Origin of the sequence: Flavobacterium sp. GSB-24 (assembly GCF_027924665.1) — a bacterium.
Taxonomy (GTDB): Bacteria; Bacteroidota; Bacteroidia; order Flavobacteriales; family Flavobacteriaceae; genus Flavobacterium.
This window is the reverse complement of the sequence record NZ_AP027044.1, coordinates 1-57671: the sequence shown is the minus strand read 5'-3', so window position 1 is coordinate 57671 and position 57671 is coordinate 1. Positions and strand designations below refer to the sequence as shown.

Annotated in this window: 57 protein-coding genes (1 of these 57 running past the window's edge); 18 read left to right on the top strand and 39 right to left on the bottom strand. The window is 29.1% G+C overall.

Going from position 1 to position 57671, the window contains the following annotated elements; all coding sequences use genetic code 11:
• Window positions 1-510: the 3' portion of a type IX secretion system membrane protein PorP/SprF gene (locus tag QMG60_RS22630; protein ID WP_281867973.1), read on the top strand. The gene continues 375 nt to the left of window position 1, outside the view; the window shows 510 of its 885 coding nt (coding positions 376-885); the start codon falls outside the window, past its left edge; the stop codon is at window positions 508-510.
• A gap of 195 nt (window positions 511-705) precedes the next feature.
• On the top strand, window positions 706-1677 hold the full coding sequence (locus QMG60_RS22625) for a hypothetical protein (protein WP_281867972.1): 972 nt from the start codon (window positions 706-708) through the stop codon (window positions 1675-1677).
• A gap of 148 nt (window positions 1678-1825) precedes the next feature.
• Here the strand turns inward: QMG60_RS22625 and QMG60_RS22620 are convergent, their stop codons facing one another.
• The 7 genes from QMG60_RS22620 to QMG60_RS22590 form a co-directional block, all read right to left on the bottom strand.
• The gene (locus tag QMG60_RS22620) at window positions 1826-2233 is read right to left on the bottom strand and encodes a hypothetical protein (RefSeq protein ID WP_281867971.1); all 408 of its coding nucleotides are present in this window, start codon (window positions 2231-2233) and stop codon (window positions 1826-1828) included.
• A 50-nt stretch (window positions 2234-2283) separates the two neighbouring features.
• The gene (locus QMG60_RS22615; protein ID WP_281867970.1) at window positions 2284-2568 is read right to left on the bottom strand and encodes a hypothetical protein; all 285 of its coding nucleotides are present in this window, start codon (window positions 2566-2568) and stop codon (window positions 2284-2286) included.
• Between the two features lie 43 nt (window positions 2569-2611).
• Window positions 2612-2917 (bottom strand): hypothetical protein, encoded by a 306-nt coding sequence (locus QMG60_RS22610; protein ID WP_281867969.1) that lies wholly within the window; start codon window positions 2915-2917, stop codon window positions 2612-2614.
• Window positions 2918-2946: 29 nt separating this feature from the next.
• The gene (locus QMG60_RS22605; protein ID WP_281867968.1) at window positions 2947-3231 is read right to left on the bottom strand and encodes a HigA family addiction module antitoxin; all 285 of its coding nucleotides are present in this window, start codon (window positions 3229-3231) and stop codon (window positions 2947-2949) included.
• Window positions 3232-3438: 207 nt separating this feature from the next.
• Window positions 3439-3723, bottom strand: coding sequence for a type II toxin-antitoxin system RelE/ParE family toxin (locus QMG60_RS22600; RefSeq protein ID WP_281867967.1), 285 nt, complete (start codon window positions 3721-3723; stop codon window positions 3439-3441).
• Between the two features lie 135 nt (window positions 3724-3858).
• Window positions 3859-4218, bottom strand: coding sequence for a hypothetical protein (locus tag QMG60_RS22595; protein WP_281867966.1), 360 nt, complete (start codon window positions 4216-4218; stop codon window positions 3859-3861).
• Between the two features lie 89 nt (window positions 4219-4307).
• Window positions 4308-4496, bottom strand: coding sequence for a hypothetical protein (locus QMG60_RS22590; RefSeq protein WP_281867965.1), 189 nt, complete (start codon window positions 4494-4496; stop codon window positions 4308-4310).
• 101 nt (window positions 4497-4597) lie between these two features.
• Between QMG60_RS22590 and QMG60_RS22585 the strand changes: the two genes are divergently transcribed.
• Window positions 4598-4729, top strand: a complete 132-nt coding sequence (locus QMG60_RS22585; RefSeq protein WP_281867964.1) for a hypothetical protein — start codon at window positions 4598-4600, stop codon at window positions 4727-4729.
• A 40-nt stretch (window positions 4730-4769) separates the two neighbouring features.
• Here the strand turns inward: QMG60_RS22585 and QMG60_RS22580 are convergent, their stop codons facing one another.
• The 17 genes from QMG60_RS22580 to QMG60_RS22500 all read right to left on the bottom strand — a co-directional run bounded on the left by QMG60_RS22580 (window position 4770) and on the right by QMG60_RS22500 (window position 24761).
• Window positions 4770-5129 carry a hypothetical protein gene (locus QMG60_RS22580; protein WP_281867963.1) on the bottom strand — a complete coding sequence of 120 codons (360 nt, stop codon included), beginning with the start codon at window positions 5127-5129 and terminating at the stop codon, window positions 4770-4772.
• Window positions 5130-5151: 22 nt separating this feature from the next.
• Window positions 5152-5370, bottom strand: coding sequence for a hypothetical protein (locus QMG60_RS22575; RefSeq protein ID WP_281867962.1), 219 nt, complete (start codon window positions 5368-5370; stop codon window positions 5152-5154).
• Window positions 5343-5663, bottom strand: coding sequence for a hypothetical protein (locus QMG60_RS22570; protein WP_281867961.1), 321 nt, complete (start codon window positions 5661-5663; stop codon window positions 5343-5345). Before QMG60_RS22570 ends, QMG60_RS22575 begins: the two co-directional genes overlap by 28 nt.
• A 35-nt stretch (window positions 5664-5698) precedes the next feature.
• A complete protein-coding gene (locus QMG60_RS22565; protein ID WP_281867960.1) occupies window positions 5699-6145 on the bottom strand; it encodes a hypothetical protein in 447 nt (148 codons plus the stop codon).
• Between the two features lie 354 nt (window positions 6146-6499).
• On the bottom strand, window positions 6500-11443 hold the full coding sequence (locus tag QMG60_RS22560) for a hypothetical protein (RefSeq protein ID WP_281867959.1): 4944 nt from the start codon (window positions 11441-11443) through the stop codon (window positions 6500-6502).
• A gap of 48 nt (window positions 11444-11491) precedes the next feature.
• Complete coding sequence (locus QMG60_RS22555; RefSeq protein WP_281867958.1) at window positions 11492-11854, bottom strand: hypothetical protein; 363 nt, start codon at window positions 11852-11854, stop codon at window positions 11492-11494.
• Entirely contained in the window at window positions 11838-13190 is a 1353-nt protein-coding gene (locus tag QMG60_RS22550) for a hypothetical protein (protein WP_281867957.1), read from the bottom strand. The genes QMG60_RS22555 and QMG60_RS22550 overlap by 17 nt, the downstream gene beginning before the upstream one ends.
• An 18-nt stretch (window positions 13191-13208) precedes the next feature.
• The gene (locus tag QMG60_RS22545; protein WP_281867956.1) at window positions 13209-13598 is read right to left on the bottom strand and encodes a hypothetical protein; all 390 of its coding nucleotides are present in this window, start codon (window positions 13596-13598) and stop codon (window positions 13209-13211) included.
• A gap of 12 nt (window positions 13599-13610) precedes the next feature.
• The gene (locus QMG60_RS22540; RefSeq protein ID WP_281867955.1) at window positions 13611-15023 is read right to left on the bottom strand and encodes a hypothetical protein; all 1413 of its coding nucleotides are present in this window, start codon (window positions 15021-15023) and stop codon (window positions 13611-13613) included.
• A gap of 81 nt (window positions 15024-15104) precedes the next feature.
• Window positions 15105-17339, bottom strand: coding sequence for a TraM recognition domain-containing protein (locus QMG60_RS22535; protein ID WP_281867954.1), 2235 nt, complete (start codon window positions 17337-17339; stop codon window positions 15105-15107).
• A gap of 164 nt (window positions 17340-17503) precedes the next feature.
• A complete protein-coding gene (locus QMG60_RS22530) occupies window positions 17504-18700 on the bottom strand; it encodes a hypothetical protein (RefSeq protein ID WP_281867953.1) in 1197 nt (398 codons plus the stop codon).
• Window positions 18701-18855: 155 nt separating this feature from the next.
• A complete protein-coding gene (locus QMG60_RS22525; protein WP_281867952.1) occupies window positions 18856-19758 on the bottom strand; it encodes a DUF3945 domain-containing protein in 903 nt (300 codons plus the stop codon).
• An 8-nt stretch (window positions 19759-19766) separates the two neighbouring features.
• Entirely contained in the window at window positions 19767-19928 is a 162-nt protein-coding gene (locus QMG60_RS22520; RefSeq protein ID WP_281867951.1) for a hypothetical protein, read from the bottom strand.
• 4 nt (window positions 19929-19932) lie between these two features.
• Window positions 19933-20490 (bottom strand): hypothetical protein, encoded by a 558-nt coding sequence (locus tag QMG60_RS22515; protein ID WP_281867950.1) that lies wholly within the window; start codon window positions 20488-20490, stop codon window positions 19933-19935.
• Window positions 20491-20636: 146 nt separating this feature from the next.
• Window positions 20637-22967 (bottom strand): type IA DNA topoisomerase, encoded by a 2331-nt coding sequence (locus QMG60_RS22510; RefSeq protein WP_281867949.1) that lies wholly within the window; start codon window positions 22965-22967, stop codon window positions 20637-20639.
• A gap of 92 nt (window positions 22968-23059) precedes the next feature.
• Complete coding sequence (locus tag QMG60_RS22505; protein ID WP_281867948.1) at window positions 23060-24388, bottom strand: relaxase/mobilization nuclease domain-containing protein; 1329 nt, start codon at window positions 24386-24388, stop codon at window positions 23060-23062.
• 13 nt (window positions 24389-24401) lie between these two features.
• Window positions 24402-24761 carry a hypothetical protein gene (locus QMG60_RS22500; RefSeq protein WP_281867947.1) on the bottom strand — a complete coding sequence of 120 codons (360 nt, stop codon included), beginning with the start codon at window positions 24759-24761 and terminating at the stop codon, window positions 24402-24404.
• A gap of 762 nt (window positions 24762-25523) precedes the next feature.
• Here QMG60_RS22500 and QMG60_RS22495 point away from each other — a divergent pair.
• The 13 genes from QMG60_RS22495 to QMG60_RS22435 all read left to right on the top strand — a co-directional run bounded on the left by QMG60_RS22495 (window position 25524) and on the right by QMG60_RS22435 (window position 44651).
• The gene (locus tag QMG60_RS22495; protein WP_281868012.1) at window positions 25524-26285 is read left to right on the top strand and encodes a ParA family protein; all 762 of its coding nucleotides are present in this window, start codon (window positions 25524-25526) and stop codon (window positions 26283-26285) included.
• Window positions 26272-26736: a hypothetical protein gene (locus tag QMG60_RS22490; RefSeq protein ID WP_281868011.1), complete on the top strand. Its 465-nt coding sequence runs from the start codon at window positions 26272-26274 to the stop codon at window positions 26734-26736. Before QMG60_RS22495 ends, QMG60_RS22490 begins: the two co-directional genes overlap by 14 nt.
• Before the next feature lie 3 nt (window positions 26737-26739).
• Window positions 26740-27087, top strand: coding sequence for a hypothetical protein (locus QMG60_RS22485; RefSeq protein WP_281868010.1), 348 nt, complete (start codon window positions 26740-26742; stop codon window positions 27085-27087).
• A gap of 54 nt (window positions 27088-27141) precedes the next feature.
• Entirely contained in the window at window positions 27142-27441 is a 300-nt protein-coding gene (locus tag QMG60_RS22480) for a DUF4134 family protein (RefSeq protein WP_281868009.1), read from the top strand.
• A gap of 287 nt (window positions 27442-27728) precedes the next feature.
• Complete coding sequence (locus QMG60_RS22475; protein ID WP_281868008.1) at window positions 27729-30218, top strand: TraG family conjugative transposon ATPase; 2490 nt, start codon at window positions 27729-27731, stop codon at window positions 30216-30218.
• Between the two features lie 22 nt (window positions 30219-30240).
• The gene (locus QMG60_RS22470; RefSeq protein ID WP_281868007.1) at window positions 30241-30840 is read left to right on the top strand and encodes a hypothetical protein; all 600 of its coding nucleotides are present in this window, start codon (window positions 30241-30243) and stop codon (window positions 30838-30840) included.
• A gap of 5 nt (window positions 30841-30845) precedes the next feature.
• The gene (locus QMG60_RS22465) at window positions 30846-31481 is read left to right on the top strand and encodes a hypothetical protein (RefSeq protein WP_281868006.1); all 636 of its coding nucleotides are present in this window, start codon (window positions 30846-30848) and stop codon (window positions 31479-31481) included.
• A 2-nt stretch (window positions 31482-31483) separates the two neighbouring features.
• The gene (locus QMG60_RS22460; RefSeq protein WP_281868005.1) at window positions 31484-32449 is read left to right on the top strand and encodes a hypothetical protein; all 966 of its coding nucleotides are present in this window, start codon (window positions 31484-31486) and stop codon (window positions 32447-32449) included.
• Window positions 32450-32467: 18 nt separating this feature from the next.
• On the top strand, window positions 32468-33088 hold the full coding sequence (traK, locus tag QMG60_RS22455; protein ID WP_281868004.1) for a conjugative transposon protein TraK: 621 nt from the start codon (window positions 32468-32470) through the stop codon (window positions 33086-33088).
• Entirely contained in the window at window positions 33072-34091 is a 1020-nt protein-coding gene (traM, locus tag QMG60_RS22450; protein ID WP_281868003.1) for a conjugative transposon protein TraM, read from the top strand. Before traK ends, traM begins: the two co-directional genes overlap by 17 nt.
• Complete coding sequence (locus QMG60_RS22445; RefSeq protein WP_281868002.1) at window positions 34092-35036, top strand: DUF4138 domain-containing protein; 945 nt, start codon at window positions 34092-34094, stop codon at window positions 35034-35036.
• A 10-nt stretch (window positions 35037-35046) separates the two neighbouring features.
• Window positions 35047-35589: a conjugal transfer protein TraO gene (locus tag QMG60_RS22440; RefSeq protein WP_281868001.1), complete on the top strand. Its 543-nt coding sequence runs from the start codon at window positions 35047-35049 to the stop codon at window positions 35587-35589.
• A gap of 11 nt (window positions 35590-35600) precedes the next feature.
• On the top strand, window positions 35601-44651 hold the full coding sequence (locus QMG60_RS22435; protein WP_281868000.1) for a TraQ conjugal transfer family protein: 9051 nt from the start codon (window positions 35601-35603) through the stop codon (window positions 44649-44651).
• Between the two features lie 155 nt (window positions 44652-44806).
• On the opposite strand, the gene QMG60_RS22430 is transcribed toward QMG60_RS22435, so the two are convergent.
• Entirely contained in the window at window positions 44807-45292 is a 486-nt protein-coding gene (locus tag QMG60_RS22430; protein ID WP_281867999.1) for a hypothetical protein, read from the bottom strand.
• Window positions 45293-45467: 175 nt separating this feature from the next.
• Between QMG60_RS22430 and QMG60_RS22425 the strand changes: the two genes are divergently transcribed.
• Window positions 45468-45791 (top strand): hypothetical protein, encoded by a 324-nt coding sequence (locus QMG60_RS22425; protein ID WP_281867998.1) that lies wholly within the window; start codon window positions 45468-45470, stop codon window positions 45789-45791.
• A gap of 37 nt (window positions 45792-45828) precedes the next feature.
• Here QMG60_RS22425 and QMG60_RS22420 read toward each other — a convergent pair whose 3' ends face one another.
• The 13 genes from QMG60_RS22420 to QMG60_RS22360 all read right to left on the bottom strand — a co-directional run bounded on the left by QMG60_RS22420 (window position 45829) and on the right by QMG60_RS22360 (window position 55662).
• The gene (locus QMG60_RS22420) at window positions 45829-46422 is read right to left on the bottom strand and encodes a hypothetical protein (RefSeq protein WP_281867997.1); all 594 of its coding nucleotides are present in this window, start codon (window positions 46420-46422) and stop codon (window positions 45829-45831) included.
• A gap of 226 nt (window positions 46423-46648) precedes the next feature.
• Complete coding sequence (locus QMG60_RS22415; protein WP_281867996.1) at window positions 46649-47068, bottom strand: hypothetical protein; 420 nt, start codon at window positions 47066-47068, stop codon at window positions 46649-46651.
• 258 nt (window positions 47069-47326) lie between these two features.
• On the bottom strand, window positions 47327-47950 hold the full coding sequence (locus QMG60_RS22410) for a M23 family metallopeptidase (protein WP_281867995.1): 624 nt from the start codon (window positions 47948-47950) through the stop codon (window positions 47327-47329).
• Window positions 47951-48677: 727 nt separating this feature from the next.
• The gene (locus QMG60_RS22405) at window positions 48678-49751 is read right to left on the bottom strand and encodes a RepB family plasmid replication initiator protein (RefSeq protein WP_281867994.1); all 1074 of its coding nucleotides are present in this window, start codon (window positions 49749-49751) and stop codon (window positions 48678-48680) included.
• The gene (locus QMG60_RS22400; protein ID WP_281867993.1) at window positions 49744-49968 is read right to left on the bottom strand and encodes a hypothetical protein; all 225 of its coding nucleotides are present in this window, start codon (window positions 49966-49968) and stop codon (window positions 49744-49746) included. The genes QMG60_RS22405 and QMG60_RS22400 overlap by 8 nt, the downstream gene beginning before the upstream one ends.
• Before the next feature lie 261 nt (window positions 49969-50229).
• Entirely contained in the window at window positions 50230-50529 is a 300-nt protein-coding gene (locus QMG60_RS22395; RefSeq protein WP_281867992.1) for a hypothetical protein, read from the bottom strand.
• A 61-nt stretch (window positions 50530-50590) separates the two neighbouring features.
• Complete coding sequence (locus tag QMG60_RS22390; protein WP_281867991.1) at window positions 50591-50932, bottom strand: hypothetical protein; 342 nt, start codon at window positions 50930-50932, stop codon at window positions 50591-50593.
• A 121-nt stretch (window positions 50933-51053) separates the two neighbouring features.
• The gene (locus tag QMG60_RS22385) at window positions 51054-52196 is read right to left on the bottom strand and encodes an LPD29 domain-containing protein (RefSeq protein WP_281867990.1); all 1143 of its coding nucleotides are present in this window, start codon (window positions 52194-52196) and stop codon (window positions 51054-51056) included.
• Between the two features lie 16 nt (window positions 52197-52212).
• Window positions 52213-52611 (bottom strand): hypothetical protein, encoded by a 399-nt coding sequence (locus QMG60_RS22380; protein WP_281867989.1) that lies wholly within the window; start codon window positions 52609-52611, stop codon window positions 52213-52215.
• A 220-nt stretch (window positions 52612-52831) separates the two neighbouring features.
• Window positions 52832-53311 carry a thermonuclease family protein gene (locus QMG60_RS22375; protein ID WP_281867988.1) on the bottom strand — a complete coding sequence of 160 codons (480 nt, stop codon included), beginning with the start codon at window positions 53309-53311 and terminating at the stop codon, window positions 52832-52834.
• Window positions 53312-53492: 181 nt separating this feature from the next.
• Entirely contained in the window at window positions 53493-54137 is a 645-nt protein-coding gene (locus QMG60_RS22370) for a recombinase family protein (RefSeq protein ID WP_281867987.1), read from the bottom strand.
• A 237-nt stretch (window positions 54138-54374) separates the two neighbouring features.
• Window positions 54375-54701 carry a hypothetical protein gene (locus QMG60_RS22365; protein WP_281867986.1) on the bottom strand — a complete coding sequence of 109 codons (327 nt, stop codon included), beginning with the start codon at window positions 54699-54701 and terminating at the stop codon, window positions 54375-54377.
• A gap of 187 nt (window positions 54702-54888) precedes the next feature.
• Window positions 54889-55662: a hypothetical protein gene (locus QMG60_RS22360; RefSeq protein ID WP_281867985.1), complete on the bottom strand. Its 774-nt coding sequence runs from the start codon at window positions 55660-55662 to the stop codon at window positions 54889-54891.
• A 75-nt stretch (window positions 55663-55737) separates the two neighbouring features.
• Between QMG60_RS22360 and QMG60_RS22355 the strand changes: the two genes are divergently transcribed.
• Window positions 55738-56580 carry a nucleotidyl transferase AbiEii/AbiGii toxin family protein gene (locus QMG60_RS22355; protein WP_281867984.1) on the top strand — a complete coding sequence of 281 codons (843 nt, stop codon included), beginning with the start codon at window positions 55738-55740 and terminating at the stop codon, window positions 56578-56580.
• Here the strand turns inward: QMG60_RS22355 and QMG60_RS22350 are convergent.
• Window positions 56567-57439 (bottom strand): hypothetical protein, encoded by an 873-nt coding sequence (locus QMG60_RS22350; protein ID WP_281867983.1) that lies wholly within the window; start codon window positions 57437-57439, stop codon window positions 56567-56569. The two genes, QMG60_RS22355 and QMG60_RS22350, sit on opposite strands and share 14 nt — an antisense overlap.
• Window positions 57440-57671 lie beyond the last annotated feature (232 nt).

Sequence of the window (57671 nt, the reverse complement as noted above, 5' to 3'; positions counted from 1 at the left end):
AATGTAAATACTTCTGGTCTTGAAACTTATAATTTGCAATCCGACCCTGCGCTTTTTACAATAAATCAGTTCAATCCAAATATAGGAATTGGAGCCTTATTAAAAAACGATATATTTTTTATTTCACTTTCTGTTCCAAGATTATTAAATACTGAAAGGGCAAAAAATGTTAATGGTTATGCTTCATTAGCCACAGATAAACCAACTTATTATTTAAGTGGGGGTTATAATTATAATTTTGAAACATTAACACCTTTAGTTTTAAAACCATCGGTTATGTTACGATATGTAAATGGAGCTCCAGTGTCTGTAGATTTGAATACTATGTTAGAAATAGACAATATTTTTGAGATTGGTGGAACTTATAGAATAAATAACGCTTGCGCCGGTATTGCTACAATTAAAATAAGTAAACTTTTAAAAGTTGGATATGCTTATGAAATTAATTTTAAAAATGAACTTGCAAAAGCAAGAAATACAAATGAATTTTTTCTCCAATTTAAAATTTAAACTTACTGAATGCCTTTGTAAAAAATAATAAAATTGTAAATATTTTTGATTAATTATAAATAATGTCAATTTTTTTAATAATTTTATACATTATAAGGGTGTTTATTATTTTTATGTAAATTCTTATGTTTACTGTAAAACGGTAAGTATTAATTAATACTTTTGGGAAATAATCTTAATAAATTTTCCAAATCTATGAAAAAATTACTATTAATTGCGCTAGCGCTAAACTTCGTGGCTTGTTCAAATGATGACAGCACAGAAAACACAACTTCTGCAATTGCACCTGCAAAAAAAGAAACTTTTAATCCCAATCCTACTCCTCAGGATTATTTAAATGCAAAACACCCAGATTTTATGGCTTCTATAGAGTCATTAAAAAAAGAATCTCCCTTATCTGGCAGTACTGCAAAAACTCAAGCTTTTGTTAGTACTTATGTTCCAGATACAGCTTTTAGAAATGCAATTGTAAATATGGGAGCTGCGCAGGATGCCAATCCAGGAGATCAATGGGTTGAAGTAGACACTACTAGAGGAGGTTTATACATTGCAGGATTAGGTATTACTGATTTAACCGGAATAAATGGATTTACAGGTTTAAAACAGCTAATCGTTTCAGGAAATAATTTATCAACTATAAATGTTTCAGGATTAGCAAATTTAGAGTGGATTGAATGTCAGCAGAACCAATTAACAACTTTAAATTTAAGTGCAAATACTAAATTACAGCAGGTATGGTGTCATCTTAATCAATTAACTAGCTTGGTTCTTCCAAGTTCACCGACTTTATTTGGTGTGTGGTGTTATAGCAATCAGCTAGCAACTTTGAACCTAAATAACAATACTGGTATTACACAGTTGTTTATTCAAGGAAATCAACTTACTTCATTCAATTTTGCACCTTTTGTAAATATTGAGCAAATGAATGTTTCAAATAATAAGTGGGTTACTCTAAACTTTAATTCTAACCCTAAAATAAAATCAATCTGGTCATTTTCTATTACTACTCTTACCGATTTAAGTATCAAGAATGGAGCAAATACATTAGTTACTATTCAAGATTTTACAGGTAACACAAAAAGACCTCCAATTCATGTTGATGCATCATTTCTTCCAAATGCAAACACAGCATGGCCAAATAGAGGAGCTTCAACTTATGTACTATAATAATAGATTCTTATATTAAAAGAAAACCCTGTTCAGTGAACAGGGTTTTTTTATGACTATAGACTTTCTCTTCAATCTAAAGTCAAATTTGAATTAGTACACCTTTTAACGTACTAGTTCGAACTTCATTCAATACAAATATACTAATTTAATCTATTCTCAACACTGCTCTATCCTCTTCTTTCCCCCATTGTACCTGCCAAGTCCTACCATCTACTTTGTCAAGAAGAATAAAATTATATATGTTAGTTGTCGCATATAGAAAGAATCTACCGTTCTTCTCTTCATCTTTATTTACCAAAGAAATGTTTGATAGCGTAGTTACAAACCTAGATTTGCTTTCTGTACTCCATTGAACTTGCCACATTTGTCCAGTACGTGTATCCAATTTGATAAACGTATACAAATTTTGTGTTGGAAAAAGTTGATACGCTGAAGCCGTAAATTCTTGCTTGCTTTCAGCATTATTATTTGGAGTATCCTTTTTCAATTGCGTTTGAGCAACTAAATTCGTTGTGGCTAGCACTAGAATTAATAAAATTTTAATCTTTTTCATATTTGGTATATTTAAGAGTTAAATTCTTTCGCTCCATAATGATTCTGATATTAATTTTCTTCTAAATAAATAGGTTCTAAAAAAAGATCAACAAATGGGGCATTTAAAAAATCTCCATTCATATCTTGAACACGTATAATTTTATCAATTACTCTAAATAATCTTGTTTGGTAATCATTAGAAAGTTCTGTTTGCCAATCTTCTTGTGGACTAAAAAACGAAATCTTTTCATTACAATTGATTTGAATATTTGTTTTAAAAGAAATAGAACTATTGTCCCAAGACAAGTCTAATTCCTTTTTTTGGGATTTTATATTTAAAAAATAATGTGTCATATTTCTAGTCTTATCTTATAACAAAAAGTATATCCTATAAACTCTAATTACGAATATTTCTAATATAGAAAAATGCATTTATTTTGTCTTGTTTATATTTATGACCTAATAATATCATTGCAGCTATAAACTGACCATTTGAAACATATTTTCCTATATATTTTTCGCATTTATGTTTAAGACCATATGAAGAATGATTTAAATTAATCGTTGTTCTCGGAATTATCTCATAACTTATATAATCTTTAATTTCATTTAACTTAGAAATGTCTATAATATCTTCTTTTGCAATTTCTTGATCACTAAAACCATTCATTCCTAAGTTTTTTGGCAATATAATTTCTCTCATTTCCTTAAATAATTATTGTTATCAATTTCTCATGCGCATTCAAAATGACTAATTTTTGGTGGATTCTCTTCAAAATCTTGTTTTGCATTTTTCAAGTCATAATTTAATTGAAGATTCAAAAAATGTTTAGCACTACCTCCAAATACTTTTTCTAGCTTTAATGCCATCATTGGTGTTATAGAGGAATGTTCATTAATAATGTTTGACATATTGGAACGAGTGGTGTCAAGCAATTCAGCAATTTTACTTACTGATAATTTTCTACCTTCTACAAGTTCCATTTTTAAAATAGAACCTGGATGAATGTTTCTCATTTTCTTTTCCATAATACGTGTGTCTGTGATTGTAAATAAATAAATGTATGTGTGTATGTATATATGCGTATTCTATTATTCTATACTAGATATATTGAACTTTAAATATAATTAAAATTGTTATACCAAAAGCGATAGCAACTCTGATTCAAAAGAATCAGAATTGCCATTAAATTTTTCCATTAAATTTATTAATATTCATATTTACTAATGAGTATCTAAATAATCTAAATCGTAAGCATTTTTGTTTTCAAATCTAAATGTAATTCTGTAATTCCCTGAAATATCAAGACTCCAAACCCCTTTTAATTTCCCCTTAAGTTCATGTGGTCTAAGAAAGGTATAGAATGATAAATCATCAGGAACTTCTTCTAAAGCATCAATAATGGTTAAAACCTTTTCTACCCTTGAAAGGTGTGCATTATTAATTTTACTGCTGTTACCGTCGTTCCAAAGCTGTTTTAATGCTTTGTTTTTAAATGTTTTAATCATAAACATGGCTTTTATAATACAATTCATTTGTAAAGTGTAAAGATACACAATACACCTTGAAAAAACAAAAGAATATATACATTTATTTTCGACGATTATATCCATAAAAAAACCTCTAAAAAGAGGTTCAATTTGTTAGTTGTTTTTGTCTAGCAGTCTTTTAGTTTCATCCAGACTAATACCTTGAATTGTTTCATCAAAATTATCTTGAAGCAAATCTTGGAGATTATCGCATTCATCAAAGACATAAGGGAAGTCAAATGCATCGTAAATACTATCTGATTCCGATGGTTCAAGTAAAATTACTTCTTCCTTAGTACGTGGTAAAACTTCAATTTCGCTAAATGTATCTGGATATCCATTTAATATTTCTGCTAGCGTGTTAGCGTTATTTTCCGAAAGTGTTGTTAAACCTTCTTCTGAATTGATGTATAGAAAATACTTTTTCCCAGGAATTTCTTCAGCTGTAACTTTTACTAATACTGAGTGTGACATATAAATAAAATTAAGTTAAATTATCTTTCAAATGTATTAAATATAAAGTCTTGTCTCATTTTTTAATCAGAATAATTCATCTGTTAGGTTTAAAGTGGATATCGTTCAAGTACTTCTCTTTCCTTTTGAATTTTACTAATTTCTGCCCGAATAAAGCAAAGATCAATAAAGACATATATAAATAAAACTAAAAGAGCAATCAATATAATCTGTAATAATCTTGGCATTTTTCTAAATTCATAAATCTCTTTATTAATGTATATTCTAATTTTTTTCATTGTTTAAATGGCGTTTGGTGTTCTTAATTTCATTTAATCTTTTTTCCAAAAAAATAATTGAACGGTCTAGATCATCTTTGAAAATATTGAAATCCCGAAACATGAAAAAATTACGAATGAAAACAAATAATACAGGAATTAAAAATAACGAAATAGAAATAGGTAAGCTGAAATTCTCAATACTGTACCCAAGTAATAACAGCCAAATGAAATTGGCTGCATTCCTGGAATAAAGTTTTAAAGTATATTTTTTCATAGCATCAGTTTTAAGGTTTAAAGCAGAAATTTCTTTTTCTCAAGGTTTTTTACATCTTTAACGATTATGTAAGCTCCCATTCCATTGCAATAGACTACTTTTTTTATTTTATAATATTTTTTATTTTCAAAAACTCCTACCATAATAAAATCTCCTTTGATTGGTATTGTAGTTGTCTCATAATGGTCCAAAACAACTTTGTGATTATCAATATGCCGAACAGTTACAGAGGTCTTCATAATCTCTTCAACAACATAAGTCTGCAGTAGATCATGAAAATATGATCTAAGAGTTATAAACCTCACAAAATGAAACCATTTATTAGAAATTCTTCTTCTCAATTTTCTCCAGTATTCTTGAAATTTTTCAATGTTCATCTTTATATTTTTATGGTTCTTATTAAATATTTTCTCTTGCTAATTGGATTTCTTTTTTACTCCATTCCTGACTAATAGATTCTAAAAGTTCATATTCTTGAATTTGGATATCCATGTTTATTAAATCGAGCTTTCTGATTAAATCTGCTTTGTCTCTTTCCAGTTTTTCAATGTTCAGCGCCTTTGATTCAATCTCTCTTCCTATACCTCCATTTAATTTTCTGCACCAGTGAGTTTGCATAGACAGTAATTTAAATTTTGATCAAAAAAATCATAGAGTTTATTAAATTCAATTTCATCTTCTACGTAGTCGAAATAAAGCACTACAAGAGAATCGGCTGTTTCTAGAGGACAGTTTTCATCATAATCAGGAAAATCCATAAAGGAATTTTTTGCTTCTGTATTTCCCAATTTAATTATTGATTCAGGTGTAAAATCATGTCCGCAATTAAGTATGTATTGAGAAACTTCTTTGGCGTGTAAATCGACAAATTCTTTATACTTTGAATGTTCTTCGGGTGTAAATTTGTACATGATATTTTAATTAAAAATTAATGTTTGTTGTCCTTTTAATGTTTTTCAACCTTATAGAAAGAGAAATATTCTCTTCCTAACTTTTCTCTAATAACACTTCTTTCATTTTCTGAAACATGATTTTCTTCTGCAGTATAATTGTCTTCCAGTATCATTTCAATATTCCCGTTCCAACGTTTATCATCTATGAAATAACCGTACTTTGTAAAGCTTCTGTTACCAATATCAAAATCTGTCATTTCTTTTAAAGTCTGCATCCTTACATGTACAATGTGAATCTTTTGCTGAATGAATTTATCATTTGAATTAGATGAACTGTTTTCATAATAGACCGCCAGTTCTTTTTTACGGACAATCTTTTTTGTCAATCTTGCAAAACCATAAAAAACCCTGAATTGTCTTTTATTATCTTTTAGATAATCCATTTTTATTTTTAGTTCCTCAGGAGAAAGAGAGTATTTTTCTATTTTACTTTTAGCCATTTTAAAAAGTACATTTCCTTGTTTTTATTACTTAAAGATACCGCTTAAACCCCTGTATTTAAAGGATATTACGAGGAAAAACAGAATAATTAAAAGCTGTTTTTATTCCCTTTGGTTCATAATAGATCATCTACATAAAAGCGTTAAGGATAGAAGCAATTGTTTGAAATCTTTTTACAGCTTTTTCTGCTGAAAAAAATTGAGTGCGGATAGCCTGGCCAACGGAACGCCCAAAAAAATAAATAGACCATTAAAAAAAAACCTCCCCAAAAAAAGGAGAGGAATCAAAATTTTCCAAAGTCAAATTTTCTAAAACCAAAGGGTAAAAAACATTACTTGCTAACTATAATCAAATTACAATTTCGGCTTATTCACTTTACCTTTACTCTGATCTTCATCGTCTCTTTCATTATTATTTTTCTTATTCTCACGTTCAATCAAATGACCAAGCTTAACAATTTCTTTTTTCAAATTTTTAATTTCATCTGTACTATCAATTTTATTGTTCAGCACGTCATTAATTTCCTTTTGATTAACCAAAAGTCCTTCTAATTTTTTATTCTCACTATTCAGCAAAATTTCTAACCGGCTTAAACAATTCTTAGCATAATTTGCTACTTCAGAATCATCTTTAACAAACGTATTTGACTTCCAACCAATTTTAAACTTATTTGCAGTCTGCAGAAAAACATTGTAATTCTCTTTATCTATCGTAACATCTTTATGTTTAGGAGAAATTATCAGACCAAAACCATTAGAAAAATTAACGAAAGGCTCAGCATAATCTTTAGTTTTAAATTTACACTCAAGCTGATATCTAAGCGCAGTTGCAATTTCTTTATCATCACTAAAAACTTTATCATTAATTAAATTCGTCTGCAGATCTTTTTTTAATTCGATATCACTATTCAATTTCACAATAAGGCGTTCGCATTTTTGAATATCATCTTTAATAAAACTCAGCTGATTGGTTTTCTGTCTAAAGTTTAAATCATAAGAATTTTGTTTATCAATAAGACTGTTCAACTTTTTTTCAACCTGTAACTTCTGCGTTAAATATTGATTGGACGAGCAAGCGGCCATGTATTCTGAAAAATTCATACTTCCATTAACATCTATTAAACCTTCATCAATTACACGAGTGGAAACGCTTGAATTTTTAATCTGTAAAATGAAATTGTGTTTTATCTGCAGTAAATTAAATGTATAAGAATCCAAAGACTGCTTTGTCGCATAATAATTGACATTAAGTGTATTATCATACAAAGGCAAAAGTTTATTACCAGGGCGTTCACCTCTTCCATTTCTTTGGACCATATCTGTTGGACGCCAAGGAAAATCTAAATGGTGCAGCGCACACAATTTTTCCTGAACATTTCTACCAATTCCAAGTTTTGAAGTAGAGCCAATGAGAACTCGAATTATACCTTCATTAACATTTTTTAAAAGTGTTTGTATTTTTTTATCCCAATCATGAATGAAAGCAATTTCTTTTTCAGGAATACCTTTTGATATAAGAATTTCTTTAATATATGCGTACAAATTATAATTAACAGAACCCGGAACACCCTGATCACAAAAAATTAATTGCGTTCCTTTATCAGAATTATATTCATTATAGTAGTCAAGTACTGCATTTGACATTGTGTGTATTTTGTCATTTGGATGGTCCGGAAAATTTGGGTCAATTAATTTCAAAGACAAAGCCGATTTTCGTCCAAGATTTGTACAAATTAAGCCAACAGCTTTTTGAATATTTTTATCCGAAATTGAACCGGCAGATCTTCCAATTAAATAATCCGGATTTTTAGTTTCTCCAAATTTTTTAATTCTGTTAAAATATTCAAGCTGTTCCTTGTATGGTTCAATTGCAATTAGGTTTGTTTTAGCTTGTGGGCGTTCAATTTTAAAAGTATTGAAGTCGGCATAATTAGTAATGTCATTATACATTTTGGCAAGTTCCGGAACTTTAACAAAGTACCGGAATCTTTCTTTTTGTTTGATCATTCCGGTAACACTCTCTTCATATTCATTCGTTTTTCGGGCGAATACTCTGGCCCACTGGTCAAAATTATTCATTCCCTTTTCTTTAAGCATTTCAGGTCTTAAATATTTGAAAAGAAGATACAGCTCAGTAATACTATTACTGATCGTTGTTCCGGAAGCAAAAGTTATTCCTTTATCACCATTATGAATACCCTGAATATGGCGGACATAAGATAATAAGTTTGTAGTCTTTTGAACTTCATCCTGATTGCCTAATCCTGCAACTCTAGAGTGTTTAGTTGTGAAACTTAAGTTTTTAAATTCCTGGCTTTCATCAACAGTCATACTATTAAATCCAAGATCATCAAAAATTAATGTTCCTGATTCTTTCCTGCTATTAATTACATCATTAGCATATTTAAATTTAGCTTCAGCATCAGCAAGTTTTTTGTTTAAGGCATTTGTTTCACCACGTGATAAAAGTCTGCTTACATCGCTGTCATTTACAGTATTCTTTATTTCGTTTATCGTCTCCTGAAGAATTTCTTTCTGAGTATAAGGAGCAATAGGAAATTTCATTAAACAGGAATGAGCAGTGATAACTGCGTCCCAATTATTATTTGCAATTTTATAAAATGTTTCCTGTTTTTTTTCAGGTTTAAGATCATCAGGTTCAACTAATAAAAACTTTCCTTTTGGATATGTTGCTTTATAGGTTTCATAAATAGCAACGTAATTAGCATTTAAACCAGTTATCAATTCTTTAGATGTTAAACCAAATTGAATTTTTTTCATAGTGGTCATGGCCATAGTAAGCGATTTTCCAAATCCTACTTCATGATCTATTATTCCTCCTAATTGATTTATATTCTGCCATACTGCATTTTTTTGATGGTCGTAAGGTGTAACCATTGTTACATCATCAAAATTTAAAAGGGAAACATTATAATTTTCCTTCACAATTGCATTATTAAGCAGATGGTATTTATTTTCTAAAATCTCACACAAATCTGTTTTCTGCAATAACCAGTTGCTAAATGCGCTGTTCAATTTTTCAACAGCCAGTATAACAGCGTTCACCGTGTCTTTGTCAGCTACTTTCATTTTCTGATCACCGCGAATGATTTCCTTTTTATATTCCGGAATATTATGAATCATTGCGTATTCAAAAACTTTTAGATACCCTACTCTATTTGTGTTTGTTTCAACAGAATAGTTAGCATTTGCAAAACTGCTGTAGGGTCCTGAAATTTTAAATTTATCTATTGCAGAAATATGATTTATCGAAAAGTCCGGTGTACCAAAATGTTCTTTGGCAAATAATTCATAAATTGAATTATCTACCCAAGGTTCGCCCATTCCAGGATTTATTTCGGCTATGTTTAATTTAAACGGAATCGCTTTAATTAAAGTTTCCTTAGCTTTATCTATGATGTTTTTATCAATGAGTTCGGCCAACTTATTATCTGTCTGCAGTAATCCAGAGTTTTGATAAATACTCAATTTACCTTCGACATACCCGCTGACAAATTTTGATGGTACAACTAATTCAAAACCATCAATTTTATCATAACCTTTTATGATCGGGTTGATATATAGAATCTCTTTGTTTAAAGCTTCTTTTGCCCAGACATTAAATTCTTTTTGATACACTGAAGAAATAAAATCAACATCTAATCTGCCATACTTTTGAAAGCTTAAAGCAATAGAGTCTTCAACAGTTTGAATTTTCGGATTATCAATTTTTAAACTTCCAAAATCTTTTGAAAAAATTTCACTTTTATTCCAAACTCCATTTTCATAGATTTCTAAACCTTTAAGAAGATCACTGTCTGTTTCAGATGCTAATAATCTGCTGTTTGAAATCGTGTTAATATTATCTCCTAAAAAAACAAAAAGATCATACTGTTCGTTCAGGTTCTGCTGTAAAATATTCGCTTTTGGAATATTGTTTTCACGCAGTTCAAAACGAAGTTTTTTATAAGTATCTCTCAGTTCTAATAAAACAGATAATTTTTGATGATCTTTTGGGGCAACACTAAAAGGAACTTTATCTAAAAGACTTATAGATTCATTGCTGACAATAACTTTTTGAAATATATTATCAAGAAAAATGATATTACCCGGTTCAACAAAAGGATAAGATTTTAAAATTAAATCATGAGATTCAGAACTTAGTGATCTATTAACTTTTTTGTCTACCTGAAGCTCGATATCGAGTAATTTTTCAATACCATAGTTTTTAAAATCAGAATTTAATACTGCAGATAATCGTTCATGATTATCATCTGGAGTATTTTCCTGAACTGATAATATTTCCCTTCCAAGAACTCCAGTTGTAAAATATAAACTGCCTAAAATATTATCCGGATTATTATGAAGAAATTTATTGATAGGATATTTCTTTTCGTCTTCCAAATAATAAGTGGATTCTATATAATCTGATTCCCGCTGAGAAATTTTATTTTTCGGCTCTAATGGTTTTTGAAAAATCAATAAATCGCTTACAACTTTGGTTCTGCTTTCTTTAAAAGTCTGGTCGGAGAATCTGATGCAAGATATCAGGTTCATTTCTTTAACTAATCTTTCTCTTAATTCTCTGCCTTCAAAATCATTATTCATACTTGAAGTTGTCATTAAAGAAAGGATTCCTCCAGGCTTAACATTTTCAAGACCTTTTACAAAAAAGTAATTGTGGATTTTGCCATTTACTAAAAGCTTATTTTCATTAGATAAATGCTGATCATAAACAGAAAAATTTCCAAAAGGCACGTTGCCAATAGTAAGATCATATAGTTTTTCAGGTATAAAATCTTCATATCCTTTGTTATAAATTTGAACATTTGGGGAAGAAAAATTATTATGAAGAATCCGGGCGGTGAGATTATCTAATTCAACAGCATCAATTGAACTATTTGAGTTTAGGAATGGTTTAATAAATTTTCCTGATCCTGCAGAAGGTTCGCAGATATTATACGATTCAAGATTTTTATTTTCCCAATAATTTTGAATTGATTTGCTTAAAGCATCAACTATGTAATTAGGTGTAAAATATGAAGTAAGCATTGCCTGAGACAATGAATTTCGTTCCTCGAAAGTCAGTTTGCATAAAGCACTGTAGAGGTCTCTTTTTTGAGGAGTTAATTTTTCCGGAGAAATTGATTTATCAATGTACTGCAGAACTTCATAAAGACTGTCCTTAAATTTTGATAAACCCTCAGTATTGATTGTTTGTGATTGTTTTTGCGATATGTTTTTATCGGCTATGTAGTTGATTAAATCAACGAAGTCTTTTAAATCTTTAATTATCATTTGTCCTTAGTTTGGCAAATCGAACAAATGACTATTCTTTATTTTGTTTTATTTAATTTCTTCAGTATCGATAAATGGGTGTTTATCTAAATCAAACTGGTTAACGTATTCAATATCTTCGTTGTATTGTAATTCGTCGTTTAAAACGGCATAAATATCTTTGTATGCTAACTCTTTACACCCATCAGCAGGATGATTTAATTTTCTGTAGTCTATTTCTTTTTCTAGAAATAAATTCACTTTAGGTTCTAAATACGGTTCTAAAAGACTTGCTTCAGAAAGTGATTTATATACTAAAGGATATAATTCCTTTAAATGGCTAACAATGACCCTGTAATATGGAGTATCGATTAAGTTTCGATCATATTGATCATTAAATTCCAGCTGTCTTTTTTTAAAATTTTCTTCCATAACTTTTAACTTTTTCTATTTTGGGCAGTTCCTTTTTTTTTTCTGCAGTAATTCCTTTTCTTCTTTGTAATTCTTCATTCCAGTCATTTGAGTGAACCGGCTTATGCGGAATATACAATCTTTCGGCTTTTAATTCTTTTATAAATTCTTTAAAATTAGTTTGTACCAAATCTATAGACTTTGGAATATTTAATGTTATTGAAGTTTCATTTTCTTTAACTACAACATACTTGCCAAATCTATTATCTGCTGTAAAATTTTTATCAATATTATTGGCCTGCTGTTCAAAAACTGATTTTACATTTTCAGTATTCAGATCTTCTTTTTTCGTAAAAGTGAAATTGTAGAATGTATCATTTGAAGTAAACTCTACCGGTGTTATAAACTTGTTTATCAATGATGCTGTAAAAAGCACATCATAATTTTTTCCAGGCTTTTTAGATTCTAATTTATCAAAATCATTGTCAGTTAATGAAACAAATTTACAATCTGGAGTTAATGGCAGTTTTGAAATTTCTTCAATAATATTTTTCATTTTACTATCGTATAAGTTACCTGAAAATGATAAAAAACAATAATTTTTAGAACGGTCGAAACTTGGATTCGCATAAAGCAGTTCTATATAACTGGCAATATCAATTCCTGATTCTCCGTAAAAGACACCATCAATTTTATTCATGCCTTTTGTATTTGTGAAAAAGGCATTTTCGTGATCTCCTAAAATTGATTTTTGCTTTGAATTTCTAACTTCTAAACCTTTCAATTCCTCTCCTGAAGACAAACCAAATGCAACGTTTGTTATAATGTGGCCATTATCTAATCTGAAATAAGTATTAAATAATTTATCTTCAAAAAGTGGAAGTTTCAAAGTATTTAAACTAATGTTTCTTTCATTTGTCAAAAAGGAATAGTCCTCAATTGGTTTATGATTCCATTCTTTATTCTGCAGAGAATGTAAAGTTTCCTTCTTTTGTAAATATTTATCCTTATCTAGAATTGCTTCGCTTTTTCCCTGGTTAATATAGTTACCAAAAAATTCATTAAGCTTTACTAATGATTTATAAAAAGCTTCATTGCTTTTGTCTACCGAAACCGAACCGGAAATTCTATTTCCAACAAAGCTGATAATATCGCCTTTATCACTATCATTGTCTACATTAGAATAAGTGTTTGCTTTTGCTTTAACCAATATCCTATCTTTTGTAATAGGATTGTCCAATCTCATCCAGTTCTGAGTTGATTTTTCTTTATCAATTTTATAACCGTTTGACAATGCATATTCAACAAAATTAATTTGGGCAATAATTTCATCTTTACTTTTAAATGTTGTGGCCATAAAAAACTGATTTAAAAATTATTTATACTTTGAAACTACTTTTGTGTATTTGTTTAATACATCGTGAAATTCTTCATGAATTTCAATTAGTTCTTGTTTATCAATATCTAAGTAGATATGCTGTTCCTCCTTTTTGAAGTAATCATCATTTTCAAACTCTAATAGCCATTTATAAGAATAGCCTAAACTTGTAAAATGATTTATTATCGTCAGAAAATTAATTCCTGTTCCTCCTTTACCATGCTCAATGTTGTGTAAAGCTCCTGAAGGAAGGGAAAGCATTTCTTCGTAACCCTTTATTGACCATCCGTGAGTAATCCTTAATTGTCTGATTCTTTCACCAACTTTTAAAAAGTGTTCTTTCTGTAGATTGATTTGGGCATCTGTATCGTTATTATTCTTAGTCACTACTATATATTTTTAATTTGATAAAACAAATATTTTCTCTTCTTCTATATATTTTTCAATGATTTCTTCATCACTGGTCTTGTCAGCTACAGCTGTACTAATTTTAATATTCTGCATTGTCCAGTCTAAATACATTGGCTTTTCAATATGAATATCAAATGGCGCAGGAAAAACTTTAATCAATATCTTTTCTATAAAGAATAAAGTTTTAAAGTTTTTAGGAATTTTAATCAACAAATTTCCCTGTTCATCTTGTGTAGGTACTATTATATCATCTTTTAAAATTGGTTTTGCATCTTCACCTAAAGTCTTTAAAACCTGTTGAACTTTAGACGTATTATTTGTCCTTATATGTCTTAATAATTTATCAAGATTTTTTTCCTCACTTTTGCTGTCAATTTTTATTGTAATTGCTTCATAAGTTTCTTTTACGAATTCAATTTCAGCATTTATCATTTGAAGGATTATTTTAATTTCATTTACAAAGTTTACTATAGAGACATTACCGGCTAAATATAAATTGCTTTTTTGTCTATTTAATACACTTTTTAAATGCTCATAGGTTGTTTCATCTTGTTTAAAAATTGAAACATAAAACCTATTCTCTTTTAAATGCGAAAAATGCGCTAACGCATCTTTTGGATTATTTACAACTGTAACTTTTGTTCTAATACTAACTTTACCTTTAAAATTCTGGTCAAGTAAAAAGTTATTTGAAAACCACAATCCTGTTTCCACTGTTCCTGGAGCAAAAAAATTAATATCTGATTTTACTCTCTTTTTTTCTTCAATTTTATTCTCAAAATATAAACCACATTCTTTTCCAGATTCATTATATAATGGAAAAGCTGTATTTATAATGTCCAACTGTTCTTCGTTTATTATAAGACCTCTAGAATTGAAAATCGTTCCTTTGAATATTGGATGATCTAAAATGCTTTTTGAGATCTGAAAAGATTCAAGATATTTTGAATCATAAATTGGTTCGCATTTATAAAATGTCGTAAAAGTGTTCTGCTTTAAATTTTTTAAATCCTCGGCTGTTGTATCTAAATCTTTTTTTGTTTCATTCTCGCCGTTTGAATTTATGTAGAATACAAGTTTTCTAACAGCTTCTATAAAGTGATCTTTGTTAGGCGCAAATGTTTCATAATCACTTTCAAGTTCAATTCTGTTTTTAACGAAATCAATAATGTTGCCAGAATCGCTAAATAATGAACTATAATAAATGTCAGTACCTTTATTATTTCCCACAAAAACGATATCATCATTGAGGACCAGACTATCTTGTTTCGTATAACATTTGAATCCTTTCACGTTCTTGTGGGGCAACAATTTGTATCCGTTGGCAATCAGATACTCGTGAAAATCAATGTTCTTTAAAATTTTTGGAATAACATCTTCCAAACTAGCAAATGCCATCATATAGGTTTCTTTTTTTAGAAAATATACGCAAGATAGTCACAAAATTTTAAATTCGTTAAAATCCTTAATAATATGTAAATGTTATTCTTTCTTTTTCAAATCATTAATGTTTGGTATAGTGGATAAAAAGTCTTTCATTCTGTTTTTTTCATATTCCTGATCATCATCATCATCGTCAGATTCTTCCTCAAATAATATTTTTTCTTCAACATGATCAAAATCATAATTCCCTATTTCTTCATTTTCAATTACTTCATTATGATTAAAAATCATTTCTTCCTCTTGTCCATTATTTTGAAATGGTAAAATATTATCTTGTTCCAGGCTTGATCTTACATTATCAGCTTCTGCTTCGATTGCATTTTGTCTTTCATCTTCAATGCGCAGCATTTCTTCTGCCACTAGTTCATTTATCTGAGTTTGAATAAGACGAACATTATCTCTCAGGTCTTCAGATGTTAAATTTGGATAAACCATAGGGTACTTAACATTGCTCATGTCGTCTTTAGGGGGATTAACATCACCTCGAAAAGCTTTTAATTCAATCTTTTGTTTAAAATTATCTGAAACAACTCCGCAGAACTCTCCTTGAGATAATTGAGAAATATCTTCCGGTGGGACTATATAATCTCTTTGAGTATTAAAGCTTGTTGAAGTGTTATCCTGATTAATAGATATAGATTGGGTAGTATAATTTATTTTTCCAATTGCTTCAGACATTTTTTTAGCTGTATCAATAGCTACTTTTCCAACTACAATATTATCAATGGTATTAAAAATTGAATCTGCATATTCTTTACCATATTCTAAGATTAATTGAGTATAATCTTGAGCAGATAAAACAGTACAGACTTTGTTACTACGAGCTGTCGCAATTAATGTATTTAAACCGTGAATATATGTTGTCGGAAATTCATCGACATGATAAGCGCATGGCACTCGGCCGTGGTCATTAATTAATTTTGCACTTTGACTGAGGTATAAGCCAAGAGCCGGTGCATTTGTTTTTTGAGTTTCCGGATTATTTGCAATATTCAAAATTGTTACTTCTTCCGGCAGATTTACTTTTAAATTTACTCCCGTATTATCAGGGTCAGTCATTACCCAAAACATTTCATCTGTTGCACATTTTCCTAATGGGATTCTTGCCGAAGCTGTCTGTCCGCTTAACTGCTCAAAAGATTCCTTCGCTAATGCATCAGAAAATGATGATGTAAAATATCTAAGATCAGGATAGCTGTCTAATATAGTTAAAAGCTTTTCATCAGGTTGCTGAATTAACTCTATAAGGTGTGGAAATGAACAATAAATACCTCCTTTGTACTCTCTTAAAAACCACAATGCGGCAACTGTCAAAGACATTGCCGACATTTGAAAGAAATCCTGTTTCTGCGCACTTTTTTTATCAAGATTGTAATAGATAGTATAAACAGCATCCATTGCTTCCTGCTTACTTTTTAATAATCTTCTATGAATTGGATTACATCTGTCTGAATATCGTGGGTCAGAAATATTTATACAGGCAAATCTTCCCTTATTATCATATTTTTCATAGGAAGATTGATGTTTTAAAAAATAATAATAAGCGAAGTTAGTCAGAGTTGGAAACTTATAATCATAATTTATAAAAGCAAAACCTTTTAGAATCCATTGTCTGATAAATTCCTCATTAAATGAATATGATTTTCCGGAACCTGGTTTACCTAATACAAGTGTTGCTCTTTCCGGAGAAACAAAATTTATATAACCTTGTTCCATTATAGGTTGCATCTTCTTATCATAAGCTTTTACAAATGTAAATGGAATATTAACACTCATGGGATTTACAAGAAGCTCGGTGTTTTGAGGAAATATTTTATTTACTTTATTGTATCTGTCTTTGATAAGTGTATTGTCAAAAAGTCTGTGCAGTGCGTGATAGCTTTTAATTACAAGTGCATACGAACCTAAAACCAGTATAGTATATAAAAAAACATTTCTATACATAAAAATTAAAAGTGATGTACATAAGAAAAGTACAGTTGTGCTGATTCCAAAAATGATAGCTTCATTTTTTTCAATATCAACATTCTTTTTTCCATTGTCAAACATCACAAAAAAAATACTCATTAATAAAACGCCTAGTTTTGGATAAAATGGACTTTTTAGAAAACCCATTTTAAGGAAAAATTTAATAATAGTATCAAAAAGACCGTGATGTAGTCCAACTCCATGAAAAAACTTGTAGTTAAAATAATAGATATCAAGCAAAAGGAATATCATTGCCAATAACATTCCTAAGCCTTTATACTTTTCAAATTGATTTTTATCATCCATAAATTATTTGATTTAAAATTTTAAAAAAAAACCTCCCACATTGGGAGGCTTTTAAACACAAAATAAAGAATAGCCATTTGCCGTTGCTATTAATATTTTAAAAACACTATCAAACGATTGCCCCCGTTTATACGATAGTGTTTTAAGGAAGAAGAGTAAACCTACTAAACTCTTAAACCAGTTTGTTTTATATTTTTTTGAATATGATTTTTTTCAGAAATTAGATTTAATTCTTTTGCTTTTTCCATTGAAAGGATTTGTAAACTTCCTTTGTTTTTTTCCTGGGCAGATAACATTATAAAGTAATTTTTTCCTTTTATTTCTCCAGTAATTCCTTTACCATTTTTCAGATCTTCTTTTTGTTGGACTGTAGGTGAAAAACCATAAATATTATCAATTGATAAATTACTTTCAGTAGATAGCTGTACATGTTTAGTTGTTTCAGGTTTCACAGTTTCTTGTTGGATTTTTATTTCTTTTTTGTCAACATACATTACATCTTCTTTTTTAATATGTTTTTTAGTTTCGAAAACTTCATTGTTATTATCAACATCATGATACTTTTCGATTAATTTATTGTTCTCGTCAATTGAAAAAGTAGAACTCCAGTTATTACTTGCAGAAAATTCAAAACTATCTAGCAATATCATTTTCTTTTCATAATCTGTTACCGGAATCCCATTAATAATATCAGGAACAGAATTTAATTGTGCTTTTGTAAACTCGGGGAAATCAACAATTGGCATATCAGTAAATTCTATTCCATTCATATGCTGAGAATACTGTAATTTTTGTTCTGCAGTCGCTGGAGTAATCTCTACTTTTTGACTTTCATCTAGTTGAATATTTTTATTTTCAAAAAATACATTTTCTTTTGATATAAATTCCTGAATATTTCTCACTTCAGGATTGTAATCATCTTTTATTATATGCTTTTTCAAATAACTGTCATTATCTATAAAATAATTGAACGTGATACCGTTTTCATATAAATCAGGATAATTGTTTAAAAGCAATTGGATTTTATCCCCTTTGTCTAAAATATTAGTTTCTATCACATCAGGAATTGAATTTAGTTGCTTTTCTGAATAAAGCTCTACATAAGCTTTAACATCTATGGATACTAACCGGTCTGTAAATGATTCTTCAATTTGTTCTTTTGTTGCAGGAATCACTTTAATTTTTTCAATTTCTTTAATAATAATATCTTGTTTATTATTTATTTGAAAATCTGCAGGTTCTGAATGGATCACAGTTTTTTTTTCCTGATCTTTTTCAAAAACCTTCAAAAAATTTTGTTCATTTTTAGAAAACTTTCTTTCCCCATCCATATAAAATTCTTCTGGAGAACTTTTTTTCATTTCATTTATGAAAGCTTTATACTCTTGTGAATTCTTAACAAAATAATCTTGAATATTCTCAATTAGACCCATAGCAATATTTTTTAAATTAAGTTAAAAACACTACCTACAACCAAGCCCACGTGCAGGTAGTGTTTAAGGACATTATCAACAACCTATTTCAATTTTACGCCCTTTGATTTTTCATTTTTTTTTTCTTCTTTGGCTTCCTGAATTAATTTTAATTCTTTTGCTTTTTCCTCAGTATAACTTTTAATACCATCTGCTTTAGAAGATGCAGCCGAAGGCTGAATAAAATAATTTTTTCCTTTTATTTCAATGATTGTTCCATTTCCGGATTTAAGTTCTTGAAGCTGTTTTTCATTTGGCGTTACTCCGAAAATCTTACCAATGTAAATATCGTTTTCTCTTGCAGTAACAACTTTATTTAAACCTTTATCAAGTGAAACCCATAAATTAAATTCTTTGCCTTCACCAGATTTAAAACCTTGCACTAATCCTAATTCACCTGTTTTTTGTAATTTCTGTTTTTGCTCAGCACCTAAAACTTTCCCGTAAATTGGTCTTTCAAGATTCAGCTCTTTAAATTTTACATCAGCATGTACATATGGAAGTTTGCTTTCTTCCATTCTTTTCATTTGTAATCTCCCTTCGGTAGGTTTTAAAGTACCATCAATGTTTTTTTCTATTGAAATTACATCTGTCTTATTTCCCAACATCAGATTAAAAATGTAATTTTTATTTTCTGCAAAATTTACCTTAACATCTGATTTATTACTTAAAGCCGATTTTACATCATCATAAGTAAATTTTAAGTAAACCATTTTCTGGTCTTTATCTAAAATAAAGAGTGGTTCAATTTTTTCACCTTTTGGAACTATCAGAGACTTCACATCTTTTGAATTATAAATTTGAAGTTCTGTGTTTCCATCTTTATCAAATTCTTTAATCTTACCCTGATAGTGTACATTGTCTTTTACATATGCTACTGGGTCATTTACCTGAAGCGGTCTTGTTACTCCTTTTACTTCGATTTCATTTACATCTTGATCTTTCATAATATTCCTTATTTAGTTAAAGTTTTATCATTCTCAGCTATCCAGTAGAGAAATGAAATAAGCATACCTCCATAAACAATGATTAGTAAAAAGATTCCATAATAAGTCCTTGCAGTTTCTTTTTCTAATTCTTTATCCATGTTAGCTTTTAAAATTTTTACGTTTTCCATGTTATTAATTTTTTGTTATACCTAATGATTTTATATTCTTTTTAGAAGTACTCTCTTTAAGCAGTAATGAACATTTTCCTAAAAAAAAACTATAATCGGCAACATAATTTTTTAGTTCCTTTTTAGAGGTCTTTTGAGGTTGAGTAAATTTTCCTTTGTTAGATAAACAAGTATTAGTAACATTAAGGGTGATATCATGTCCTTGAGAAAGAAGCTCTTTTTGTTCGGTGCTTAAATTGAAATCTATTTGAGATTCCAGGATTTCGTCAAAAAGTTCTTTTTTGACATGAAGTGTGTTTTTTAATTTCTTATCGTAAAAAAAGATATTATTATTTTTAGTGTAAGGATTGTGTTTGCTTGTATTTGAATTAAATACAATTGTAAAGTTTTTTTGACCCTCAACTTCATAAGCTCTAAATCTATAGCTTACTTCCTTGCCCTCATGTTGAAATTTAAAATCGTCTGAAAAAAAACCAATTTTTAAATTTTTATTGTTTTTTAGATTCTCTTGAATTTCTTTTTTTATTTCAGCAGGCAGTCTTTGATAGATTGTTGTGGTCATTTTTATAGAAATTAATTTTTTCCAAATATATTAAAAATTTTAATACATTTTAATTTTAATCAAAAATAATGATAAGTTGATGAAAAATAAAAACCGATGTGATTATCACATCGGTTTGTCTTTCTTATATAATATTTGAGATTTTTCTATTTTTTGGGAAATTCAAAGCTGACTTTAAAAGTTGAATCTAATATTAATTTGGCTTCAAAAGTTGAACCAGTTTTAGATACAAAACCTTTTATCAAATTAGTCTTCTTGTCTTTTACTAATTTTATTAAATCATTTTGGCTAATTTTCTTTTTAGAAATTTCTTTGAATACTACAAAATCACAGTTAGTATAATCATTGCATTTAAAAACTTTGTCGTTATCTTCTATTTTGCCATCCTTACATTTTGGGCAGTCACAGATTGAAATTTTACTAAAATCAAATTTTAATTTTTTGGTTTCCTGATCTATTGTCAGGCATGCGTTAAATTCTTTTTTTTCTTTATTAAGAAATCCTTTTATTAAATCGGTCTTATTGTTTTTTACCAAATCAATAACGTTAGAACTTGTAATTGTTTTTTCGGATATTTTTTTCCAAATAACTGGAAAATTGCAACTTTCTGAATCACTGCTGTTACATCTAAATTGATTTCCTTTCTCAATTATTTTTCCCGTTTTACAATTAGGACAATTGATAATTTCTTTGTCGAATGTTTCAATCTGTAAAGTTTTAATTGAATCTATTAATTCCTTTATATAAATATTTATTTCACTATTGAATTGATCGTAAGAATAATTTCCATTTTCCATCTGCATCAGCTTACTCTCCCATTCCCCCGTAAGTTCAGCTTTTGAAATTTTAAGATCTTTAACTTGGTTATATAAATTCAACCCTAAATCTGTTGGAATAATATTTTTTTTAGCTCTAACTATATAATTCCTTTTAATTAAAAGTTCGATTATTGAAGCTCTAGTAGCTGGCGTTCCTAATCCTCCTTCTTTCATTGCCTGAGCAAGTTCAGAATCCTCTATTAATTTACCTGCGGTTTCCATACTGTGCAATAAACTACTCTCCGTAAAAAGTGGAAGTGGTTTAGTAAAGCTTTTTACGATTTCTTTTTTAATAATTGAAAGATTTTCTCCAATTTTTAGGTTAGGTAATTTTTGTTCTTTTTCTTGATTTTCATCATCATTAAAAATATCAGAAGAAATTGATCTCCATCCTCTTTCCTTTATTACAGTTCCGGCAGAACTAAATTTTCCTTTTTCTGTATCAATGATTATAGTTGTACTTTCTTTTACACAGACAGGCATAAAAGCTTCTAAAAATCTATTGACAACTAAATTGTAAATTGATTTTTCATCATCATTTAAATTTTGAAAATTAACTTTGTTTTCTGTTGGAATTATAGCGTGGTGATCAGTTACTTTATTATTGTCAATCGGTCTAGTCGACAATTTATTATTTAATAAAAAATTAATTGAATCCTTACTATCATGAAACTTTAAAATATCGCTAAAAAGTCCAGGAAGTGTTGATACCATATCGTCACTTAAAAACTTAGATGAAGTTCTTGGATATGATAAAATTTTATGTTTTTCATAAAGTTCCTGAGCGGTGGTTAAAGTCTTTTGAGCAGAAAAACCAAATCTTTTATTTGCTTCCATTTGAAGTGAAGTAAGATCAAATAAATATGGAGGATTATCTTTTACTTCCTTAGTAATAATATCAGTTACTTTTAAATTTAAATCTAAAGTATCAAGTATTATTTGCGCTTTAGATTCTTCATCAAAGTTACTTTCAAATCTAGCTTTAAATTCTAATTTATTAAGTGGAAACAATAGTAGTTCTGGAGTGTAATACGGAACAGGTTTAAAATCTATATTTTGAAGATACCTATGGCAGATTAATGCTAAAGTTGGAGTTTGTACTCTACCCAATGATAATAATCCGGAGCCTGCCTTTGTAGTCATACCTATAGTAGCATTAATTCCTACTATATAATCTGCCTGATTCCGTGCTTTAGCAGAATTAAATAAATTATCAAAATCTGTTCCAGGTTTTAATTTATTAAATCCATCCTTTATTGCCTGATCTGTTAGCGAGCTTATCCATAATCTTTCAAAATTTTTATCTGACTTTGATAGGTTATAAATGTATCTAAAAATGAGTTCTCCTTCCCTACCTGCATCAGTAGCGCAAATAATCTTTTCAGATTTTTCAAATAAACTCTTAATAACTTTGAATTGTTTATCAGCTCCTTTAGATATTTTTAATTCAAACTTTTCAGGAATAAAAGGTAATGTTTTCAACTCCCATTTATCACCGTAACCAAGTTCTTTTAAATCTTTGATCTCAACTAAATGCCCAAATGCCCAAGTAACAGCGTAATTGTTTCCTTCTAAATATCCTTCTTTTTTATTATTTGCACCCAAAAAACTAGCAATATCACGTGCTACAGAGGGTTTTTCTGCTAAAACTGTTATCATATTTTATATATTAAATTTTATTCAAATATATTAATATTTTTAACTGTTATATTTTTTCATTAATATTTTTAACAAGTACAGAATAATTCAATTTATAAACCTCGTTTACGTTTTCTTCGATTTTTAAGTGGCATATCATCCGGAACACCTGCTGTATTATTATTTTTTAGTACTTCAGAAAACATAGAAAAGATGTTTGTATTATCATTATCTAACGGACCAAAATAACTATTATCAATCATAGTATCATTCGTATTATCATCTATGATTTTCTTATCCAGATCTGAAATGTTTTTTAAATCATCATCAATAATCTTTAAAAAATCTTTAGTCTTAATTTTCATTTCAGTCGCCGAATATGTAATATTTGACTTCATATCTTTAAATAATAAACCATAAATAGAGTTAATATCATCGCCAGTTTGAGTTCTTTTTACAACAACTTCAATACCTTTTTTCTTTAAGCTAATTATAAAATCGCTTAATTTTTCTTTAAAAACATCTTTGCCTTCATCTTGAATTAAACTAATTCTATGCTTTTCTTTTAAAGGATTTATTACAGAATAAAGTTTACCCATTATCCCCTTCTGAAGAGCTTCTTTTTGTTTTAAATTTATTTCAATCTGGGTTTCTATCGATTGGTAAGCAAAACTATTATCAAGATCAACTGCTGTAATACCCTTAGATGTAGTGTCAAAATTTTCATTTCTTAATTGATCTATAGGTAATAAGTAGAAAGAATGGCCTTTAACAGTTTCATTAATATCTGTAGAAATAATTCTTTTCATCTGATGATCATCTAGCAATTTTTCAAATTGCTTAATCGATGTTGGTTTATCACTCATTACATCACTAAGAACCCTTTTCATTATGGCAGTCAAACTATGTTTTCCTTGCTCTAAATGTTCATTAATTGCTTTATGAATATCTTTCTTAGAAAATATTTCATTCCTTTCTACAGCTTTAGTAATACTGTATTTTTCCTCCAGTTTACGAGTTAAAGCCTGGCTTCTATAATATATGTGAGAATCATTTATTTTTTTTCTTTCAGAATTTATTTGAGAAGAAACTATATGAACATGCGGATGTTCTTTATCAAAATGTCTGTAAATTGCGTAAGGCTGATCTTTATAACCCATCTCTTCCATATAGTCTTGAGCTATTTTATAAATGGAATTATTGTCTAAAATATCATCTTTATGGAAGTTTAAACTAATATGAATATTACTTTTTTTTACATCAGGATTTAAATTATTATAGTCTTTAATAGTCGAAACTATAGTTTCAAAATCATTTTTATTTATAAGATTAGTACCTAAAAGTAATCCTTCAATTTCACCATTTTTATCTTCAATAGTTTTATCATGGTTATATTTAACCATACCTAAAGTATAAACACCAGTGCTTATTTTTGCAATCATTAATTATTAATCCTTAAATATTACTCTCAATTTTACTGTAAATAATTTTAATATCATCTACATTTTTAATCAATAAATTAATTTCATCTTTTGAAAATGAATCCATTTTTCGTTGATTAAAACTTCTAATTAATTGATTAAAGTTATTTCCTATGCGTCTAACTTCTTCAATTAGTATTCCTTTTTTTATTCTTGCATCATTATCAAAAGTAACAATTCGATATTCATTATTGATCAAAATATCACGAAGCATCGAGTTAATATTTGTATAATCGCTTTTTTCAAACTTATCAGTTATTACTTTATACTCTTCTTCTGAAAATAAAATTTCTTTTCTAAATGTTTTCTTTTTTTCTTTTTCTGGTCTGCTCATAAAAATAGATCAATTTCCAATTTTTTAAAAATACGACTCCGGAGTATTTTATTCCCGAAGGGCGAGGCGTTAGGAGGCGTGAAAAACAAAAAATCGTAGATTTTTTAGTTTTGATACGTATCATAACACACCTCGCTAAATTACTTCGTAATTTCAAAGATAAACTTTTTATTATTTAATTAATAGAATTAAGTGAATAATCTGTTTAAGTATATTTTTATTAATTAAATGAATTATAGAATTATACTATTGTACTATTATACTTTTGGATTCCTATAAATTCCGCCATAAAAGAAGTTGTATAAAAGTATAATAGTATAAAATTATACTTTAAAATACCTGTTCAAAATCAAGATTAAAAAAATGAATATACTTTTATACTAATACACTATTATACTTTTATACTTTTGTTAGCGTCCAACAACTCATAAGTAATTATACTATTATACTTTTATACTATTATACTTTTATGCTTTTATGATTTAGGTTCTTGATATAGTTATAACTTTATAAAGTTATACTTTTATACTAGTATACTTTTATATTAATTAATTAATTTATTTTTATATTAATATATTTGTTTATTATTTTGTTAATATATATATTTGTTTTTTAATTTATAAATTAGTTAATATTTAAAATAGTTAAGTATTTAATTAATATATAAATTCATTATTTAATTTATTTCTAAATAAAAAAAAACATTAATAATTTAATTAATAAGTAAAAAAATAAATTTCTAATTTTATAAATTAATAAATCATGGGAAAAATTATTGGGTTATTGAACCAAAAGGGGGGAGTAGGAAAATCAACATTGGCAATGCATCTTGCAATGGCATTATATCACAATTTGAATTTCAAAAAAGAATCTAACTTTGTTGCGTTGTATGATTCTGATAACCCCCAATATTCAATCGACGCAATTCGAAATGAAGAAGCATCATTATTAAAACTCGCTTTAGAAGATGGAAACAATTTCTATTCATCAAAGGTTCAAAATATATATAAAAATGATTTTGTACCTATTAATATTTATAAAGGTGACATTCAAGATGTAACTTCAAAAATTGATCTTCTAAAGAGCAATTATGAATACACAATCATTGATGTTGTAGGTACAGTGAATACCGAGGGTTATAATGAAGATTTTATCAAAATATTTGATTATATTATAGTTCCCACAAGTACTGAGTTTGATGTTGTAAGAAGTACAATTTCATTTGTTGCAAGTGTAATTGCCCCAATTTCTGCTAACAGCGATATGAATTATGGAATTGTATTAAATAATGTTGATAGTGTTGCATCAGGAACATACAATATGTTAATCAATGATCTCAAGACTAATGGTTTTAATGTTTTGGACAATGTAATTAATAGAAGAAAAAAATACGTTAGTCTTTATTTAAGAGACGGTAATAAAGGACTACTTTCTACTTTGTATCCAAATTATGACAAACCAATTATAGGATTAATGGAAGAAATTTTAAAAAATATAAACAAGAATAAAAATGAAAAAGAATAATAATAGTTTCATATCTGCAATTGCAACTGGTGCGAGTTTAAATGACTTGTCTAAGACTGAACCACAGGGAAAGGAAAAAGCTGTAACAGAACCTGGAGAATTAAACAATGACGTTCAAGAAGAAGAAAAAGAAGAAATTCAAAATATTAATGACCAAGCTAAAGACGAGGTTAATCATGTGGCAAACATAAAACCAGATCAAACTAGAAAATCAAAATCTAAAAACAATAAGGAGTTTATAGAAAATATAATTGCATTGTACAACGAAAAAAATCCAATTAAAAATAAAGAAAAAACATCTTTAATTGTAACACCACAACTTCAATATAAATTAAAAATGCTGGCGTTATCATCTAAAGTGAATCTTAATGATTTAACAAATGCAATCTTTACTTCATTCCTAGAGGAAAATAAAGAAGATATTGAAGCGCTTATGAAAAAAATGATCTAAAGCATGGATAAGTTTTTAAATATAAATCCAGTATATATAATAAGCGGTATTGCTATAATACTGCTATATTATCTTGTCTTAATACTCTATGAGAGAAAATTAAAAAAAAGACATATTATTAAAAATTTTAACGAAGATGAACCGAGTGTTAAAAATTTTCATAAATTAGCCGATAATTTTGAAAGCGCTCCGGTATACAATAAAGTTAACGCTAAGCCTGTAATTTCAGAAAATGAAAACAGTGACTGGCGTAAAACGTTAGAAGATATTAATGATCTCGAAAGAGAATTAAACACTAATAACAGTCTAGATCAATTACTATTAGATAATGATATAGATACTGAAAAATAGATTTTAAAGGCGCTTTCAGAATATAAAGAAGTAATAATTTAAACTTTATATATTATGAAAAAAGCGTTATCACCATTATTATTATTAGTTACCTCAATTGGTTTTGCTCAAAAATCAGGAGGACTGGCAAGCGGATTGTCAGCGGCAACAGGCGAACTTCAAAGCATTGTTGAACCAATTACCACATTTTTATACGTTATAGCTGCCATAATCGGAGTATTTGGCGCTATACGTGTATATTCCAAACATCAGAACGGCGATCAGGATACAAATAAAGCAATGGGCCAATGGGGTTTTGCTTTTGTATTCTTGATCGCTGCAGGTTTTATAATCAAAGCGACATTCTCTGTATAAGGAATGAAATTTAATCCTAGAAAAAGAGTTGGTTCTCCTGCATCCTTCAGAGGGGTGCGGGGGACATACCTTACAACAATGCTAATGTTTATCGGGGGAGGTTTATTTCTGATACTGATCTTTTTAATCTTTCCTTTTCCAATGTTAGTTCGATTAATACTCACTCTAGCTGTGTTGTGTTTTTTGTTGTACAAGTACAATGATCTTAAGAAACTTTCAAAAGGAGATTTAAACAAATCTCTTAAAAGTAGCTGTAGAAAAACCTTTGTTATAAAGCCTAAAAAATTATGAAACAAGTTAACCTAGATAGTATTCGTCCAATATGGACGATAGATGATGATAATACAATATTATCAAAGATTGGTTCGTATTCTCGAATATTTGAATTAAAACTTCCTGCAATATTTACTATGTCTACTAAAGAATATGAAAGATGTATGAATGAATTTAATTCAATATTTAGTGTTCTTCCTGATTATACCATAATTCACAAAATGGATATCTATTTCAAAAAGAAATTTAATAGTAATAAAATCCAAAATAGAAATGACGATTTTTTAAAATCGGCATATAAAGCAAAGTTCAATGAAGCTCCATTACTGGAACATAAAACTTATTTAATAATTAGCCAGTCTTCACCGACTATAAAAAAAAACAACTCTTTAACTTCTTTGGTATTCAAAAATAATTTTGTTCCAAAGGAACTAAAATCTACACAGGTTAAAAATGAATTTGACGTAGCCGTAGAGCGTATTAAATCTATTTTTAAAGAATCACAGTCCTTTGAATTAAGAGGATTAGACAGAAAAGAAATTGAAACTTTATGTGATCAATATGAAAATATGAATTTTGGAGAACTTAAATTTTCTTCAGAGATATTCCAGGATTCAACTAAAACTAAAATTGGCACAAACTTTATCAGCTCCTTAGCAGTAAATTCTTTAGAGTGTCTTCCAAATGAATATGAAAACACATATGTAGATACAAAATTTTCTACTGATAAATCTAGTGTGAAGTTTTCAATATATCATCCAATAGGGTTAGGGTTCAAAGAAAATCACATAGTAAATCAGGTTTGGATAAAGGAAAGTAAGGAAGATATAAAAATCGAGTTAAAAAATATTGACAATTACAATAAAACTTTCTTGGCACAAGACACAGCTAATCCTTTAAATTTAGAGGATTCACAAAGTTACGCTCAGAAGTTAGAAGAAGGTTACTTCCCTGTTTCTTATCATAGTAACGTAATGTTGTGGGACGCAGATCAGTCAAATCTAGAGTTTTTACAAAATAAACTTATTGCCAATTTTAATTCAATAAATTTTAGACCAAACGTTGCATGGAACGAAGTTCTTCCCCTTTGGTTAAGCTGTTATCCAGGGAATATTGCAGACTTAGGTTATTTCGACCAAACATTTAAATTATTAGATATTCAAGCTTCTGCACTTTCAATTTACGAAACAACCAGTACAGATGATATCTCTGAATTTGGAATGCAATTGGCAGACAGATATAATGGTACTCCACTATATGTGGATATATCTGACTTACCAATGAAAATTGGAACTACCACAAATAGAAATAAAATGATTATTGGACCATCTGGTTCTGGAAAGTCATTTACAACAAACCATATGGTAAACAGCTATTTGGATTTTAATACTCACATGGTAATTGTTGATGTCGGAGATTCCTATGAACGCTTATGTAAATTAAGAGGGGGGACGTATTTAACATTCACAACTGAAAAACCAATTTCCTTTAATCCATTTTATGTTGAAAGAGGAGATTTAGAAGAGGAATATGATGCAAATGGAAAAGTCAAAATTACTGCTACAAGAAATAAAATTAATATAGAAAAAAAGGAAAGTTTAATAAAACTGATTTTCACGCTATGGAAAAAAAATGCAGGTGATGAAACAAAAGACGAAGATGCAATTATCCGTGAAGCGTTGAATGAATATTACGACCATATAGATAAAACTAATGAGTTTATGGATTTTAATTCTTACTACAAATTCATGGTAGAAGTTTATTTTCCAAAAATTGCAGACACAAAACAATCAAACTTAATTAATGCAAATTCATTCGAAAATGTATTACGAATGTTTTATCAAGGAGGGGAGTATGATTATCTCTTAAACTCAAAAGAGAATATTGATCTTCTACATCAAAAGTTAATAATATTTGAGCTAGATAATATTAAAGATCACTCTATTTTATTTCCAATTGTAACCTTAATGATTATGGACACATTCATAACCAAAATGAGGCTTTTAAAAGGAACTAGAAAAGTGTTATTACTAGAAGAAGCTTGGAAAGCTATTACTAAAGAAGGTATGGCAGAATTTCTAAAATATCTTTTTAAAACAGTTCGTAAACACTTTGGGGAAGCTTGGCTAGTTACACAGGAACTAGATGATATTATTGGAAATAAAATTGTCAAAGATACAGTACTTAAAAACTGCGGAGCTAAAATATTACTTGATATGCGAGAGTACGCAAATGATTTCGACGCAATTCAAGCTTCATTATCTCTTTCAGACAAAGCAAAAGAACAAATTCTATCTCTTAATAGAAACAATTTACCCGGAGGAAAATATAAAGAAGTTTTTATAGGACTGGGTAATGAAGGAACGATTTACGGACTGAATGTTTCTAAAGAAGAATATGCAACCTATACCACTGAAAAAAGTGAAAAAGAAAAAATAGAACTATTAGCAGATCAATACGGTGATTTAGAAACTGGAATTAAAATGTTTGCTGATAAAATGTAAAACCATAAACAATTTTAAAACAATGAAAAAAATAATTTTAGTTACACTATTTAATATGGCAATTTTTAGTGTGAATGCACAAAACAGCCAAGAACTCGAAGCTTTAAAAGCGCTAGACACATTAACTGAACCGACAAAATCTGCACCAGTTAAAAATGAAGCCGAAATTGGAAATGCAATAAGTATTATCAAAAAAATCACAGTATTAAATGGTCAATACAATTCACTTTTGAACAACTACGAAAAGAATGATCAGAACGATAAATTAAGCCAGGAAACAATGTATATGAAACACCTGCTTTCTGAAATATCTTCTATTTATTCGAAAGGAGTATTCTTCCTAAAAAAAGATGATATGATAACGTCCAGTGAAAAGGAAAATTATGAAAAAATCTATAATACCACGATAAGTGAAAGCTTAGATGATTTTGAATTTGCCATACGAATAATCAAAAATGACAATATTCAAATGAGTAACAAAAAAATCATAGCAGTTGTTGAAGATCTAAAAAACAAACAATTTCAGAGAAGAGATACAATGAGTTTTTATAACGAAAAAATTTCCTCTGATTCTGATTACAAAAAACTTAATCTAAATGTGAAACAAAATAATAAAAATTAGAAACCATGAAAAAAATAACTCTAATAATAGTAATGATTTGTTTGGTATCATTTAAAGGCTTTGCTCAAATTCCTGTTACAGATGCAGCCGCAGGCGGGCAATTAACTGCCTTAAATACTTCAGCAATGAAAGCAGCTGGAGATAGAGCTTCCGCATTAGCAAAAGCAGTTGCAACATTAAACCAATTAACTGCATTAAAAAAACAATATGATAAGACTGTTGAAATGGTTGAGGACATTTCTGATTATGTGAAGCAGAGTAAACAGGTAGTCAATATGAAAAACAGTTTGTCTGAAATCACTTCTGAATATTCAAAAGGAATTAGTTATGTCTACTCAGATAAAAATATTAGTGCAAAAGATAGAGCCGTCTTTTCTTCAGTTTATACTAAAATGGTAGGTAAGGCACTAGATGATTTTGAATACGGGACAAAAGTAATAACTGATGGTAATTTAAAAATGAACGATGCTGAACGGTTAACTATACTAAGTGAAGTAGAAACAAAAATGAGCAAAAACAAAAATATGATCAGATATTTTAATGGCTCAATTAAAAGAGCTGTTGCTCAAAAAACCAAAGGGAAAAATCAACAGCAGTTTATTCAAGAAAACAAAAACAGTTTTAACCAAATAAAAGATTAATCATGGACGGAACATACATAAACGGATATTTAAATGAGATCATGGAAGACTACTTAAAAAGTATGGATTCCTTTCTTTTTGTAGCAAAAATTATAGCATTGTTAGGATTAATCGTATCGGCATATTTTGCTTTTTTTCAAATGATGGACGGTTCAAACAACAATGAAGCACTTAGCAAGTTCCTGAAGAAATTCCTGCTTACATTTTTGGGTATATTTTATTATACAACTTTTATAACTGTAATAAATATTCCACTTAATGCCATAACTGAAGCTGCACGAGCAGTAGCAATTCAGGATATGACAGACCAATATAATGTCAGTAGGGTTCAAACAAAAGAATGGATGGGAATGGAAGAAGAAGACCCTGAAATAAAAGCAGAAGTGGCTCGACTACTCGCCGAAGCAAATGCTGAAAAAGGATATACACCTAAAAAAAATGAAGAACAAAGTTTAACTGACACAATTCTAACAACATTAACTGAAGCAGGTAACGTAATCTCTAATGCATTTACTGAAATGTTGACAGATGCTCTTTTATTAGTTTCTGAATTAGCATTAATTATTCTAAATATCATTAGAGGTTTTTATCTAATTGTTCTGTCTCTATTTGGAATTTTTGTTCTGGCACTTTCCACATTTCCAAGTCTTGAAGGCTCTTTTTCCCAATGGTTAATGAAGTATATAAATGTTTATTTATGGTTGCCAATAGGCTTTATATTCCAAGGAATTTTAGCAAAAATTGAGTTAATGAACCAATTACGTCCATTAGACGAATATGAAGCAGGAGTAAGCACTTTCAGTATTTTAATTAGCCTTTGTACAATAATTGGTTTTCTAACAATTCCATCAATCAGTTCTTGGATGGTAAATGCATCAACAAGTAGTATTTCTGGAAAAATGGAACAAAAAGGACAAAAAGCCGGTGAACAAATTGCAAAAGCAAGTAAAGCTGTAATGGGAGTTTAAAACCTTAAATAATTAGAAATGAAAATATTACAAAACATAGATACTTCTTTAAAAAGCATGAGAATCATTTCACTTGCTGTTATCGTTTTTTCGTTATTATTTTGTGGCTTTATTTATACAAAATCAATGGCTCAGGTTGACGAAAGTAGAAATAAAGTCTACTTACTAAGCAATGGTGACGCATTAGAATTAGTACGTAGTCGAAGTGGAAAAGATAATATTACAGCTGAGATTAAAAATCACATAACAATGTTCCATCAATTTTTTTATGACCTAGACCCCGACCCAGTCGATATAAAGACTAGAATCGGGAAAGCTCTTTATTTAATAGATGATTCTGGAAAGCAGATTCATTTTAAAAGAGAAGAAGCTCTTTACTATCATCAACTTATAGACGGTAGTATTTCTACAAGAGTTTTTATTGATTCAATAGGATTGTCCTTAGATCAAAACAACAAATATCAATGTAAAATATATGCGTGGCAGAAATTTACAAGAAGTTCCGGAGTAACCGAGAAAAGAATCGATGCTGAATGCAGTATTAGAAATGTTGCAAGAACTGATAGTAACCCACACGGTTTTTTAATTGAACAATACAGATTAATTAATAACACTAATAAAAATGAAGAGTCTAAATAACCCCGAAAACGTTGTTACAAGTCAGCCTTTTTTTGAAACCATATTTACTAAACACAAAAAACTATTGTATGCATTACCTATAGTTGTTGTGTTAATCATAGTTGGTTTATATATGACTAGTAGTAGTTCAAATGCTCAACCTGTGGCAGATGAATCAAATGTTGATGTAACGTTGCCTGGTGCAAAAACTAAAGAATTATCGAATGACAAACTTGATGTTATGAGTGATTTTTCAGAATTGAATGAAGAGAAAGAAAAGCAACAGACTAAATCAGAACAGTTCAATGTAGAAAATGTAAATACAAATGAAACTGTTCCTGGACAAACTTATCAGAATGAAAATGATAAAGTTGTTGTAGATAAGGTCAATAAAATGCTTGTAGAAATGAATAAAGAGACAAAGAAGCAAAAAAAATCATCTTCTAATATTTCTTCTTCAAACTACTCAAGCTCTAATTACTCTTCAACAAAACCTGAAGTAGATTATGAACAGAAAAGCAATACTGAATCATGCTTTAATAGTTTTTTTAATTCCAAAAGCAGTAATAATTCAGCGGGAAATTCGAAAGTTCAACAACAAACTGAAGAACTTATATATGCTTCAATCAAAGGTGACCATTTAAGATTAAGAAACAACAGCAGAGTAACATTAATTCTTCCAAAAGAAACTATTATCGACGGAAAAGTTTTTAAGAAAAATACTCTTATATACGCTCAGGCTACTTTTAATCAAAACAGGGTTAATCTAAGCATCAATAATATAAATCAAGTTCCTTTAAAAATTAAAGCATATGATGCAGAGGACGGAAATTTAGGACTGCAAGTTCAAAGAAGTTTAGTAGCAGAAACTGGTTCAGAAGTAGCACAAGATGGAGCTGACGAAATTGATGTAAATGGAGTGCCATTAGGAAACACAATAAAAAGCTTATTTAAAAGAAAACAGCAAGAACCAAAAATCGATTTATTAAACAACCAAAGGTTGATATTAAAACTAGGTCAATAAATGAAAAAAATAATCTTAATTCTAACAATACTACTTTTTCAAATAGATTTAGGCTATTCACAAAATGTAGCACCTACTGCTCCTCAGGAATTAATCATTTATTGTACAAGCAATAAAAATACAAACCTATTTTTCAGCAGTGCAATAAAAAGTGGAATTGTAGGTAACTCTAATTTCACTTTTGGTTATTCATCCAATGGAGATAGCAAAATAGGCATTCTAAAAGCAACTCCTGGAGCAGAAAGTAATTTATTGGTTATTACATCAAATGGTAACATATATTCATTTATAGTAAGATATAAAGCTGAAATTTCAATGCTAAACTATTTTGTAAAAGATAACATGGCAATTGGAAATGAAAGTGGTTCTGTAGTATTTGAAGATGGAACTGGCCAACAATTAACCAAAGGGGAAGAAAAAGTATCAAATGCCGAACCTGAACCAAAGTCTAAAATTGTAGAATCAATAAAGGTAAACAACTATGAATCTACTACGGTTGCCCCATCTTCCAATGATAGTAATAAACTTCAAAGTACAGCTAATAAGGAAATTGAAAAACCGGTTTTCTATAATCGAATTTACGGTTCTAAAAACAAAGTGACAATCAAGTTAAAAAACATCAGTTACGTTGATAATGAACTCTATTTCACATTGGTATTAAGCAATGAATCAACTTTAGATTACGATATAAATTATCTGAATTTCTATATCATTTCTAGAAATAAAAATAGAAATACAGTAGCTCAGACAATACCTTATGAAGCTTTATACATTCATAATAATCCAACTAAAATTTTAGCGAAGGAAGAAACAGAAGTAGTATTTGTCTACAAAAAATTTACAATCAATGAAAACAAGATTTTGTTGGTTGAATTAACAGAGGATAACGGAGAGAGAACCGTGAAACTAGAAATTCCAAATACATTTATCAATAACCCAAATTAAATTTTACCTAATGAGAAAAATTACTTTTCTAATAACCAGTTTATTAATGATAACTATGTCCACTAAGGCACAAAGTTATGCAAATGCCTTTGCCGGAAACATTGGTATCGTCCAAGACGGAATAGGGGGAGTATTCAGCTACAACTATTTTTTAGACCGTCATGATTTTATAGATGCGGGTGTCCTACTCACCGCAGCTAACTTCAAATATGTTAATGGAATAAAAATTCCATATAACGATTTTACTTTAAATCTAGGATATTCAAAAAACGTCTTTTGGAATTATAAAAACACATTTAACGTTAATATAGGCGCAGGAGGTGTTTTTGGTTATGAGACAGTTAATAAAGGTGATAAAGAGCTTAGCAATGGTGCTGTTATTAGAAGCGAACCTGGCTTTATCTATGGGGCATATATAGGAGTTGATTTCGATTATGCCATTACAGATCGTTACTCAATTACATTAAGAGCAAACGAGTATTACCATGCTAATTCTGACTTAGGCGAATTTATGCCTTTTCTAGGATTAGGTTTTAGATATTACGCTAATTAACAACTGTCAACATGAAACAATTTTATAAAAGTATTACCTATTTATTCCTTTTTGCAATCATATTTTTAATGGGTTGCACCAAAGATATAGACATCGAAGACGAATTCAGTTTTGAATTTGAAATAACCGCAAATCATGAAGGTTTTGTATATGAAACAGCCCCTCTTGATATTGTTATCAAACCTAAAAGAGTAGTTTCTGGAACTACATATGAAATAAGTTATGTTCTTGAAAAAGAAGAATCTCACCTTGAAACAAAATCACCAACTACTGTAATTAAACCTTCAGAAAAACATGATCTTGGAGAAACTTTAGAACATGAATTTAATTATCTACCTACAACAGTGGGTGATCATGTAATGATTATTACTATAAAAGATAATCATGGTATTGAAAAAACTCAAAAATTTGAGTATAAATCTAAATACGCACCATTTACATTTTTATTAACCCCAAATTTAAGCACCTATACTATTAACGCAAAAGGGGCGATGACTTCTACACTTATCAGAAAAGAAAATGATAGTTTTAGATTTAGTTATACTGTTACAAATGGTACAGGAATTATATATGATGGTGAAACACCAATTGCACCAGGAGAAACTTATGAATTAAAAAGTGGTGTTAAACAATTACATTATATGCCTACTACATTAGGTTTGCATACAATTACAGCTTTTGTAGTTGCAGATGATAAAGCTGAAATAGCAAGACAAGTTGAAGTAATGGTAGACAACGTACCTTTTACTTTAAGCGCGACAGCGGCTACAACTTCTGTAAATGCTAACCAAGAATTGGTTATAGCAGTTGATTTATCAGAACAAATAAGAACTAATGGAGTTAAATATGAAATTTCGCATTCGTATGACCCTAAAGGAATAGCCGGAGTAATTAAAAATCCTGCTGGAGTTGCTGTACAAGCGGGAACTACTGCACCAATTGAAGTAGGAACACATCAATACAGATTTAAACCTGCGGGGATAGGTGTTTCCACTATTACTTTTAAAATTAAAGATAGTAATGGCCAGATTAAAGAAGCAACAGTAATTATAACAGTACAAAATGTACCTTTTTCTTTTACTGCAATTCCTGCAGAGAAAACTATATTATTAAACAAAAATGCTGTTATTAATTTTAATCTAGTAACAAACTCAAACGATACTAGCGGATTAACTTATAAATTAGTTTATAGTCCAATAGAAGGAGACGGTACATTGACAGCATCGGATGGAACTGTGCTTAAATCAGGAACTCCATTTACAGTAGACAAAGGAACATTTAATTTTAATTATTTACCTAAAACACTAGGTAGTCATAAATTAAATTTTGTAGTTACAGATAATAACGGAGAGCAAAGAATGGCTTCGGTAGAAATGAATACCACACATACTGGTGTTACATTCAATGTTTCTAGCGTTACTCAAACCTATGTAAATCAGTCTGTACCATTAAACTTTACTATTACTCCTCAAAGTGCCGGAGATTTAGATTATAAAATGAACTACTATGTTAGTGGTGGAGAAGGAGTGCTTAAAAATGGAGAAACTGTTATTACACCAGGAAATTTTATTGATGTTTCTAGAGGATCTTTTTCATACCGATTTACACCAACAATTGCAGGAAATTATGTTTTCACATTTGAACTTAAAGACAGTAATGGACAAATAGTTAAAAAAGAACTTACGGTTGTAGTATTAAACAATAAATTTACTTTTACACCAACACCTAGCCAAAGTGTTTTTGTAAATGAAGAGAACATATTTAATTATGCTCTTGTACCGACTGGAGATTATTCCGGAACAACTTATAACGTTTCATATTCAATTGAATCTGGTCAATTAGGTTCATTCTTAAAAGATAATCAACCAATTCAGCAGGGTATTCCAGTTGTTGTTACTCCTACTGCTTTTAAATTAGTATATAAACCAACTTCTGTTGGAGAGCATAAAATACATTATGTAGTTACAGACAGTAATGGCCTAAAAGAAGAAATTACTCAAACTGTACAAGTTGTTGCATCGAATTATAAATTTAGCATTCAGCAAAGTAATACTAAAATTTATAAAAATAATCCGGATGCATTAATTCTAAGTTTATCACAAGATCAGATTAATCCAAGGATAAAATATGTATTAAATTATACAATTACTGGTGTTGGGCAATTATTAGAAAATGGTGTTCCTGTTGTGAACGGAAGTGAAATTACTCCAGGGAATAAAAACTATAGTTTTGTATCAGATCAAAGCGGTAATAGCAAGATTGATTTTTCTATTAAAGACAGCAATGAAGTATCACACACTCAAACAGTTAATTATACTGTTGTAAATACTGATTTTGCATTATCAACTACTGGTGACGGAACTTTAAATCTTGGTAAAACTAAAGCTATCAATTACTTCATTTCACAAGTAGTTACTGATAATACAGCTACATATCAGGTAAGATTCTTATTAGAAAATGGCGGTACTGGTTCAGGGGTTATAATAAAAGATGGGGTAGAAGTACCATTTGGAAGTTTTACTGATTCTAAACTTGGTGTAACAAACCTTCAGTTTAAAGGAACACAAGTTGGACCGGTAAATGTAAAAGTGGAAGTAAAAGACAGTAATGGAGTAGTCCATACTTCTACGATAGCTTTTAGCGTTGTAGAAATTGGTTATACATTCTCAGGTGCTTCACAAAGCAATGAAATTTTTATAACTGCATCTACTAACATCAATTTTGATATTACAGAGACAGCTCCATCTGAAACAGAATATGAGTTTAAATATGCTGTAACAAAAGGTGAAGCTTTAATCAAAAATGGAACAAAAGAGATTTTAGCCAATACATGGGAAAGTGTGAATGTTGGTTCTTTCAACAGAACATTTGTTGGAACAAAAGACGGAGAAACATTAATTGAGTTTACTGTTAGAAACAAAACAACTTCTATACAAAAAACTCAAACAATAAAGGTAAACGTAATTCCATCTGAATATACATTTAATGCATCGGCAACAAGTAATAATGAGCTTACGAAAGTGCCTGTAAACGTTAACTTCAACGTAAACCAAGTAGGAGGTAGCGCTGATTCTTACCAAATGGTTTTCAATACTTCAGGAACAGGAACATTTGTATACAATAATATTACTTATACACAGGGACAAATGATACCATTCATTAGTGGGCCATCTTCAGGAAAATATATTGGAACATCAAGTGGTAACCACAATGTAAGTTTTACAGTAACTAATCAAAACAATAAAACAAAATCATCACAAGTAAATATTACTTATAAAAACAATGATTTTACTTTATCTACTTCAGGTGATGGTTCTTTAAATGTTAACCAAGAGAAAAACTTCAATGTATTTTTATCACAAAATGCGAGTGATAATGATATAACTTATCAGGTTAAATATACAATAGGTTCAGGTTCTATCGGAAATGGATATATTACTAAAGCAGGTTCTCCAGTAAGTCTTGGTACTTACGAAGAAATCAATAAAGGGACTACTCAATTGACATTCCACGGTACAGAAGTAGGAGCTATTTCAGTACTTGTTGATGTAAAAGACAGTAATGGTATTGTACATTCTGCAACATTAAATTTTAATGTTAGAGGAATTTCATTTGATTTCACAGGAGCTTCGCAAGACAACAGTATTTTTGTTACTTCAAGTACTAATCTAAACTTTGATGTTACAGAAACTGCCACTTCAGGAACTGCTTATGAAATGAAATATGCATTTACAGAGGGTAATGGCCAGATTAAAAATGGAGCAAATCCAGTTATGGCTAACCAATGGGAAAGTGTAAATATTGGTTCTTTCAACAGATCATTTGTTGGAACTACTGTAGGAACTGTAAAAATGTTATTTACTGTTAGAAATAAAACTTCATTAGTTGAGAAAACTCAAGTTGTTACAGTTGTGGTTACAGCATCTGATTACACATTCGCAGCAACAGGCACAACAAATAACCAAATTACTAAAACACCGGTTAACGTTAATTTTAACGTAAATCAAGTTGGTGGTGGAGCTGATACTTATGGAATGACATACACTACTTCAGGAACTGGAACTTTTGTTTATAATGGAACAGTATACACTCCAGGAGAAGTTATTCCAGTAACAAAAGGATCTTCTAATGGTCAGTACATTGGAACTACTGGTGGTGCGCATGACATTGTATTTACTGTAACTAATCAGGATGCTAAAACTAAAACAGCAACTGTTAAGCTAAATTATATCAATAATGATTTCACATTATCAAGTTCAGGAGACGGTTCCGTAAATGTGAATGCTTCCAAAACATTTAATTTATTCTTATCTCAGTCTACTACAGATAATGCAATTTCATATGAAGTTAAATATACTATAGGTTCAGGTACTGTAGGAACAGGTACTATTACCCAAGGCGGTGTGGCTGTTCCTTATGGTACAGGAGTGCAGATTGCTAAAGGTACTACTGTATTAGTCTTTAACGGTACTGCAGAGGGAGCTGTTATAATAAATGCAGAAGTAAAAGACAGTAATGGTATAACACATACAACTGCTTTAAACTTTAATGTAAAAGGAATCTCTTATAATTTTACTGGAGCTCCTCAAGATAACAGTATTTTTGTAACATCTTCAACTAACTTAAATTTCGATATTTCAGAAACTGCTCCTTCAGGAACAAATTATGAAATGAAATATGCTTTTACAGAGGGTAATGGCCAGATTAAAAATGGTTCAAATCTAGTATTAGCTAATCAATGGGAAAGTGTAAATGTTGGCGCATTCAGCAGATCGTTTGTTGGTACTAATGTTGGTACAATTAAAGTATTGTTTATTGTGAGAAACAAAACAACTTTGGTGGAGAAAACTCAATTAATAACTGTCGTAGTTACAGCTTCAGATTATACTTTCTCAGCAACGGGAACAACAAATAACCAAATAACTAAAACACCGGTTAACGTTAACTTTAACGTAAATCAAGTTGGTGGTGGAGCTGATACTTATGGAATGACATTTACTACTTCAGGAACTGGAACATTTGTTTACAATGGAACAACATATACTCCAGGAGAAGTTATTCCAGTAACAAAAGGATCTTCTAATGGTCAGTACATTGGAACTACTGGTGGTGCGCATGATATTGTGTTTACAGTAACTAATCAGGATGCTAAAACTAAAACAGCAACTGTTAAGCTAAATTACATCAATAATGATTTCACATTATCAAGTTCAGGAGACGGTTCACTAAATATAAATGCATCAAAAACATTTAATTTATTTTTATCTCAGTCTACGGCAGATAATACAATTTCATACGAAGTTAAATATACTATTGCATCAGGTTCTGTTGGTAATGGTACTCTAACAAATGCAGGAACTGCAGTTGCTTATGGTAACTTTCTTCCAATTGCAAAAGGTACTAGCGAATTAGTATTCAATGGAACAGCTGAAGGAGTAGTAATTATCAATGCAGAAGTAAAAGACAGTAATGGAATTACTCACTCTACTGTACTTAACTTTAACGTTAAAGGTATCTCTTATGATTTCTCTGGAGCTTCACAGGATAACAGTATTTTTGTAACTGGTTCTACTAATTTAAACTTTGATATTTCAGAAACTGCTACTTCAGGAACTGCTTATGAAATGAAATATGCTTTCACGGAAGGTAATGGCCAAATCAAAAATGGTGCGAATTTAGTATTAGCTAATCAATGGGGAACTGTAAATGTTGGTTCTTTCAACAGATCATTTGTTGGTACTAATGTTGGTACTGTTAAAGTATTATTTACTGTCAGAAATAAAACATCTTTAGTTGAAAAAACTCAATTAATTACAATTGTAGTTACTCCTTCAGATTATACTTTTTCAGCAACAGGTACAACAAATAACCAAATTACTAAAACACCGGTTAACGTTAATTTTAACGTAAATCAAGTTGGTGGTGGAGCTGATACTTATGGAATGACATTTACTACTTCAGGAACTGGAACATTTGTTTACAATGGAACAACATACACTCCAGGAGAAGTTATTCCAGTAACAAAAGGATCTTCTAATGGTCAGTACATCGGTACTACTGGTGGTGCGCATGATATTGTATTTACTGTAACAAATCAGGATAATAAATCTAAAACTGCAACAGTAAAATTAAACTATGTGATTAATGATTTCACTTTGTCAAGTTCAGGTGATGGTACTTTAAATATAAATGCTGCCAAAGCATTTAATTTGTTCTTGTCTCAGGCCACAACTGATAATAGTATTTCTTATGAAGTGAAGTACACTATTGCTTCTGGTTCTGTTGGTAATGGTACAATAACTAAAGCAGGAATTGCTGTTCCTTACGGTACATATCAAACAATTACAAAAGGAACTTCTGAACTGGTATTTAATGGTACAGCCGAAGGAGCTGTAGCAATCAATGCAGAAGTAAAAGACAGTAATGGAATTTCACATACTACTGTTCTTAATTTCAATGTAAGAGCAATTTCATATAATTTCACTGGAGCATCACAAGCTAATACAATTAATTTAGGTGCTAATACACCACTTACTTTTGATATTACTGAGACAGCACCATCAGGTACTGACTATGAAATTAAGTATGAATTACAGCAAGGAAATGCAGAAATTAAAAATGGAGCAAGAACTATGACTGTAAACCAATGGGAAAGCGTTAACGTTGGTTCATTTAATAGAACATTTGTTGGTACTACTGCAGGAACAATTAAATTATTATTTACAGTAAGAAACAAAGTAACTTTAGTTGAGAAAACTCAAGTAATTCAAGTTGTTGTATCTCCTTCTGAATATACATTTACTGCAACTGGAACAAGTAACAATGAAATTACAAAAACACCGGTTAATATTAATTTTAATGTAAATCAGATTGGTGGTGGTACAGATACTTATAGTTTAACTTATTCAACTTCAGGTACAGGAACATTTGTCTATGACAATGTAACATATACTGCAGGTCAAGTTATTCCATTTAGTGTAGGTGCTTCTAATGGTAAATACATTGGAACTACTGGTGGTGCGCATGATATCACATTTACTGTTACTAATCAAGACGGAAAAACGAAAACTTCACAAGTAAAATTAACTTACGTGAATAATGATTTCTCTTTGTCTACATCAGGTGATGGTTCATTGAATATTAGTGAATCTAAAGACTTCAATGTATTCTTATCTCAAAATACTCCTGATAGTTCAATAGGATACCAGGTTAAATATACTATTGCATCAGGTTCTGTTGGTAATGGTACAATTTCACAAGGCGGTGTAGCTGTTCCATACGGTAATTATGAGAACATTTCAAAAGGTACATCACAATTAGTATTTAATGGAACTGCGGCAGGTAAGGTAAACATCACTGTTGAAGTAAAAGACAGTAATGGCTTAGTTCATACTTCTCAATTAACTTTTGAAGTAAAAGCTATTTCTTATACTTTCTCAGGTGCAACTCAATATAGCTCAATTTATGTAAATGGAACAAATCCTATTACTTTTGATATTACAGAGACAGCGCCATCAGGAACTGAATACGAAATTAAGTATGCATTAGCTCAAGGTGATGCAGAAATCAAAAATGGTGCATTAACAATGACTGCTAATCAATGGCAGAGTGTAAACGTAGGTTCATTCAATAGATCATTTGTTGGAACAACTGTTGGTACAGTTAAAGTATTATTTACAGTAAGAAATAAAACTACTTTAGTTGAAAAAACTGAAACAATAACAGTTGTTGTAAATCCTTCTGAATTTTCATTTAATGCAGTTAGAGCAAATAATGATCAAGTAGTAAATACATCTATTCCAGTTAATTTCAACCTTACTCAAACAGGAGGTTCGAATGATACTTATAATATGACATTCACTACTAGCAGTACTGGAACATTTACTTACAATGGAGTTGAATACACAGCTGGTCAAATAATTCCATTTGTGGAAGGTGCATCAACTGGTTCTTATAAAGGAACTAAAGCCGGTAAACATGATCTAGAATTTACTGTAGTAAATCAAATTAATTCAAGTAAAAAATCTGTAGTATCTGTATCTTTCATCAATAATGATTTTACATTATCAACTACCGGTGATGGAACTTTATTTGTAAATCAAACTAAAGACTTATCAATTTTCTTAAGTCAATTAATTCCTGATAACACAATTACTTATGAAGTTAAATATTCATTCGATTCTGGTACAGTTGGAAATGGAACTTTGACAAATGGAGGAACTGCAGTTTCATTAGGTTCTTATCAGCCTATTGCTCTTAACTCAACACCAATTGTATTTAAAGCAACTACTTTTGGTAGAGTTTATTTACTAGTAGAAGTTAAAAACAGTAATGGCCTTATGAAGTCAAGTACAATTATGCTTGATGTGAAAAATGCAGATTTCATCTTTACTGGTGGAGCTCAAACTAATATTACAACTGTAAATACTCCTGCACCGCTTTCATTTGAATTATCTGAAGTAGTTCCTTCAGGTACTGATTATGAAATGAGCTACAACATTACTCAAGGAGCGGGTACATTAAGAAATGGAGCAACAAATCTTACTCCTTTTACATGGTATCCAATTTCAGTAGCTAATTTTGCTAGAGATTTAGTACCTACTTCACAAGGTAATGTAACAGTTGTAGTTACAGTGAGAAACAAGGTTACTTTACAAACTAAAAACGTAACAATAACTATTGAATCTTACCAAAAACCAGTTCTTACAAATATTAGAACTGCGATGAGAACAGGAGGTTCTTATAATTGTGGTGGTGGAGCTTGTGATAGAGATTATGACTATATGTTGTCATTCTCTTCGACATTAAATTCCGGTGCAACAATTGCTAATATTAAATTATCAGTAGCTGATAGTAATCATAGCAACACAATGAGAACATTTGTTATTACACAGTTTGTACATAACTTCTCAGGATATATTCAGATTATGCACCAGGGATGGGAATTAAGCGAATACTGGGAATTTAATGGAAAACCTTATACATTGGTTGTAACAGATAGTAATGGTTATAGTAATACCTATACTGGAACATGGACAAATAGTGAATCTGATTTCCAATAAGAATTAATAAATAGAAAAAGAAAGGGGTGCAAATAGCATCCCTTTTTTATTTATTAAATATGTAGCTTAGATAATATTAATTTTAAATTATAAAACATTAGCAAAAAAAAAGATACCCGTTAAGGGTATCTAATTCAATTGATCGTGGAACTATATTATTTTACTGCAGTCATTCCGTAAACAACATTTTGTTTTAAATCAGCATCGTAAACTTGATATTGGTAAGTTTTAGAACCATTAAAGTCAAAAAACTCAATATTTGTAAGTTCTCCTGAATTTTCTCCATTTAAGAACAAAGTAATTTTCTTAGCAGTTTTATCCAATGTATAGGTGAATACTAAATTAGTTTCAGAACTTGAACATTGTGTACCTTGATTAATAAAAGAATAATTTTTTTCAGTGATTTCAATTAAATTATCTAAAGTACAAGATTTATAACCTTCTTTCTTTAAATCATTATTTTTAACACCATCACCATTAAGGTCAACTGCTTCCTGAACACTCACAGCTGTATAAGCATAAGTACCTTTTAAGTTTCCTTCAGTTACTCCAGTATCAGGATTGTTATCATCATCTTTAGAGCATGAAGCTAATACAATTAGAGAAAGTGTCACACCTAGTATTCTTACAATTTTTTTCATTTTGCTTAATTTTATTTATTAATATTATTTATTTGGGGTTATTTTCTATATTCGCCAATTTTTGCGCAAATATAAGTTTTTTTTTATATTTCTTATCGTTAATATTTTTAACACATTTCAAAAGTAGTTAAAATTTTTAATATATTTGTCAAAAATTAATGTAAATCTTTATCCTATGAAAAATTTAAAATTACTTCTTTCTTTAGTTTTAGTTATCAGTGTCATTTCTTGTAAAAAAGAGGTTTCTGAAAAAGACAACTTAAAATCTATTAAATCATCAGTTGTAAAAAAGAACATCGAAAAAGAAAACTTTGAAAAAGAAGTTCTTCCTTTAGTTCAAGAGCTTTATGAAAAAGACAGCGTAAAATACAGTATGCTTAATCATATTGCTAAAAAGGCTTCAAAAGAAAAAAACAAAGAAATCTTTAAAATGAACGTTGCTAATCTAAAAGATGAACTTGTTTATTATAAAAAAGAAATGGAGAACGAAACAAAATAATCTCTTTTTAAACCTCTCAAATCGAGAGGTTTTTTATTTAAAAAAAAGATAACTGAACTGGTCTATTTCCTTTTGCTTTTTCTATTAATTCAACAGCTTCTTTTATTACAGCATTTGCAGAACTCCAATCATGTTCTTGATGAAATTTGATTACTCTTTGACAAGCATTTATAATAGCTTGTTCTTTTGTTTCAAAGATTCCTCCCCAAACACTAATTCCATCTACATTACCTCCAGTATTAGTTTGACACCATATACCATTTGTCCATTTTCCATTTAAACCTACTGCTACCTGTATATTATTTAAATCTTTCCAACCATTTTTATGAATGTAAACTAATATTTCTTCTTTCTCTAGGAAAACTGGTCTTTCAATCCAACCATATTCGTCATATACTATATTTTCAAAACCAAATTTCAAATTCTGCTTATGTTTTCTGTAGTTTAATATTATCTTTCTCGGATGATCTCCAAATGATTCGAAATAAGAAATAGTTTTAATATCATTTAGCCAAATTGCTCTTAAATATTCGGCATATGCTTTTCTTTCACAAAATGAAATATGTATATCTTTTATTTCCTCAAATTTTTCAAACTTTGATTTATTTATATATTCCTGTTTTTGAGCCATTTCCTTTGCTTTTTTGTTCTATTCAAAGATACGGCTAATATGTATTTTATTAAAGTATTATACTCCAATAATGACCAAAAATAAAAAACGTTTTTATTCCCTAAGGTTCATTAATATGTGCAGCATCAATGATAGATAAAGTGTAAATCAAATCGATTTTTTATAGTTTTTTCTGCTATAAAAAATCTTTTATTTGTATAAAAATTAAAAAATACCAGGAAAAAAATTAAAGTTCCGGAACAATTAAAAGTTTCCCTTTATACTTGTTTTTAAGCAGGTTAACGAGATCATTAATAAACAAAGTTCTTGTATATAAAATATCTCTTTCAATTCTAAAGCAGATATAATTCTCAATCCATTCAAATACTAAAACAGGCACTAAAATTGAAGTTTTTAAGCCTTTAACAGGTGTTTTGCTAGCACCTCTCTTATTAAATCGTCTTGTAATATTTTTTCTTTCCGGAATATTAGGATTTTTTTTCTGAAGAATAGCCACACTTTCAAGAATAGCATCAGTTAAACAAAATTTTAAATGCCCCTGTACAATTTTGGTGTAAACCAATTGAGTTATATATTTTTTACTTTCATCAGAAATAATAAATGAAAGTTTTACTGGTTTTTCTATGATTTCTTCTTTGATATCCATCTATAAATTTTGTAATTCAAATATACGATAAAGTAAATTAAAATTGAGTATTATACTCTATTAATTCAGCTATTACTGGAGATAATTTTACTTATTTTTTTGGTTAAAATAATGCTTTCATTATGTAGATTCATCCATAAATCAAACTCTTTTTTTGGAAGATATTTAAGTTGAGTATTTTTTAAATTATTTCTTTTAAAAATGATCCGCATTTCTTCCTGGAGCGCAGCTCCTTTTCTAAATAATATTTCGATGTTTTCATTCTCCAATGTGCAGAAATTTTTTAGGATTTATGTATTTTCCATTTTTTAAAATTTCATAATGTAAATGAAATCCTGTAGAAGCTCCAGAATTCCCTAAATAACCAATAATTTGACCTTTTGAGACACTTTCTCCTGCTTTGACAATAAAGAGACTTAAGTGGAAATAACGTGTTTTAAAACCATACCTATGTTTTAGTTCAACTGAGTGTCCGGCTTTTCCATTAAAAAATTTACTTTTTAATACAATTCCATCAGCTGAAGCATATACTGGTGTATTTTCTTTTGCAATGATATCAACGCCATTATGAGCTTTCATTTCTCCTTCTAATGGATGAAGTCGTTTAGAACTAAATCCAGATGAAAGGCCTGGTTTAACTTTTGGATTAATTGGATTGATATTAGGATAATATTTAAAAATGCTCGGAAATTCATCTTCAAATATTTCAATTTTTTTCAGATCTGCGGGCGTTGACGATAAATTAATATATTGTTCAATTTTTTCTGTTGCAGAAACTTCTTTTTTTTGGGAAAAACAACTTAGTGATATAGCCAACATAACTAATACTGATCTGTTTTTATTCAAATTTCCCGAAATAAATACTTTTTTAAAAAACCGCATTTTTATAAATTTTAAAAATTCGAAACCTAAGGGAATGTGCAAAAATTCTTATTTCCCTTGGGTTTATTCTAGATTTCAATTTTGCGAAGCAAATAGAAGGTCTTAAAAAAATCATTTTTCTTGATTTTTTTATATCCTTATCAATATTTTTAATTTTTTTTTTAAGTTTTATATAGTTTTTAGCGAGCGACACAAAAACAACACTCAAAAATCCATATGCCTTGATTTATAAGGCTTAACATCTCTATTTTTCCCGAAATAAATACTTTTTTAGACTACTCATTTCCCCTATTAGGTACTTTTTCTTCCCCTACTAGGTACTTTCCTTCCCCTACTAGGTACTTTTTCTTCCCCAACTAGGTACTTTTAGACGAAAACACCTATATTTTTGCTACTAAACACATTCTAGAAAATATTTTTTATACAACTTTAAAACGTCATTTCTTATTTTATAAGGCTTTACCGGTATAAATTTCCCGAAATAAATACTACTTTCTTCCCCTAATAGGTACTATTTTTCCCGAAATAAATACTAAATCTTAAAATATCATCAGAATCCTTCCCGAAATAAATACTTTTTAACTGCAAATAATTCTTAGTAGAAAAAAAATAGATAAAATTCAAATGAAATGATAATGTTTTATGTTATATATATTTGACATACAATATTTTATATTTAAATATTTCCCAAATTAAATACTTCTTTCTTCCCTAAATAAATACTTTTTTACACAGAAGCTAATTGTTTATTCTTATGCTTATTTTCAATGTATCCATATAAAATTTCTTGAAGTTTTTTTAGATACACATCACCTTTTAAAGTCTGCAATTCTTTTTTTCTATTAATTGCAGCAGTTAGTGTATCATAACTGTATTTCTTGTAAATACCTGTTAATTGTCCAACTTGGATATCATTTAAAGAGTGCTTAGTCTTTTTATATCTAACAGCTTTGTCAATTCTATAATCAATGTCAGATTTAAGCTCCGGAGCAATCTTAGCGGTTTCATAAGCCACAATTGTAATTTTGTTTCCTTCAACTGGCCAGCTGTAATTAAATGACAATTCAGAATTAGCATCCAATGCTGTTTTAACCGGTTCTAAAATCTTTTCTTTTATTTTGGACCAGTACTTATAATTCGTGTTGAATTTTTCATTAATAGTATCCATGCGCATTTCACAACTGCCGGCATCTTGTTTAGATCGTCTAAGCGTGGTTAGAAATAGATAAAACAAATAAGCATGTAATGAAGAAATATTAAAGATTGAATTGGTAGCAATTCTATTATATCCTTTACTAATGTCTATAAAAATTCTATACCAATATTGATGCATATAAAATTTAGCGCCTTTATCTCCATCGTTGAAAACTAAATTACTAATAACAGAACTATGCAGTTCAACTTCCTTACCTTTAATTATTAATTTTTCTTCAGTAACAAATTTTAAAAGAAATTTCAGACCGTCTTTTGCATAATCATAATTTTTAGATCCTTTAGGAACTAAATCTTTCAGCTTTAAAAAAAACTGAACTTGATCATTTGTAGATTTCTCGGTAGAATACCAGTCTTCATCAAATAAATCTAATTGAGTTGTAGAAAATACCTGGTCTTTCTTCACAATAGATATTAAAACTAAAATAACTCGTAGAGCATGGATTGTCAATGGGTTATTTTCATCACTTCTTGCTTTCTCTAAAAAAGAATAAAGTCTTTGAGGGAACTGTGCCGATTCAGGTAAATTAGTTGCTAATTCAGTCGTATACTGAACCTTTGGCATTAAACTGCTTTTTATATTATCCATTATTTATATCATTTTTATTAATTTTAGAATTAAGCTTTGAAATTGTCTTAGTAAAGCTCTCTTCAATATCGTTTAATGGGGTTACAATAAATCGTTTCCCATTTTTTCCATTAATAATTAATACTTCTTTTTCAGCTACTTCTAAATAACCTTTAAGATTATCTCTAAAAGCTGTTACATTTACATTTACTGTTTTTAATTGTTTAGTAGTTGACATTGTTTTATCATTTAAATATTAAGTAATCAAATATACAAAAAACGTACGGAAAACGTACGGAATAAAATAAAACCCTTATCAATTATCTTAATAAGGGTTTACTACCAAAAAATAAAAAAATAAAAAAAACCAACCAATTACTATTTAACGTTCATCATGAATGCAAACATTAGTTTTACTACAAGCATGAAAAATTTAAAAGCAAATTTTATAATTCCTAATAATATTGTTAAAGCTACATTCATGACGTTTAATTTTTAATTACACAATGACTTTGGGTTTAATATTTGATTTGAACTCCAATGATCCAAATACTTCTTTGTTTAAATAACTCTCTAATTTTTCCTTTTCAAAAGGTTTAATTGACAACTGATTTTTAACAGCTTTTACTAATAACTTTTTACGGTATTTGTCTTCTAACTCTATCTTGTTCTCTTTTAAGATTTCGTATAGACAATTGACGATAAGTTTTGCTTTCTTGGCAACAATATAAAAACTGCCTAAGAATAACAACACAGCTAAAAATTTAAGAACTTCGAATATTACTACTTGTTTTTCCATTAAAATAATTTTCTTCAAATATATTAAAATTTTTAACATCTTTTTATTTTAGTTAATATTTTTAATTACTTCTATAAAAATTCTTTAACGGCTGATTAGGATTGTTTTCTATAAATGACTTTAGAAAAACTCCGTATGTTTTTGATATAATGGTACTAAAACTAAAAGCTTGAACATAAATCTTATGTCTTTTAAGAAGAATTAAAAAGCCTGGTGAAGGTTTAATTTCTGAGAATAAATAACCGTCTCTATCAAGTACTACAATTAATAATTTCTCTTCAACACTCAGCTCTTCATAATCTGAATCAAAAAATATTAAATCAACATCTTTTAAATAATTATTTGGTTGATACTCTACTATTGATATTTCTTCCTGATAATTCGCAAATTTTAAATTTTTCATAGTCCAGTTTCCTTTTATTTCCTACATAAAGATAGTGCAGAAATGTTAATTAATATAGTATTATACTCCGTTAATTGTCAAAAAAAACAATCGTTTTTATTCCCTTTGGTTAATATTTTTTTTAGAGATTTAAAATGTTTTTTAACTCTTCTTTTTTCTTATTTGAAAAAATCCAGCCTGCTTGTTTAATGTTATTATAAGTTAGATAGTTATTAAACTTACCTCCTAATTCCTTTAATTGATCTTTAATTTCTTTTGTATTGCCAAAAACAGCAACTGCTTTTAAACTATAGTCTACCAAGAAAATACTATTGTTAGATTCTTTACTAATTTCTGCAGTGGATTCTTCATTATTTTCAAATACAAATTCGAAAGAATCAGTAAAGCTTCCGGAGAAATTATTTTTCATTTGAATACATTTTACATTTACTCCAATTGGAAAAGATGTGTGTCTAAAAGTTTTATAAAAAATATCGCCTGCTTCGCTTGGATAACTATTACTTATACTTCCAATAATTTCTTGTAAATTTTCTTTACATCTAGAAACATGTTCACTAGCTGATCTTGAATAAAAAACATATTTAAAATCTCCGAATACTTTATTGAAATTTGATGGATTAGGGTCGCGGAAATCGCCTGTTTCATCTGTTGTATATCCTTCAAATTTTGAAGCAATTTCTTCTACTTTTATTTCTGCAGGGCCATCTGTCCAGGAAATATAATAAGTGCTGTAATGAGACTTTTTTACTGAAAATTTCACAAGAGGAAAATTCTTTTTCAAATCAGCTACTAAATTCTTTTTAGTAATGTTTTGATCGTCCTGAGTATTCACAGTTAAGTGAGGAAATCTTTTAGGAATCTCTTTTAATTCATTTTTATCAAAAGTTTCTTTTTCTTTTTCAATTTCGTTTTTAATATTTACAGCAATCTCAGCCTTTAAAATATAATCCTCTAAAATTGATTCTTCAATAGTGAGAAAATTGTCATCAAAATAATTTCCAATTCCAAACTTTTTGGAATGGGGTCTTGAATATTCCTCAAGAGTAAAAAAACCTGATTCAAAATCTGAAATGTAAACACACTTATATTGTCCAAATTGATTTCGAGGAGAAATAATAGCGCCTTCTCTTTCTGACATACCATAACCATAACAATAAATCTTGCATCCGATAGGCAGTTCCGGAATAGGTTTTATTTGTTCCATTGCTCCAGATTTTCCAAATAATGAAAATACTTTTGTTTCGCTTGTTATAATGTTTTTCATTGTGATATATTTTAAATTAAAAAAAGGCTAGCTGTTGTGATTCTATTGATTGATTAGGTTTTATTGTGAATGGTTCTCCGCTTATTACCATCTTACCATGTTTAGATATTATTTCTATTCCTTTATATCCTCTATCGAGTGTTCCCTCGATAATTCCTTTAACATGTTCATCATACGTGTAAACCTCTTCTTTGTAATATGATGCAGGCTCAACAGTATAAGCAGTAATCCAGTGGACTTGATCTTTAGAAGAGCTGCTTGATACTATAATTATTTTTTTATTTTGAAAATCCATAACTCTACATAGTTTTTTTTCAGGTATTAAACTACAAGAGTTGTTATCTCTAAATTTTTTCAAAAGGCTTGCTGAAGCAAAATATAAATCATTCATCGCTTGTGTTTTTCTTCTATTCAAAGATACGGTATAAATGTATTTTTACAGAGTATTATACTCCATTAATTAACTAAAAAAATATTTGTTTTTATTCCCTTTGGTTTATTTTTAAGTTAGTGAGAAACTTTCATAATAATGAGAATTTTCCAAAGTTAATGAGAATAATAATAAAAAAAAGAGCCTCAGAAAATGAGGAATGAAATTCTCCGAAGTCGAATTTTTAAACCTAAGGGGGAAAAATTTAATATTTGTTTCTCATTTCTTTTCTATATTCCCAAGGAGCTTTATTTTTATTACTGCTCCATAGACCTATTTTGTTTGCTTTAGCCGAGCGTTCTAAATTACTTAATTCAATTGATTTTGAATATTTTTTATAATGCCATCCAAAACCATTTTTAATTATCTCAGCTGATAGATACTTATTATCATAATACACTTTGGCAATACTCCTTCCATATTGATCAGTATCCACAATCTTGTAAGTAACGATTTTCAAAGCAACTTGATTGGATGTAAATTCTTTAGCCTTTTTACCAAAATCCTGACTGCTTTCCGGACAATCTACTTCTGCTAAACGTAAGGTGATTTGATTATTATCAGAATCCAGTAAAACAACTGTATCTCCATCTTTAATTCTAACAATTTTTCCTGATTGTGAATAAACGGAAATTGATATAAAAAGCGAAAGAAAGACAGTTAGATAAAAAGTATAGTTTTTCATTATTTATTTATTAAATAGAGATTGTTATTTAATTTGACAATTGGTTTGTTTTTAAGTCTGCTAATTCTATCACATACTAATTTTGATAGCAACGTTTTTGTTATAATAAAACCATCAAATGAAATTGATAAGCCAACTATACTATAAAAATATTTTTTTGCTTTTTCCACTTAACAATTTGTTATTTATTTTTTGATGAAATTTCTTTGATTTGATTATGGATATCGGTTTGATTAGTATCTGATTTATCAGCTTCTTTGGCTTTTATAAAAGAATCAACCCTATAAAAAGTGGTTTTGCTTATACCTGCATTTTCGCAGGCAGCTTCAATTGGAATGCCTTTGTTTTTATAAAAATGTAAAGCAGTTTCATATTTAATTTTTGTTCCTGGCTTAATACCTTTAGGCCTTCCTAAAGTTTGATTTCTTCGACGTGCGCTATCTAAACCTACTTTGGTTCTTTCACTAATCAGACTCCTTTCAAATTCGGCAAATGCACTAAAAATTTGCAAAAATAATTTACCATTTGCAGATGTAGTGTCAAATTCAGGTTCTGAAAGACTTTTAAATTTTACACCTAATAAATTAAATTTTTCTATTAACTCGATCATGTTACGCAGAGAACGAAAAAGACGATCAGTTTTGTATATAATTACTATATCATCTTTCCGAAGTATTGAAAGCATTTCTAAAAGTCCCGGTCTTTTATCATTTACTCCGGAGGCATGATCCTGAAATATTCTTTCACAACCTGCTCCTTCCAGTAACTGAATCTGAGAAGTAATATTCTGGTCCTGAGTTGAAACTCTAGCATATCCAATTTTCATTAAATTTCGTTATTTTAATTTTTAAAAAAGCTGTAAATAAAATAAGTGCCAAATATCAAAAAGCCACTCATTGACAGTATAAGAACTATATATCGACGCCAGGAATCATCAAAATAATCTCTTTCTGTAATTGCTAAAAATGACACAATCCCAATTATGCCGAAAATAATTGTTGCAATAGCTACTAAATAATGTTCCATATCTCTATTAAGCTAAATTTTTATCAAATATTAATAATTAGAACCAACCCAAAACCCATAGATTTTCATTTCTATGATACGGTTCATTTAAAGCAGAATTAGGAACTTGCTTTTTAAGTTCATCGAAGCGTGTTTTTAATTCTTCAGATGGATTTTCAATAAAGAAAGAAATACTTTCCCAACCATCATCAGACTTTTTTCCCCAACCGTGAACAACATTTTGCTTTGGATTCTTTTGATCTTCAGTTTCCCATTCACCCATATCTTTTGGCCATGATGGAATTATTAAGTCTACTAGTAATTCATTTTTAATAGTATTAAAAACTTGATAAGCTTTTTGTACAGAGGTGTAAGATAGTGCCATACTAATTTTATTAAAAAATTTAATTTTTGAAGTTCTTTAAAAGGAACGTTTTAGAGAACAAATCAAATGTAAGAAATTATTCTCACCCTGAATAATTATACAGTTCTTTTTTCCGTTCTTTTTAATAGTTTCATTAATAATACTTTTAAAACACTTTCTTCATGAAGAAATAAAATAACTTTGTAGATTATAGATTAGAATATTTTTTTGATAAACTAACGTATTTTAAAAGCTTAACATTTCCTAGTTTTTCTTCATTTTCTACTTTTGGATACTTTTCTTCAATTAAAAACCAAATAACCTGTGAATAATCAAGCAGGCACACAAGAAAGTTAATAGATCGAGGTATAAAATTCTCTTTTCCACCTAAATTAAAGTACATCGGCTCATCATCTCTATTACTTTCATCAGTAAGAAGTAGAATATGCATTAAATTTCCATGAACAGATTTTGAAAACTCTTCATAGGGTTCTTGCATTGAATCATAATATTCTCGAAATAATTTATCGAATTTTTGATTTTTGAATTGTATTTTCTTTAATGCCTTTGTCAAATGTTTTTCCTTTGGCGTAAGAGGTATAAAATCATCATTGTTTCTTAGCCCTGTTTTGGTGAAGTATTGAAAGAATTCATCATCATAAATCATTGTCAAAAGATTATTTAATTGCTCAAGCTGTGTACGTTCAATAATCTCCATTTGAAAATGAAAACCCGTTGCAAAAAGTTGTTTAATAACCAAAAAATTATTTGCAATTGATGTAGTGTAAGCAAGCAAATAAAGTTCTTTTATTGATTCTTTTGCATTATCTCTGATTCTATTACTAAGAATCATAAACTTGAAAAAACAATTATCTATGTGTTCGACAATATCTAAATGATTGTCAAAAGTATTCGTTGTAATTTTACTATGGGATTTGCCAAAGTTTTCTATAAATTCTTTTCTATTTTTTTCAGTTTTCATCTTTTAAATTTAAGCATAATTTATAAATTAAAATCAGTCTGCACTATCTTGTATATATTTGTTAAAACATAAAATATGATAGAAAAAATTAAAATGTTGACATTGCGTGCTTTAGTAAGTGACGAAAAACTAATGTATGGATTAGTATTAAAAGGAGGTAACGCTTTACAACTGGTTTATGAAATGACTGACAGAGCTTCGTTAGATATTGATTTTTCAATGTCCGGAGATTTTACTGAAAACGAATTTCTTTCTTTAAAAGCTAATCTATATGCAATATTAAATGCAGAGTTTGAGAAAGCCGGATTACTTGTTTTCGATATTGAGTTCATAGAAAAACCTAAACAGAATGCCGTGCAAGTTTGGAAGGGCTATCAATTATTATTTAAAATTATCGATGCAGATAAATTTGATCCCGCCAATATGAACGAAACGCGGAAATATGCTTATAAAATCTATGACAATAATTCAACTAAATTTATAGTAGAAATTAGTAGCTATGAATACACAGAATCTAAAAAGAAAGTTGATGTGGATGGTGCAATACTTTATGTATATACTCCGGAAATGATTGTTTTTGAGAAAATTCGGGCACTGTGTCAATCAATGCCAGAATATCAAGAAGTTGTTCCAACCGCTAGGGTAAAAGGTCGAGCAAGAGATTTTTACGATATTTGGAATATCTGCAGAAAATTTGATATAGATTTTGAATCGGAAGAAAACAGGCAAATGTTATCAAATATTTTTAATGCCAAACGTGTTCCTCTAAAATTTTTAGATTTATTGGAATCCCATAAAGATTTACAATTACAAAACTGGGAGAGTGTTGCAGCAACAATTCCTGTAGATCATAATAAGGGTTTTGACTTCTTTTTTAATTTTGTTATGGAAAAAATTAAATTAATTAAAAACCATTAGGATAATATAAGTTCCATTTTTCATCAAATTTCTTATTTGATATATTATAAGTAAGATAGAATTTTATATCCGTTTTTCTTTCTAAAAACAGGTTCGTATCCTCGATGGAGTATCCAGCTCTATCGAGATAGAACCCAATCAATTGATGATACGGATAAACATAATCTAAATGATCAAGATACTGAAGAACTATTTCTAGATTAACTTTATTTTTTGAATTAATAAAAGCTTCTAGAACTTCAAAAACACCACCAGAATAAGCAGGCCTTATTGTTATATCTATTAAAGTGCGTTCTAAATCACTATACCTAACTCCATTTTTATTAATTATTCCCACATGTAAAGAGCCAGTCTTTTTTTGAATCAAATAGTAACGGGTATCATCGATTTCAGATTTATAAATTTCAGATGATTGTCTTTGAGGTTTTGAAAAAGCACTATCTACATCTTCTTGTAAAAGCTCATTGTCATTTTCTTGCCATCCGGATTTATCATAGCTGATATAGACAGATTTAGGATTTTGTAATGTAAGTTGATGAATTTGAGCTGCAGAATAAAAACTTAAATAACCATCTTTTTTAATTGTTTGCGCAATCTGAGATTTATTTGCGCCTGGCGTTATAAAAATTTGTTTTATTGAACCTTTAGTTAAGTGCTTTAACTTAATCAATTCTAATATTTTACTCTTTTCTAGAAAATCAATAAAATGTTTTGGTGTCCTGTAATTTGCAATTTTCCAATCATCTCTATTTCTATGAAAAATTGAAATTAGATCTGCTGAAGTAAATGCCCCTATAGGATTATCTAACAAATAATTCAAAATTTGATCTTTTGCAGCTTCAAATGATTCTTTTTTCATATGCTTAGCAGATAGTATCATATATGATACTATCATGCAAAGTTATATAAATTAAAATTAAGATGCAAGTTTTTTGCAAATTTATGCGTCGTTAAATGTAATGAGGAACGATTTTTTAGTTTCGAAGTTATCTTTAGTAGATAGTATCATATATGATACTATCATGCAAAGTTATACTTTTTTTTCTACAAAGTCAAATATTTTGTTCTAATTCGGAACATTTAATAAAATA

Excerpts from the sequence above, each read along its gene's own strand:
- QMG60_RS22625 (WP_281867972.1), top strand. The coding sequence starts at position 706 with ATGAAAAAATTACTATTAATTGCGCTAGCGCTAAACTTCGTGGCTTGT.
- QMG60_RS22620 (WP_281867971.1), bottom strand. The coding sequence starts at position 2,233 with ATGAAAAAGATTAAAATTTTATTAATTCTAGTGCTAGCCACAACGAAT.
- QMG60_RS22615 (WP_281867970.1), bottom strand. The coding sequence starts at position 2,568 with ATGACACATTATTTTTTAAATATAAAATCCCAAAAAAAGGAATTAGAC.
- QMG60_RS22610 (WP_281867969.1), bottom strand. The coding sequence starts at position 2,917 with ATGAGAGAAATTATATTGCCAAAAAACTTAGGAATGAATGGTTTTAGT.
- QMG60_RS22605 (WP_281867968.1), bottom strand. The coding sequence starts at position 3,231 with ATGAGAAACATTCATCCAGGTTCTATTTTAAAAATGGAACTTGTAGAA.
- QMG60_RS22600 (WP_281867967.1), bottom strand. The coding sequence starts at position 3,723 with ATGATTAAAACATTTAAAAACAAAGCATTAAAACAGCTTTGGAACGAC.
- QMG60_RS22595 (WP_281867966.1), bottom strand. The coding sequence starts at position 4,218 with ATGTCACACTCAGTATTAGTAAAAGTTACAGCTGAAGAAATTCCTGGG.
- QMG60_RS22590 (WP_281867965.1), bottom strand. The coding sequence starts at position 4,496 with ATGAAAAAAATTAGAATATACATTAATAAAGAGATTTATGAATTTAGA.
- QMG60_RS22585 (WP_281867964.1), top strand. The coding sequence starts at position 4,598 with ATGAAAAAATTACGAATGAAAACAAATAATACAGGAATTAAAAATAAC.
- QMG60_RS22580 (WP_281867963.1), bottom strand. The coding sequence starts at position 5,129 with ATGAACATTGAAAAATTTCAAGAATACTGGAGAAAATTGAGAAGAAGA.
- QMG60_RS22575 (WP_281867962.1), bottom strand. The coding sequence starts at position 5,370 with ATGCAAACTCACTGGTGCAGAAAATTAAATGGAGGTATAGGAAGAGAG.
- QMG60_RS22570 (WP_281867961.1), bottom strand. The coding sequence starts at position 5,663 with ATGTACAAATTTACACCCGAAGAACATTCAAAGTATAAAGAATTTGTC.
- QMG60_RS22565 (WP_281867960.1), bottom strand. The coding sequence starts at position 6,145 with ATGGCTAAAAGTAAAATAGAAAAATACTCTCTTTCTCCTGAGGAACTA.
- QMG60_RS22560 (WP_281867959.1), bottom strand. The coding sequence starts at position 11,443 with ATGATAATTAAAGATTTAAAAGACTTCGTTGATTTAATCAACTACATA.
- QMG60_RS22555 (WP_281867958.1), bottom strand. The coding sequence starts at position 11,854 with ATGGAAGAAAATTTTAAAAAAAGACAGCTGGAATTTAATGATCAATAT.
- QMG60_RS22550 (WP_281867957.1), bottom strand. The coding sequence starts at position 13,190 with ATGGCCACAACATTTAAAAGTAAAGATGAAATTATTGCCCAAATTAAT.
- QMG60_RS22540 (WP_281867955.1), bottom strand. The coding sequence starts at position 15,023 with ATGATGGCATTTGCTAGTTTGGAAGATGTTATTCCAAAAATTTTAAAG.
- QMG60_RS22535 (WP_281867954.1), bottom strand. The coding sequence starts at position 17,339 with ATGGATGATAAAAATCAATTTGAAAAGTATAAAGGCTTAGGAATGTTA.
- QMG60_RS22530 (WP_281867953.1), bottom strand. The coding sequence starts at position 18,700 with ATGAAAAAAAGTTCTCCAGAAGAATTTTATATGGATGGGGAAAGAAAG.
- QMG60_RS22525 (WP_281867952.1), bottom strand. The coding sequence starts at position 19,758 with ATGAAAGATCAAGATGTAAATGAAATCGAAGTAAAAGGAGTAACAAGA.
- QMG60_RS22520 (WP_281867951.1), bottom strand. The coding sequence starts at position 19,928 with ATGGAAAACGTAAAAATTTTAAAAGCTAACATGGATAAAGAATTAGAA.
- QMG60_RS22515 (WP_281867950.1), bottom strand. The coding sequence starts at position 20,490 with ATGACCACAACAATCTATCAAAGACTGCCTGCTGAAATAAAAAAAGAA.
- QMG60_RS22510 (WP_281867949.1), bottom strand. The coding sequence starts at position 22,967 with ATGATAACAGTTTTAGCAGAAAAACCCTCTGTAGCACGTGATATTGCT.
- QMG60_RS22505 (WP_281867948.1), bottom strand. The coding sequence starts at position 24,388 with ATGATTGCAAAAATAAGCACTGGTGTTTATACTTTAGGTATGGTTAAA.
- QMG60_RS22500 (WP_281867947.1), bottom strand. The coding sequence starts at position 24,761 with ATGAGCAGACCAGAAAAAGAAAAAAAGAAAACATTTAGAAAAGAAATT.
- QMG60_RS22495 (WP_281868012.1), top strand. The coding sequence starts at position 25,524 with ATGGGAAAAATTATTGGGTTATTGAACCAAAAGGGGGGAGTAGGAAAA.
- QMG60_RS22490 (WP_281868011.1), top strand. The coding sequence starts at position 26,272 with ATGAAAAAGAATAATAATAGTTTCATATCTGCAATTGCAACTGGTGCG.
- QMG60_RS22485 (WP_281868010.1), top strand. The coding sequence starts at position 26,740 with ATGGATAAGTTTTTAAATATAAATCCAGTATATATAATAAGCGGTATT.
- QMG60_RS22480 (WP_281868009.1), top strand. The coding sequence starts at position 27,142 with ATGAAAAAAGCGTTATCACCATTATTATTATTAGTTACCTCAATTGGT.
- QMG60_RS22475 (WP_281868008.1), top strand. The coding sequence starts at position 27,729 with ATGAAACAAGTTAACCTAGATAGTATTCGTCCAATATGGACGATAGAT.
- QMG60_RS22470 (WP_281868007.1), top strand. The coding sequence starts at position 30,241 with ATGAAAAAAATAATTTTAGTTACACTATTTAATATGGCAATTTTTAGT.
- QMG60_RS22465 (WP_281868006.1), top strand. The coding sequence starts at position 30,846 with ATGAAAAAAATAACTCTAATAATAGTAATGATTTGTTTGGTATCATTT.
- QMG60_RS22460 (WP_281868005.1), top strand. The coding sequence starts at position 31,484 with ATGGACGGAACATACATAAACGGATATTTAAATGAGATCATGGAAGAC.
- traK (WP_281868004.1), top strand. The coding sequence starts at position 32,468 with ATGAAAATATTACAAAACATAGATACTTCTTTAAAAAGCATGAGAATC.
- traM (WP_281868003.1), top strand. The coding sequence starts at position 33,072 with ATGAAGAGTCTAAATAACCCCGAAAACGTTGTTACAAGTCAGCCTTTT.
- QMG60_RS22445 (WP_281868002.1), top strand. The coding sequence starts at position 34,092 with ATGAAAAAAATAATCTTAATTCTAACAATACTACTTTTTCAAATAGAT.
- QMG60_RS22440 (WP_281868001.1), top strand. The coding sequence starts at position 35,047 with ATGAGAAAAATTACTTTTCTAATAACCAGTTTATTAATGATAACTATG.
- QMG60_RS22435 (WP_281868000.1), top strand. The coding sequence starts at position 35,601 with ATGAAACAATTTTATAAAAGTATTACCTATTTATTCCTTTTTGCAATC.
- QMG60_RS22430 (WP_281867999.1), bottom strand. The coding sequence starts at position 45,292 with ATGAAAAAAATTGTAAGAATACTAGGTGTGACACTTTCTCTAATTGTA.
- QMG60_RS22425 (WP_281867998.1), top strand. The coding sequence starts at position 45,468 with ATGAAAAATTTAAAATTACTTCTTTCTTTAGTTTTAGTTATCAGTGTC.
- QMG60_RS22420 (WP_281867997.1), bottom strand. The coding sequence starts at position 46,422 with ATGGCTCAAAAACAGGAATATATAAATAAATCAAAGTTTGAAAAATTT.
- QMG60_RS22415 (WP_281867996.1), bottom strand. The coding sequence starts at position 47,068 with ATGGATATCAAAGAAGAAATCATAGAAAAACCAGTAAAACTTTCATTT.
- QMG60_RS22410 (WP_281867995.1), bottom strand. The coding sequence starts at position 47,950 with ATGCGGTTTTTTAAAAAAGTATTTATTTCGGGAAATTTGAATAAAAAC.
- QMG60_RS22405 (WP_281867994.1), bottom strand. The coding sequence starts at position 49,751 with ATGGATAATATAAAAAGCAGTTTAATGCCAAAGGTTCAGTATACGACT.
- QMG60_RS22400 (WP_281867993.1), bottom strand. The coding sequence starts at position 49,968 with ATGTCAACTACTAAACAATTAAAAACAGTAAATGTAAATGTAACAGCT.
- QMG60_RS22395 (WP_281867992.1), bottom strand. The coding sequence starts at position 50,529 with ATGGAAAAACAAGTAGTAATATTCGAAGTTCTTAAATTTTTAGCTGTG.
- QMG60_RS22390 (WP_281867991.1), bottom strand. The coding sequence starts at position 50,932 with ATGAAAAATTTAAAATTTGCGAATTATCAGGAAGAAATATCAATAGTA.
- QMG60_RS22385 (WP_281867990.1), bottom strand. The coding sequence starts at position 52,196 with ATGAAAAACATTATAACAAGCGAAACAAAAGTATTTTCATTATTTGGA.
- QMG60_RS22375 (WP_281867988.1), bottom strand. The coding sequence starts at position 53,311 with ATGAAAAACTATACTTTTTATCTAACTGTCTTTCTTTCGCTTTTTATA.
- QMG60_RS22370 (WP_281867987.1), bottom strand. The coding sequence starts at position 54,137 with ATGAAAATTGGATATGCTAGAGTTTCAACTCAGGACCAGAATATTACT.
- QMG60_RS22365 (WP_281867986.1), bottom strand. The coding sequence starts at position 54,701 with ATGGCACTATCTTACACCTCTGTACAAAAAGCTTATCAAGTTTTTAAT.
- QMG60_RS22360 (WP_281867985.1), bottom strand. The coding sequence starts at position 55,662 with ATGAAAACTGAAAAAAATAGAAAAGAATTTATAGAAAACTTTGGCAAA.
- QMG60_RS22355 (WP_281867984.1), top strand. The coding sequence starts at position 55,738 with ATGATAGAAAAAATTAAAATGTTGACATTGCGTGCTTTAGTAAGTGAC.
- QMG60_RS22350 (WP_281867983.1), bottom strand. The coding sequence starts at position 57,439 with ATGAAAAAAGAATCATTTGAAGCTGCAAAAGATCAAATTTTGAATTAT.